We start from the raw sequence: 53,337 nt of genomic DNA on the forward strand, positions 1-53,337 counted from the left end.
TGCCCCTTTTTTTGTATTGTATTGAAGCTGTTTTCAAGTGGCCGAAGCCTACACCGTAATCACCACTATGCCTTAATTACTAGAATCTAACAGTACCATTCCAGCTAAAAAAGATGACTATACTACTGCGGTTTGTTGCCTGTTACCAAGCGTTCGTCAAAAGGTGTAGTTACAGGATTTTTATAACTGCTATTACCTATACTATGCTGTATCCAAGTATGATTTAGCGTGATACCCTGCGCCCTTACCTCTCAATCAACTGGCAAAGTATAAGGCCTAACTTTTTATAGTATGAGGTAAATTACTACTGTTGTGGGCTCTACAGTAAAAGGAGCTTGTTTATCCAAAGCTGACAAAGCAGTTTTAGTGCTGTATGATTTTAGCGATAGGTATATCAACAGCATTCATAAAAATGCGCTTACATAGGGAATAGCCTTCTGCCGCACTCTTGCTTGCCTGACATATTAAAGCCCCTGAGAATTAAGAATGTGCTTTACCAGCTAGGTAGCTTTAAGTATGGCAAGTGCATTAGTTAACCTTTTTAAAACGGATTTTTTATACTTGCTTGTCGTATCTAAACAGCTCGTTACAAGTCTGTACTATACCTATAGGTATATACAGAGGCCGGCAAGCAGAGTCAGTATACTTGTTAGTATAACCTGTAAGCCTGTTAAAGCTAAACTAATAGTGTGTAGAGAAACTTATGCTTCGCTACAGAGCCGTAACGAGTATAGGCTGAGCCGGTGGGTTAGGTGAAGTGCCCTGTTTGGCGAACAAATGAATGTATGCCAGTACCTGAACCCTTTTAAAAGCAAAAGGCCCCTGCAAATATTGCAGGGGCCTTTTTAAGTTTGAGCTATACTTGGTTAATTGTTTACTACAACTTTGCGCGTAAGAACTTTGCCGTTTGTATGAACCTGCAGAATGTAAACACCTGTAGACAGGTTGCTTAAATTAACTTGCTGGTCATGTGTTCCGGAAGCTCTGCTTTGAGTATTCTCAAATACCACCTTACCGATGCTATTTACAAGTACAACTTTCACCTTATCAGGTGTCGCAACAGCAAAACTTACTGTAAACTTGCCTGTGTTAGGGTTTGGATATACTTTTAAGCCATTGGCAGCATCAAGGTCTTTTGCACTAGCTGTAAGTGTAACGCTAACTTCATCTGATACTACAGACTCGCAGCCGTTCTCATTTGTAACTTTAACTGTATAAGAACCAGACTGCGTTACAGTTAGCACCTGTGCCGTTGCGCCATCAATAGCCTCACCGTTTAAGTACCACTGGTTGCCAGTTGCTACACTTGATGTAAGCTCTGCGCCGTTCTGAGTGATTGCAGGCTTGGCAGGTCTGTCTAGCACAGTTACTGTTTTACTGATAGTTGCTACACCATTGCAGGCATCGTAAACTTTTAAAGTAATAGTATAAGTGCCCGGAGTGTTGTAAGTAAGATAAGCATGCTTGCCATCTGCTACTCTAGCCTCATCAACGCCTTCGTAAGTCCATTCGTAACGCGCAACGCCAGTAGCTGGAGACGCACTCAGGAATACTTCAGAACCTGCGCAAACTTCAGCTTTATTAGGCTCAATAAAGTTAAAGGCAGCAGTAAGTGGTGTAGTTGTACGTGTGATAGACGGCTGAATGTATAATGAAACGTTCAGACCCCAGCCACTTGCAATAGTAGCCCAAGTACCATTATCCCACATTTCCCAGCTAGTATGAGGAGTTGCATCACCAGCTGTGTTGCTGTTAATAGCTACCTCGTTGCCTGCTTCCTGGTTCAGTAATACCCCAACATAAAAGCGATCGGTCAATGCTACAGGAGCGGCAAAGGTTATATCCGTTACTCTTTCTGCTGTTACATCTGCAACGATATCGCTAATCTTTATGTCTTTAGATGCGATAATATTCTTAGGAGCGCCATTTGTACCGGCATTATCCCATACTACCACCTTAACAGTTGCATTGGCATCAGCAGCTGTGGCAGCGCCAAATTTAATCTTAGTACCTGTAATGTATGCGCCTGCTCTTGCATAATCATAAGCGTTGGCTTTTGCTAGGTCGCCATATGTGTTATTTCCAGTCACGTACCCGCCACCTGTTACTGGGTTTAGAGTTGGAGTGCCTACGAAAGGAGTAAACAGGTTATCGCAAAAGTTGTTGGCTACTGTAATATACTCTTCCTTTACAAGTGGGTCAGACTGTGTGCCTTTCTCTGTGTTTTTAGCTATCAGGCTTACTTTATACTTTCCTGGAGTGGTATACTTTACAATTGGTGCTGCATCAGTTGATGTTGCTGGCTCTGCGCCCTCAAACACCCACTCGTAAGCGTCAGCATCTACAGAGGTGTTGTTGAATGTAATAGACTGTCCGGTAATTAGCTGCGTATAGCTTGCATTGAAGCTTGGCTGCGGCATGCCCTGAATTCTAAGTGCAACATTTACGGTGCGTTTTGGAGCAAGCGGATCGTTCGAGTTAACTATAACGCGTGCAGTATACTCTCCAACATTTAAGCTGGTCACATCAAAGTTAAAGTCAACATCGGTAGCGTTTGCTGCGCTTATCGTACCTGAAACTGGTGTTGTAGTTAACCAGGTTGGCGCGCCAAGTGCTCTTACTTTGAATGCGCTAGTATTGTAGGCAGTCCATGTAGTACCGTTAGAGCTATAGTAGTTGGTATTTGCAGGAGGCGTTACCGTATTAATTCCTTGCGGATAAGTAACTCCAGTATGAACAAACACAACCCAGAAAATATCGCCCTGTACAAAGCGCTGCTGCTGCTGCAACGGCACCGTTATCATAGAGCCGTTGTTAGCTGATGCAGGGGCATTAACCGTTTGCTCTAGTAGCAAAGTGCCTGCAGAAGGTGAAGCACCGCCTTTGTAAATTTTAACAACAACATCCTTAGTTGTAGCAGCCATACTTCTGTAGTAGTTCTGCACCTGTGCCAAGGTAAACTTAGGTACGGTAACGTTAAACTTAACAGCTACATGGAAAGGAACTGTAGTATTGTTTAGGCCTAGGTAGCTGTCAGCGTTACGTTCAGCATCGTAACCAAGGCTTTGGCTAGGGTCTACCATTACCTGAAGTGCATAATCCAGGGCAGCTTCGCCGGCATTTCGGATATTAACTTTTCTGGTTGCGGTAGTAGCTACATCTTTATCAATTGTTAAGCTCACGTTAGTTGGCTCAACAGAGGCAACCGGAGGGTTAACGAGCGTTGCTGTTAGGGTAACCTCAGTTGTTGGGGCATTAGGGTCGTTAGAGGCTAGTATAAGTTTACCGCTTAGAGCAGCCTTCTTAGAAGGAGTAAACTTAACGTTGATTTCCTGTTGAGTACCTGGCTGTATTGTAATAGGCGTAGCAGGCGTAACTGCAAAATCTGCAGCGGTAAATTCGCCGCCAGCTACAGTTGCTGAGTTAATAACTAAAGCAGCTACCCCAGTATTTTTTACAACAACTTTCTGAGTTCTGCTAGCGCCAACGAATAGTGTACCAAAGTCAGCGGTTGCAGACTGTAGTGAAATAGCAGGTTGGCCACCTGTTACAGTTAAAGTAAAAGGTTTTTTAACAGTTGGTGTTACAGGGTCGTTGCTGCTAAATAGCAGCTCTGCCTGGTAAGTGCCATTTACGATGTTGGAAGCATCTACATCAAGTGTAGTATTTCCGGAAGCACCGGTTGCAAGTGTTCCTGTTGATGGGCTAAGGGCGATCCATTCAGCATTGATGGCACGCATTTTTAAAGCCGCAACGTTTAGGAAAGCAGCCATTGGCTGCATATCACCATAACTAGCGCCACCATCGCTGCTCAGGAAGAACACACCTGGTCTGGCACCAGTATTATCTATACCCTGTGGCGTACCAAGACCTGCCGGTATAATAAATTCAACCCAGAAGGTTTCGTTAGCTTGTAATTGCTGCGGCTGGTCTAGCTTTATAGTTTGAAGGCTTCCTCCGGCTGGCACTAAAACTGTTGCTGTTTGTGTAGTTAGCAGCGTAGCATTTTTAGGGTTTGTACCACCTTTGTATATACGTACTCCCACTTCTGCGTTTGCAGCAATCGCATTGTTGATATAATTCTGAACGTGTGTCAGGTTAAATCCTCGTGCACCTGCCTCAAATTTAGTAACTGCATTAAAGCTGCTGCTACCAAATCCAAAGCTGTTGTCCGGGCCAGCCTGCTGCTTGTCGTATGACAAAAGGTTAGGGCCAGCAAGCGGTATGGCATAGGCCTTATACTCAAGCGTTGCAGAACCAGTATTTTCTATTGTAAGCTGTGATGTAGCAGTATTGCCATTGCTTCTGTCTATCGAAAGCGAGATGGAAGCAGGGGCTACCTGTATAACTGGCGCCGTTTGCGTTTGCGTTGTAACTATGTTAGAAAGCGGAGACTTTTCGCCATACAATGCCTTGGCTACCAAAGCAAAGTAATAGTTTGTGTTTGGTGTAAGGCCTTTTACAGTTATACTCTGAGCAGTACCTGCAGCAGCAGGTGTTACATACATGTAAGCTTTAGTAGCTGCCTCAAAGTTATCGGCTGTGATAGGAGAAGTGGCATAACGCAGATCATAAACCGTAGCTGCTTCTGCGCCTGCTACACTTGGAGCAGTCCAGGCCAGATCTACCTCTATTTGAGATGTTCTGGTTATGTTAAGGTTTGTGATGGCTGCAGGAGCATCTACGTTAGTAACGCCCTGTATAGCCTGTATTGCTTTGTAAGCGTTGATACGGCCTGCACCAAGTTTACCGGCAAGTGCTGCCGATTGGCCTGCGACACCTTCCAGCGGATCAGCAGTTGCCTTAAGGATTTGAGTGATAGCCTGAGGTGTTAAGTTAGGATTCTCTGACAGCATCAATGCTACCATGCCTGCCACCATAGGAGTAGACATGGATGTGCCGTTGTAAGAAGTATAAGCTCCGTTTGTGCCATCATTTGCGGTAACAGTACTTAAAATGCCAGAACCCGGTGCCGAGATATCAACCCATGTTCCATAGTTAGAGAAACTGCTTTTCAGGTCGCTGGCATCTGTACTGGCTACGGCAATTACGTTGTCGTAAGCAGCTGGGTAGTGTTTGGTTTCGATGTTATCGTTACCGGCCGCAGCCACGAAAACCACGCCATTGGCAGTACCTTCGTTAATGATGTTCTGCACCGTCTGGCTAAAGCCCGTACCACCATAAGACATACTTACAACCCTGGCGCCCTGGCTAATGGCGTAGATTATGCCATCTGTGCCACGCTCAATAGAGCGGGTGTTTGGAGTATTGTCTGTTGTACATTTAACACCGATGATAGAAACCAGGTTGTTACTTACAGAAGCTATACCAACATTATTGTTAGTAACAGCTCCGGCAATACCGGCACAATGCGTACCGTGCGAGAATCTGTCTGGGTTAGCCTGGTTTACGCCTGATGATGGAGGGCGTGTATTGCTGTCCTTATCGGCTACGTCGTAGCTTTTTGCAAGGTCTATGTTTGCTGCAAGGTCAGGGTGCGTCGAAAGTACGGCATCATCCACAATAGCAAGTACGGTTTTGCTAGTGCCTGTATGAATGCCGAATGCCTCCACAGCCTGGATTTTAGCCATAGCATATTGGCCGTTATTTACAAAGCTAGGGTCGTTAGGAGAAACAGAGGTAACGTAATAAGGTACGCGTTCTGCATACTCTACTTCCGGCATCATGTTTAGCTCCAGCAACAACTGGCTTACCTTGCTCTCGTTTTCAAGCACTACCTCATAGGTGTTCTTGAAAGACGGTAGCTTAGCCGATGTAGGCAAGGCTGTTAAGCGGGTTGTTTCGTAACGTTGTATGGTAAGGTTGATGAAGTCGGTAGCGGCCTTCTGGGGTTTGCTGGCTTTATTCTCAAATGTTTGAAAGCCGGCTTGGCCGTTCTTCAGCTTTACGTAAATGCGGTCTGACCAATACTCAGGGAAAGAAGTTGAGCCCAGAGCAGTAGCAGCACTTGCAGCAACTTTAGCTTTAACAGCTTTGCTGTCAGCCTCTGAAAAAAGAGGAGCGGAATAGGCTGTTTTTGCCTTAGACACAGGCTTGCTACCATTAGCATCCTGCAGCTGAGGTGTTTGAGCCATACTTTGCCCGCACAAGGATAGCATGAGGCAGAGTAGTAAAGGTTTCTTCATAAAAAAAATTAAGGTTAGAAAATTGTTGTGATGTTGTGCACTAAAAAATGTACTCAGAAAGCCACACATACCTCTTGCATACCTTAGGCGGAAGCTCGGCTAAAGAGAAAGCGGTTTGATAGCAGTAATAAAGTTTAAGGCAAAGAGTAATCCTTAGGCAAGCTAAGAATCCATTCAGAGCGTAGATTTAGAGCAAAAACCACATAATTAAGTAATGTGGCAGGCGTACTAAAGTATAAAATTGATATTCGATTGACAATTTAATGAAAAACTACAAATAAACTATATAGATAGCTACATACTTTATTTATCTGGATTTAAAGTATAACATGCTACACTTCTGCTGTATGTTATATTTTATCAGATGTTATTTCAGTTTGATTTGGCAGTTTATTTTGCTCGGTTTACAATAAATACGCCTGCCAGCACAACCAGCATTCCCAGGTAGTGCCACAATTGTATGGTTTCGCCATCCAGCACCCCCCACATTAAGGCTACAATAGGAATAAGATAGGTAGAAGAACTGGCAAAAAGCGTAGTAGAAATGTGTATAAGCTTGTTAAAAAGCACCAGGCCCACCGCTGTGCTGAAAACAGCAAGTAAGGCGATGTATAGAAATGCTTCCCAGGCACCGGGTGTATGCTGCAGTTTGCCTGCCACATCTGTGGTTAAGAGATAGCCAAAGGCAATAGGTGCCACCGTTAACAAAGCCATGCTCGACATAACCAGCGGTTTCATGCCTTGCAGGCGGTGCTTGATGATGTTAACGCTGCCACCATAGCAGATAGTAGCCACTACAATGTATAAGCCATAGTACTTGTTGCTCATGTCTGCGTTGCCATTGCCCGAAAAGATAAGTATACCTGTGCCAGCAATGCCTATGATTATTCCCAGCATGCGCATCCAGGTAATGGACTGCCTGAAGAACATGGCTCCAACCAATAAAGTAAACAGAGCAGTTAATGAATTTAAGACACCCGCTAAACCGCTAGCCAGCCGGGTTTCGGCGTAGGCAAACAAAAATGCGGGTATAAGATTTCCGAGCAGTCCGCTGCCAACCAAAAACTTCCAGCGGTGCGGTTCTACTTCTTTTATATGTTTTATCGCAAAAGGGGCCAACGTAAGAAAAGCAATGGCAATGCGCAATGCACCTAACTCATCAGAAGAAAATACTACTAGTCCTTTTTTGATAAGTATAAAAGAAGTACCCCAGATTAAAGCAAGTATAATAATCAGGAACCAGGCGAGTGCCGGTGTAGAAGTGGTTTTCTGAGTTGCGGGAGTAGTAGCTGTTTTGATAGCTTGAGAATTAAAAAGTTAGCGAGTTATAACTTAGTTGCAAAAGTATGGGTTTGAAAGTGAATTTTGAATGGCGATAGATTAAAATTATACTTCCCAATAAGTATAAAAGCCTCCTGCAGATACAACTGCAGGAGGCTTTCTCAAAGATCTCTTTATCGTTAAAACGCCTTAAACTTCCTCATAGCTCATAGTATGAGCTATTGCGTCCAGGGTATCGTAGATTTCCTGTATGTCTTCAGACTGCACCAGTTTCATGCGGAGCGGCTTAAAATGTGGCAAACCCCGGAAATAATTTGTGTAGTGGCGGCGCATCTCAAAAATACCCAGCTTATCGCCTTTCCACTCCAGGGAGTGGGTAAAGTGCTGGCGACATACTTCTACGCGTTCTTCTAAGGTTGGCCCGGGCAATGTTTCTCCGGTAGCCATGTAATGCTTTATCTCATTAAAGATCCAGGGGTAGCCAATGCTGGCGCGCCCAATCATAATACCATCAACACCATAGCGGTTGCGGTACTCCAAGGCTTTCTGCGGCGAGTCTATATCACCGTTGCCGAAGATAGGGATTTTCATGCGCGGGTTGTTTTTTACCTCTGCAATTAAGCTCCAATCAGCTTCGCCTTTATACATTTGCACGCGCGTGCGGCCATGTATACTTAGCGCCTGTATACCAATGTCCTGCAATCTCTCAGCTGTTTCCACGATATACTTAGTGCTCTCGTCCCAGCCTAAACGTGTTTTTACAGTAACCGGCAGGTGCGTGGCTTTTACAATCTCCTCGGTCATCTTCACCATCTTGGGCACATCGCGCAGCAGCGCAGCGCCGGCACCTTTACAGGCCACGTTCTTTACCGGGCAACCGTAGTTTATATCGATCAGGTCCGGGCCTGCCTGCGACGATACAATGGCTGCTTCACGCATCGAATCAATGTCGGAGCCAAAAATTTGTATGCCTATAGGGCGCTCATAATCAAATATATCAAGCTTTTGCACACTCTTGGCGGCATCGCGTATCAAACCCTCCGAGGATATAAACTCCGTATACATTAAATCTGCGCCATTAGCCTTACACACCTTTCGGAACGGCGGATCGCTCACGTCTTCCATCGGTGCCAGCAACAGCGGGAACTCACCCAACTCTATGTTCGCTATCTTTACCAAAGCAAAATTTAAATTTTCGCGTAAATTTACGTCAATTAAACCTAAACTTCTGTATGAAAGGTTTCATCTCCAAAGATCTACACCCGTTTTGGGTACTTTTATTACTGCTAGCTTTCATGATAGCCGGTATGTTTATCGCTTATTTTGTATTTAGCCTGCTGGTAACCTGGGTTTTTGGAATAAGTATACTTGAGTTTGCCACAGTTGCAGAAAATCCCGCATCTAACCCAAACGGCGCCAATATAATGCTACTGATGCAGGGTGTGCTGCAGTTTTTCTCGTTTGTGGTGGCTCCGCTTTACATGCTAAAGGCCTTTGGGTATAACCTGGATACCTACCTGAACTGGAAAGTTAAACCATCTGCCTTGCTGTTACTGCTTAGCGGCCTTTTAATTGTGGTGTTGATGCCTGCTAACTCTATGGTGATAGATTGGAATGCAAAACTGGAACTGCCAGGGTTTATGCAGGAGTTTGCAGAGTGGGCCAGGGCCAAAGAAAACGAGATGGCTGAGCTGACGAAGCTTATCGCCGACTTTAGCACATTGCCGAAGCTGTTGGTTGGTATTATTGTAGTGGCTGTTATACCTGCCATTGGCGAAGAACTGGTTTTTAGAGGCGTGCTGCAGCGCCAGTTGCACCGCTGGACAAACAACACGCATGTGGCTATATGGGTGGCAGCCATCGTTTTTTCAAGTATACACATGCAGTTTTTCGGTTTCATCCCGCGCATGGTGCTTGGCGCTCTCTTTGGTTATTTATACTTTTGGTCCGGCCGTATTAGCGTACCTATAATAGCACACTTTGTAAACAATGGCTTTACGGTGTTTTTGCTATACTTACAGCAAACCGGTAAAATAAATTTTGATGTGGAAAGCACAGACGCCATGCCATGGATATGGGTGCTCCTGTCGCTGGTGCTCACAGCAGGTATTTTATACTATTTATATCAGCAATTTTCGCCGCTGCCTGTGCGAGAGGCAAGTGTAGCCGAGGCTAAGGCTGGTATCCGGCAAGATGAGGACGAATATTAACGGCTACAGCCGCATTATAAAAACTTAAAACCTACACAGGCTGTAAGCCAATCAAATCCCTTTCATGAGTAAAAAATTATCTACACTTAGCAACCTGAGCCAAAGAATTATAGTGGGAGTGCTGGGTGCAGCCATTTTTGTAGGAAGTATACTATTTGGTGAGTGGACCTATTTCATTTTGTTTCTGGGACTGACGCTACTGGGTATACTTGAGTTTTACAGGCTGGTGCAAGTGCAGGGCATTATGCCGCATCGCGGTATAGGTGTAACATTGGGAGCAGTATTTTACACTTCGGTTTTTCTGGTAGAGAGAGAATTGGTGGCTGCAGAGATTATGTACATATCAGCTCCGCTGCTTTTTCTGGTGTTTATCCTGGAGATGTACAGAAAACATCCGCAGCCTTTTACCAACATTGCCTTTACCATAATGGGTGCTGTTTACATTGCCGGCCCTTTTGGCTTGCTGCACACACTCGCTTTTATAGAGGGTGCATACAGTTGGCAGCCCATACTTGGCCTTATGCTCCTGATCTGGGCATCTGACACAGGCGCCTACATTGCCGGAAAAAACTTTGGCAAGAATAAGCTTTTTGAGCGCATCTCGCCGGGCAAGACCTGGGAGGGCTGGATAGGAGGCACTTTGCTGGCAGTAGCAGTCGGATACGTTCTGTCCCTTTTCTTTACCGATCTGCAAACATACCAATGGGTAATAGTAGCCTTTTTAGTAGCCGTTTTTGGCGTTTGGGGCGACTTAACAGAATCTTTACTAAAGCGCAGCCTTGGCGTAAAAGACTCAGGCACTTTGCTTCCTGGCCATGGCGGTATCCTGGACCGTTTCGACAGCCTTTTGATGGCAATCCCGTTTATAGTGGCATTCCTCAAAATCTTCTAAAATATTTTTCGTTTAACCGCTTGGGGTTGTAAGTATAATTCTCAACTTTACTGCCATAAAATCATTAATCAACGCTAAAATTTATAGTAGATGATGTTATATAAAGAGCCTGCACCGATAAAGGACCGCGAAAATCCTTTTGAATCGATGATGTCGCGATTTAACATTGCGGCCGAAGTATTAGGGCTTGACGAGGAAACGTACAATGTTTTGAAGTCGCCTGCACGCCAGGTGATCGTAAACGTACCAGTTACGATGGACGATGGCAAAGTGCGTGTGTTTGAGGGATACCGTGTGGTGCACTCTACTATTCTGGGCCCATCTAAAGGAGGTATTCGTTATGCTCCGGATGTTTTCCTGGATGAGGTAAAGGCCCTTGCTGCCTGGATGACCTGGAAATGTGCCGTGGTGGACATTCCTTACGGTGGTGCAAAAGGTGGTATCATCTGCGACCCTTATTCTATGTCTGCCGGTGAGATAGAGCGTTTAACAAGAGCTTATACACAGTCTTTAGTTGATATCTTTGGCCCTGACCGTGATATTCCTGCACCGGATATGGGTACAGGCCCGCGCGAAATGGCCTGGTTAATGGACGAGTACTCTAAAACAAAAGGCTCTACAGAGCACGCAGTAGTAACAGGCAAGCCGCTTGTTTTAGGTGGCTCATTAGGTCGCGTAGAGGCAACAGGCCGTGGTGTTATGGTATCAGCAATGGCTGCCATGGATAAGTTGGGCATGGACCCTGCAAAATCTACTGCAGCCGTACAAGGCTTTGGTAACGTAGGCTCGTGGGCTGCAAAGCTGATGGCCGAGCGCGGTGTAAAGATATTGGGCGTAAGCGATGTAAGCGGTGCTTACTGGAACGACAACGGTATCGATATTGAGGAGGCTATTGAGTACAAGAACAATAACAACGGCCGCTTAGAAGGATACAAAGGCGCTGAGCAAATGGACCCGGATGATCTGTTGACTTCTAAAGTGGATGTACTGGTGCCGGCTGCTGTTGAGGACGTGATAACGATCCACAACGTAGAAAAAATACAGGCTCGCCTGATTGTAGAAGGTGCAAACGGACCTACCTCATACAAAGCCGATAAAATCATCAACGAAAAAGGCATTATGGTTGTACCTGATATCCTGGCAAACTCGGGTGGTGTAACGGTATCATACTTTGAGTGGGTTCAGAACCGTATGGGCTTTAAATGGACGCTTGATCGCGTAAACGAGCGTGCTGAGCGCATCATGAACGAATCATTTGAGCGTGTTTACGCTGCCTCGCAAAAGTATAACGTACCAATGCGTATAGCCGCATATATAGTGGCAATTGATAAAGTTGCCATGACTTATAAGTATCGCGGAGGCTTCTAAGCGAAGTTTTTTATAAAAAAATTCAAAAGTTTATATAATTTTGAAGCAGGATAATAGCCCATCCACTAAACCGGATGGGCTATTATAAGTTATATAAAGTACTTGCGGCAAATTCAGAACACGAATGAAGATTCATAAAGAAGGACGAAGAATTCTATTTTTTACTTTGTTGATATTAGTGGTGCTAAACCTATTGCTCTACAATTTCAATTCAGAGAACGGTACCTTTAACAGAATTTTATCGGGTGTTTCCGTAGTGCTTTTTCTGCTTATCCTGCAGTTTTTCCGCAGCCCTTATCGCACGCTGTTGCTGCACGATGATTTGATTATTGCCCCTGCTGATGGTAAGGTTGTTGTAATTGAGGAGGTAGAGGAGCCAGAGTATTTTAAGGATAAGCGCAAGCAGATATCTATTTTCATGTCTCCGATTAACGTGCACATTACGCGTAATCCGGTTTCTGGTATCGTGAAGTATTTTAAATACCATCCGGGCAATTACTTTGTAGCCTGGCATCCAAAATCAAGCACACAGAACGAGCGTACAACTGTGGTGGTAGAGTCTACTGCCGGCCCTGAGGTGCTTTTCCGCCAGATTGCCGGAGCCATGGCACGCCGCATTGTGTGGTATGTAAGCGAAGGTGATGAGGTAAGCCAGGGCGAGGAGTTCGGATTTATTAAGTTTGGTTCGCGCGTAGATATCTTTGTGCCACTAGACACGGAAATAAAAGCTGAGCTTGGCCAGAAAACGAAAGGTGGACAGACTGTTATCGCACAGCTTAAAACGCCGCCTCCAACTATTTTCGGATAGTTTAAGGACACGACACACAAATAGGATCACTATAAAACAAGAGGCCCGCTGCAATTTATATTTGCAGCGGGCCTCTTGTTTTATAAAGCTAGCAGCGTACGGAGCTCCTGTACGTGTCTGGAGTTAGCAATGCCGTTGTTACATAACGCCCCAAAACTCTCAGACTTTTAAAATGCAGTAAGTTCTGCTAGTAATGCACAGCTATACTAGTACCAGCTTGCAACGAGCTGCATTAGCTGCTCCAGGTATTTCTGGTCTACTTCATCAAAGTCGTTTAGTTTATCGCTGTCTACATCAAGCACCAGTTTTACTTCACCGTCTTTAATTACCGGCACTACAATTTCTGACTTAGAGTCGCTGCTGCAGGCAATGTGGCCCGGGAACGCCTCTACATCTGGCACAAGTATGGTTTGCTGCTGGGTGTAGCTGGCGCCGCAAACGCCTTTGTGGTAAGGTATGCGGGTGCAGGCAATTGGCCCCTGAAACGGCCCTAGTACCAACTGTCCCTCTTTATTAAAGTACACGCCTACCCAGAAAAAACCGAAGCCTTGCTTTAAAGCCGCTACAAGGTTTGATATGTTGGCAATCAAGTCGGTTTCTCCGGTTACGAGGGCCTCTATTTGCGGGAGTAATGTTTTATACTTTTCCTCTTTGCTGAGGCTCTGGTCTACTAAAAGTGATTCGGCCATGGGCTAATGTTGAATGAGTGAGTGAATTTATGTAACTGTTAACTATTCGCTTGTTAAATAACCTGTGGTTAACGCTGGTTATTTAGGTAATGCAACAACTGGTCTGGGCCTAAAGTTTGAATGTTGTGCAGGTTAGCCTCAATGTGTGGGGCTTTCATGCCTTCGCCCAAAGTTTTATACTTGCTTTTAAACACCATTGCCTCGTCCCAAAGGCCTAGCTGCAGCAAGCTGTCCAGCAGGAAAGTACCGCCTTCTACCATTACCGAAAGAACGTTTCGTTTGTGTAAATCCTGCATTACCTGTGGCACCAAAAGGTCCTGCGCCTGTAGCTGCACAAAGTATAAATTCTCCTGCTCTTCCTGCTTTACATGATTATAAACTAACGTTGGCTGGCTTTTATCAAAGAGGTGCAGGTGCTGTGGCAGTTGTAATTGCTTATCTATCACAATGCGCAGCGGATTTTGGCCGCTCCAGAGGCGGGTATTCAGGCGAGGGTTGTCGTAAAGTGCGGTGCGGCTGCCCACCATTATTGCCTGCTCCTCGGAGCGCCATTTGTGCACCAGCCTTTGCGCCAGTTTACCGCTTATCTGATGTTGGGCATAGTTTACGCCAGCAATGAACCCATCGGCAGTTTCGGCCCACTTTAAAAGTATAAAGGGTCGCTTTTGGCTATGAAATGTAAAGAAGCGCTTGTTAAGCTCCAGCCCCTGCTCCTCCAGCACACCTACTTTAACCTGGGCACCTGCATCAAACAACTTTTTAATGCCACGGCCAGCTACCAGCGGGTTTGGGTCTGTGTTGCAGATAACTACATGCCTCAATCCATGGCTGATGAGCAGATCGGCGCAGGGCGGCGTTTTGCCAAAGTGTGAGCACGGCTCCAACGTTACGTATACTGTGCTTTTCGGTAATAGGCTTTTATCCTCTACAGCAGCCACAGCGTTAACCTCGGCGTGCGGTCCGCCATACTTTTGGTGCCATCCCTCCCCAATAATCTGACCATCGTGCACAATTACGCAGCCTACCATAGGGTTGGGGCTTGTAAAGCCACTTCCCAGCCTGGCCAGTTCCAGCGCACGTTGCATGTATAGTTCGTCAGGCATAATTCAGAGAGCTAGGGTGTAGAAAGAAAACGTAAAAACTAACCTGTTCAGATTATCCGCACGTAATTCTTAACTCAAAGTTCATCATTGGTAGTTCTCAAAAAACTACTTTTGCAAAGATACCTAAAACTAAAAGAAACCAAGTATAACCGTGGCTACCATACAGCAGATTCAGCAGCACATCAGGAAAAGTATAGCGCATGCTTACCCCGAGCCAGAGGCAGGGGCTATTGCGCAGCGTTTGTTGCAGCATATACTCCGTAAATCGAGGTTGGAGCTGAGCCTGAAGCAGCAGGAGCCGGTAACGCCCGAACAAGAAGAAAGTATAAAAAGCGCCATCAAGCGCCTGCAAGCGCATGAGCCGCTGCAATATGTGCTGGAAGAAGCCTATTTTTATGACTTGGATTTGTTTGTGGATAAGCGTGTGCTGATCCCGAGGCCTGAGACAGAGGAACTTGTTGATCTGGTTGTTAAGGAATATCAGGGGAAAGGTGGCTTGCAACTATTAGATGTATGCACCGGAAGCGGCTGTATACCAATTGCTTTGGCGGCTAACTTAAGCACAGAAAAAGTATATGGACTGGAGGTTTCTGCGGGGGCTTTGGAGGTGGCCGAGATTAACGCCGCAAAGTATAAAGTGCCTGTACATTGGCTGCACCAGGATGTATTTGAGCCGATAGAAAGTATAGCGCCGGCATCATTGGATATTGTTACGAGCAACCCACCTTATGTATTGGAATTGGAGAAAGAGCAAATGCGCGAAAATGTACTAGAGTATGAGCCGCACCTGGCGCTTTTTGTGCTAAACACCGATCCGCTTAAGTATTATAAACGCATTGCCATACTTGCTCACAAGCTGCTAAAAGAAGGCGGAAGATTGTACTTTGAGATAAACGAACGCTACGGGCAGGAGGTAAAGCAACTAGTGTTGAAGAGTGGCTTCAGCAGCGCTGAGGTAGTGCAGGACCTGTTTGGGAAAGACCGGATAGTAAAGGCTATAAAATAGCTGATTGGCATAGTATAAGAAAAAGCATCTATCTGCTAATTATAGTATAAAATTGTATCTTTGACCGGGCAGAGCCATAAAATATTTATCTGCTTAAGGTATTCAGTTTTAGCAGCTAACAATATCGCACCCATGGATTATTTTGCGCACGAGTCGGCTGTAGTAGATGCAGGTAGCGTGATTGGTAAGGGAACTAAGATCTGGCATTTTAGCCACCTGATGAATGGTTGCCGCATTGGAGACAACTGCAACATTGGGCAAAATGTGGTTATATCGCCTGGGGTGGTATTGGGTAATAATGTGAAAGTGCAGAACAATGTGTCGGTTTACACGGGTGTCATTTGCGAAGATGACGTGTTTCTGGGTCCATCCATGGTATTTACGAATGTAATAAACCCGCGCAGTTTTGTAAACCGGAAAAACGAGTTTAAGCAAACGCAGGTTCGAAAAGGAGCAAGTATAGGAGCCAATGCAACTGTAGTATGCGGTGTAGAGATAGACAAGTACGCTATGGTGGGGGCAGGATCTGTGGTTACGAAGAATGTGCCTGCTTTTGCTTTAGTGTATGGGGTGCCGGCAGTACAGCATGGATGGGTAAGCCGCTACGGGCATAAGCTAAAGTTTAACCAAACAGGTGAGGCTATATGCCCAGAAACAGGTGAGGTATACCAATTGCAAGGCGGGGAGTGTATTTTGATACCTGAACCGGTAAATTAGTAATAGAACAAACTTTAATATTTTGGCAAAAGAAAAAATTTTAGTGACAGGCGGGGCAGGCTATATTGGCTCGCATACAGTTGTGGAGTTGGTAGAGGCCGGTTACGAACCTGTGATCATAGATAACTTCTCTAACTCAGAAGAAAGTGCCCTTGATGGTATAAAAGCTATACTTGGGCGAGACGTTATGTGCCATAAAATCGACTGTAACAATGCCGATGCGCTACGGCATGTATTTGAGCAGGAGCAAGGCATTAAAGGCGTTATCCATTTTGCAGCTTACAAAGCAGTAGGCGAGTCGGTAGCAGAGCCGCTGAAGTACTACCAAAACAACGTTGGCTCTTTGGTTACGCTGCTACAGGTAATGGGCGAGCAACAAGTATACAATCTGGTTTTCTCATCATCGTGCACGGTGTATGGCATTCCGGATGTGCTGCCGGTTACAGAGCGAACACCTGTGCAGAAAGCCAACTCTCCGTATGGCAATACCAAAAAAATGTGCGAAGAAATCTTAACGGACCTGGCGGCAAGCGGCAGTAACATTAAAAGTATAGCCTTGCGTTATTTTAACCCGATTGGAGCGCACCCTTCAGCTAGAATAGGCGAATTGCCACTTGGCGTGCCTAATAACCTTGTTCCGTTTATCACACAAACCGCAGCTGGTATCAGAGAGCAGCTTACCATATTTGGTGATGACTACGACACACAGGACGGCACTTGCATCCGGGACTACATACATGTAGTAGACCTGGCCAAAGCACACGTAACTGCTGTGGAAAGATTGCTGCAGAACAAAGCCGAAAGTATAGAATTCTATAATGTGGGTACCGGAACGGGCAATACCGTTTTAGAGGCAGTAAAAGCATTTGAGAAAGCAACCGGCGAAAAGCTGAACTACAAAATAGGCCCCCGCCGTGTGGGCGATGTTCCAAAGATTTACGCCGATGTGACCAAAGCGACAGAGGTGCTAGGTTTTAAAACAACCAGCACACTTGAGCAGGCCATGAAAAGCGCCTGGGATTGGCAGTTATCTCTTCAAAAAGAATCAGCAAAAGCATAAGTATGAAAATATTAATTACAGGTGGTGCCGGATTTATTGGCTCGCATGTGGTACGCCTTTTTGTAACCAAGTACCCGAATTACCAGATTTACAACCTCGACAAGCTTACCTATGCCGGTAACCTGGCAAACCTCACCGATATCGAGGATAAGGAGAACTATAGTTTCCTGAAAGGCGACATTGTGGATGCCGCTTACATAGAAGAAATCTTCAGCACATATAAATTTGATGCAGTAATACACTTGGCCGCCGAGTCGCACGTGGACCGCTCTATTGCAGACCCGCTGGCCTTTGTGCAGACGAACGTGATCGGTACCGTAAACTTGCTTAACTCCGCCAAAAAGCATTGGGCTGATGACATGCAGCGCCACTTGTTCTACCACATCTCTACCGACGAAGTGTACGGCTCTTTGGGTGAGGACGGGTTGTTTACGGAAGAGACTGCTTATGACCCGCGATCACCATACTCTGCCTCCAAAGCCAGTTCAGATCATTTCGTGCGTGCCTGGTACCATACGTATGGCCTGCCGGTAAAAATCTCGAACTGCTCTAACAACTACGGCCCTAACCACTTCCCTGAGAAGCTGATACCTCTTGCCATCAACAACATTAAAAGCGAGAAGCCGGTGCCTGTTTACGGCAAGGGCGAGAACGTGCGCGACTGGCTTTACGTGCTGGACCACGCGCGTGCCATCGACGTGATCTTCCATGAGGGGAAGTTGGGAGACACTTACAACATCGGGGGCGTAAACGAGTGGAAGAACCTGGACCTGATTGAGCTGCTTTGCGACCAGATGGACCAGAAACTGGGCCGTGAGCAAGGCCACTCCCGCAAACTGATAACGTTTGTGAAGGACCGTGCCGGCCACGACTTGCGCTACGCCATCGATTCATCCAAGCTGATGAACGAGCTGGGCTGGAAACCGTCGGTTACGTTTGAGGAGGGCCTGAGCAAGACCGTAGACTGGTACCTGGAGAATACCGAGTGGCTGGAGAACGTGACATCCGGCAATTACCAAAGCTATTACGAGCAGCAGTACACGCACCGCTAATAGTTGTAAATAAATAATGATGCGTAAAAGTTGTTGATGAGGTGCTTAGCGCGGCCTCTGGAAAACGACTGACAAAGAGAAAAGCAAACCTGATGAAAGGAATTATACTTGCAGGGGGCTCCGGTACCCGCTTGCACCCACTAACGTTAGCCGTAAGCAAGCAGCTGATGCCGATTTACGATAAGCCGATGATCTATTACCCGCTGGCCACGCTAATGCTGTCTGGAATCCGGGAAATCCTGATCATCTCAACGCCGCACGACCTGCCCATGTTCGAGCGCTTACTAGGCGACGGTAGCCAGATAGGTTGCCGCTTCAGCTACAAGGTGCAGGAGGTGCCAAATGGCCTGGCACAGGCTTTTGTGATAGGCGAGGAGTTTATCGGCGATGATAAGGTGGCGCTGGTACTGGGAGATAACATCTTCTACGGCTCAGGCATGAGCAAATTGCTGCAAGCCAACAATGATCCGGACGGCGGTGTGGTTTATGCTTACCATGTGCACGACCCAGAGCGTTACGGTGTGGTGGAGTTCGACAAAAACAACAATGTGATTTCGATAGAGGAGAAGCCGAAGCAGCCTAAATCCAATTACGCCGTGCCCGGCCTTTACTACTACGACAACGATGTGGTGGAGATAGCCAAAAACCTGGAGCCGAGTGCGCGCGGCGAGTATGAGATAACCGATGTGAACAAGGAGTACCTGCGCAGGGGAAAACTGAAGGTGGGCATACTTGACAGAGGAACCGCCTGGCTTGATACAGGCACGATACAGTCGCTGATGCAGGCGGCCACGTTTGTGCAGGTGATAGAGGAGCGCCAGGGACTGAAGATTGGCTGCATAGAGGAGGTAGCTTACCGCATGGGCTTTATAGATGCGGCGCAGTTGCAGCGCATTGCCGAGCCTTTGAGGAAGAGCGGCTATGGCGACTATCTGCTTAGTATTCTGCGATAGGAATATAAAGTATAAATCCGGTTAAGGCATCCTTAACCGGATTTATACTTTATAACCTCGCCTAATAAATAATAAAGCCCAGCACCAACCCTGTAAGTATAAGTATGGGAGGCGGAATTTTGGTGAAGGTTAGCAGCGCAAACGTAACCACCACCACACCAAAGTTAAAGATTGTATTTTCAATGGGATGGTAAAGAAGTATGGCTGCTGCCACCACCATGCCAGAACTTACAGCGCTAATGCCTTCCAGGGAAGCGCGCACTACTCTATACTTTTTAAGCTCGTCCCAGAAGCGGATCACAAAGAATATGAGGAAGGTGCCCGGCAAAAATATACCTACCGTAGCTACAAAAGAGCCAAGTATTTGCCCACCTATACCAAACCGGCGCATGGCTAGATTGCCAATAAAAGAGGTGAACGAGAAAGTAGGACCCGGTAAGGCCTGAACAATAGCGTAACCCGACAGAAACTCCTCTCCGGTAAGGTAGTGCTTAAAATCTACAAACTCAGAGTATAAAAGCGGGATAAGCACCTGCCCACCGCCAAAAACAAGGCTGCCGTTACGGTAAAAGTTCTCGAATAAACGCACAGGCAACGACGAGGTAAAGGCACCTAGCGAAGCAGCAGTAACCAAAACAGCCACATACAGTATAAAGTTGGCCCATTCAATCTTAAGCTTTTTGTCTTTTTCCTGCGGATGTTCTCTAAACCGAAGAGCCGTAACTGCACCGCCTGCTATAAGTAAAACCGGCAATACCCACGGCGAGCTAAAGAAATAAGCAAGTATGGCCGACACCATCATCAGTACAATACCGGTTTTGGTATTAATCACTTTTGAACTGATCATGTAGGCTGCGTAGGCCACAAAACCTACTGCCATAGGCTGAATGAAGTTAAGAAACTGAAGTGAAATGCCCTGGTCTTGTAAGTAAGTAATGGCGATGGCTGCAATGCACATGATTGTAGCGGCAGGAGCAATCCAGATGAGCAGCGTGAGGTAAGCCAGGTTTGGGCCGCCTATTTTATAGCCTATGGCTGTTATCGTTTGCGTTGAGGTGGGCCCTGGCAGAATAGAGCAGAGCGCGTTTAGCTCAATCAGTTCCTGCTCTGTAAGGTAATGGCGTTTATCTACCAGCAGCTTAAACATTAAGGCAATATGCGCTTGTGGCCCTCCAAAAGCTGTAAGGGCCAGGACCAAAACGTCCCTCAAAAATATATAATAGCGCAAGCTCATTCTATAAAAATAAAAAAAGAGAGACAGCTTTCGCCATCTCTCTTTAATTTATTGCATTTATACTTACGCTTTTTTTAATCCAAGCTCTACAAGGCGCTCATTCAGGTACTCGCCTGCTGTTGCATCCGGGTAAGCCTTTGGGTTTTTATCATCTATGCAGCTTTCCAGGCAGGTTAAATCCATTTCGGAGCGAGGGTGCATAAAAAACGGAATAGAGAAGCGGGAAGTATGCATCAGCTCGCGCGGCGGGTTAACTACACGGTGAATGGTAGACTTCAGTTTGTTGTTTGTTAAACGGGCCATCATATCGCCAACGTTTACAACTACCTGCTCTGGCAATGCCGTTATCGGAATCCATTGGCCGTCGCGGCGAAGCACCTGCAAACCGTCTGCGCTAGCGCCCATCAGCAACGTGATCAAGTTAATATCGCCATGCTCCGCGGCACGCACAGCATCAGCTGGTACGCTATCCGGGTTCTCGATCGGGAAGTAATGGATAGGGCGCAGAATGCTGTTGCCATACTTTACCTTGTCGTCAAAATAATTCTCGTCGAGGCCAAGATGGATGGCAATGGCACGCAGTACCTCTTTTCCGGCTGCCTCTAGTCTTTTGTAAGCCTCTAAGGTTACTTCTTCAAACTCGGCAACTTCTTTCGGAAAGATATTGTCAGGGTACTCCTGCTTTATCGGGTCGTTGTCCGGAATAACATTTTTATCCTGGCCTACATGGTAAAACTCTTTCAGGTCGCCGGTGTTAAAGCCTTTTGCCTTTTCTTTGCCTTTGCCTACATAGCCACGCTGGCCGGCGAGTGCAGGGTTTTCATACTTTTGCTTCACCTCATCTGGCAAGGCAAAGAATTTCTGAGTTGCAGCATACAGTTTAGCGGTCAAATCATCGCTAAGGCCATGGTTGCGCAAAGCAATAAAGCCAATGTTTTGGTACGCATCACCCAACTGTTTCACAAACTGAGCCCTTCTTTCCGCATCTCCAGATGTGAAATCCGCTAAATCAAGAGAAGGAACCTCATCAAACAAAATCTCGCTCATATAGTTATTTCTGTATACTTTTTTGTGTTCTTCACGTAGTTCGCAATATACGAAAAAAATAAAATCGTTAAATTAGCTGAATTGCTAAACAAAACTATAATTACATGAAAAAAACGTATTTGCTACTGGCCTCGGCGCTTCTGCTAGGTTTTTCTGCCTGTGATACTGCCCGACAAACACAGGAAAACGAGTCTCAGAACCCTGCTACGACAGCCAGAGGCGATGGACCAACACCAACAGGTGCCGTTATGAGTAAGGGCGGCCTGCGTGTGTTTGCTTTTGACGATTCTCAGAAATACCCGGAGTCGCAAATACGCCTGAATGTACCACCTGCCGGTGGTGTGGTAGAGGCTGGCCCGGTTCAGTTTGACTACGACTTGTCTAATTACCAGCTTACCCGCATGACGCCCCACTCTAACTCGGAGCACATGGCTAACTCGCAGGAGGGGCAGCACATTCATAATATTGTAGATAACGAGCCATACACGGCACATTATACTACTGAGTTTACGAAAGAATTGGCAGAGGGTGACCACGTTATACTTTCTTTCCTTTCAAGATCTTATCACGAAAGCTTAAAGCACAAAGGCGCTTACGATCTGCGCATCGTAACAGCGGGCAACCCTACAGAGCGTATCGACTTTGACGTAAATGCCCCGCATATGTTCTACAGCCGCCCTAAAGGCGAGTATGTTGGCGCGGACACAGAACAGGTAATGCTGGACTTTTACCTCGTTAATACAGAGCTGTCAACGACAGGAAATAAAGTGCGCGCTACTATAAACGGCACAGAGTTTATACTTGATAAATGGATGCCGCACATTATGGAAGGCTTGCCAATGGGCGAGAACACGATTAAACTGGAGCTGATAGATAATAACGGTAGCCTGATACCTGGCCCATACAACAGCGTAACCCGTACCTTTACACTCAAAGCAGAGTAGTAGAAAAGATATAAAGTATAAAAGCCGCCTTTTCTGAGTTAAATCAGGGCAGGCGGTTTTTTTGTGTTCAAGGCAAGTGCTCAGGCTATATATGAAAGGAATTTAGCCCAGGCTCTAAGATAAAACTGGGGCAAGTATTATTCAGCAACAATTTAAGTGTAATGCCCTTTAAAAAAATGAGAATAGTATGCAGCAGCGTAACTTTTAAGTCTGTATGATGCACAAAAAAACGGCCACACGCTGCTTAAGCGTATGGCCGTTTTAATTAAAGTATAAATTTACTTATTCTTTAGGCTTATTCGGGTTTTGAGAGGCGCCTGGGCTGGCAATAGAATTGCGCATGTCTGTATCAGACTGGATATTCTGCATTTTGTAGTAGTCCATAATGCCCAGGTTGCCGCTGCGGAAAGCCGCTGCTATGGCCTGCGGAATTTCTACTTCTGCCTGAATTACATTGGCGCGTGCCTCCTGTGCCTTTGCTTTCATTTCCTGCTCCACGGCAACGGCCATGGCACGGCGTTCTTCGGCTTTGGCTTCAGCTACTTTTAAGTCGGCACCAGCCTGGTCTATCTGCAGTTTTGCACCAATGTTTTCCCCAACATCAATATCGGCAATGTCGATAGACAGAATCTCGTAAGCAGTTCCAGCGTCGAGGCCTTTCTGTAGTACTAGTTTAGAAATAATGTCCGGGTTCTCTAATACACTTTTGTGAGAAGTAGACGAGCCAATAGATGTAACGATGCCTTCGCCTACACGGGCAAGTATGGTTTCTTCGCCGGCACCACCAACCAATTGGTTTATGTTGGCACGAACAGTAACACGCGCCTTCGCAATAAGCTGAATGCCGTCCTGGGCTACAGCAGCTACGTTTGGTGTGTTGATCACTTTAGGGTTTACTGATGTGGTAACAGCCTCGAACACGTTACGGCCGGCAAGGTCTATGGCCGTTGCCTGCTTAAACGAAAGCGGGATATTTGCTTTGTCGGCAGAGATAAGCGCTTTAATTACAGTAGGTACGTTACCGCCTGCCAGGTAGTGCGTCTCAAGTTCTGTCGTGGTTAAATCAATGCCGGCTTTGGTGGCGTTGATCATGGAGTTTACGATAAGGCTTGGCGGCACTTTACGAATACGCATGAATACCAGTTCCAGCAGGCCTACTCTTACTCCCGAAAACAGGGCGGTTATCCAGAGGCTGATCGGGACAAAGTATAAAAAGATGATTAGCAGGATAATACCGCCTGCTATTAAGAACAATAATGAGAAATTTTCCATCTGGGTTAGGTTAGCTTATATTCTTCTACTGTGATTTTATTATTGGTAAGTTTAATGATGCGAACAGGAGTATCGGGCGGAAGGAACTCGCCGTTGGTTTGTACCTCGTGGTGGCGTTCGGCAAACAGAGCAGTACCCTGGGGGCGTAGCGCTGATACTGTTTTCCCCATTTCCCCTACAGCTAAAGTATGCTGAAACTCATCGTTTACGCGGCTGCTGTGCCTGTCTTTCAAGGCAAAGCGCGTCCAGCTATCAGACCTGAAGCTATAGACAAAAGCCACAGCCGCAATAAGAACGGTGGTGGCAAGTATGGCATGCCCGGTACTGTTGCCTAGTGCAGCATATCCAATCCAGATGCCAATGCAGGTAAGCACAAAGCCCAGTATGCCCACAATGGTTGTGCCCGGCACAAATATCAACTCTACTACAATTAGCAGTAGGCCAATGCCGATAAGCAGAATAACTGTAATCCAGTCTAATAACATAAGTAGGGTGCTTGTGTAAGTAAATATAGCAATTAGGAGATAGAATTACGAATTAACTTCGTTTTAGCACCGCTTAATTTCTGCAGCAGGCAGGGCTGCCACAAAAGAAGTACGGTGCATTTATACTTTATTTACGGGTTAACCTGTGTCAAGTATAAAGCAAAAGCGCTGCTTCCCGTAACGAAAAGCAGCGCCTTTATAAGCTGATGATTACTCAGCGATAAGAAATGTTATATTTAATAAGCTTTAGCAAAGTATACGCGTTGCTTGCTTGGCTTTCCGGTTAGCATATCAACACCATCTTCTTCAGGCGTGTCCAAGGCAATGCATCGGATAGTGGCCTTTGTTTCTTCTTTTATGCGCTCCTCGGTTTCCGGAGTGCCGTCCCAATGGGCTAACACAAAACCACCTTTGTTCTCCAGTACATCCTTAAACTCCTCATACGTATCCACTTTAGTTGTATGCGTCTCACGGTAAGCAAGGGCTCTATCAAAGATATTCTTCTGGATCTCGTCAAGCAGCGCAGGTATATAATCGGCAAGGCCGGCAAACTGCTGTGTGCTTTTCTCTTTTGTATCGCGGCGCGCTATTTCTGCAGTACCGTTCTCAAGGTCGCGGGCTCCGATGGCAATACGCACAGGTACGCCTTTCAGCTCCCACTCGGCAAACTTATAGCCAGGGCGTTCAGTATCGCGGTTGTCATACTTTACGCTGATGCCCTTTGCCTCCAGCTCGCGCTTAAGCTGGTTTACTTTTTCGCTGATCTGGGCCAGTTGTTCTTCGCCTTTGTAAATAGGCACGATCACAACCTGTATAGGAGCTAAGTTAGGAGGAAGTACTAAGCCTTCGTCATCAGAGTGGGCCATTACCAGCGCACCCATCAAGCGTGTGCTTACGCCCCACGAAGTTCCCCATACGTGCTCCAGGCCACCTTCTTTCGTCGCAAACTTCACATCAAATGCCTTTGCAAAGTTCTGTCCTAAAAAGTGGGAAGTACCAGCCTGTAATGCTTTGCCATCCTGCATTAAGCCTTCGATGCAATAAGTATCCAAAGCGCCTGCAAAGCGTTCGCTAGGGGTTTTTACGCCACGTATTACTGGCAGGGCAATGTATTGCTCAGCAAAGTCAGCGTATACGTTCATCATTTTCACGGTTTCCTCTACCGCTTCCTCTGCAGTAGCATGTGCCGTATGGCCCTCTTGCCACAGGAACTCTGCCGTGCGCAGGAACAGGCGCGTGCGCATCTCCCAACGCACTACGTTTGCCCATTGGTTTATAAGCAGAGGCAGGTCGCGATAGCTTTGTATCCAGTTTTTGTAGGTGCTCCAGATGATAGCTTCTGAGGTTGGGCGCACAATAAGTTCTTCTTCCAGTTTGGCGGCAGGGTCAACGCGAAGTTTTCCTGGCTTATCTGGGTCTGTTTGCAAACGATAATGGGTTACAACCGCGCATTCTTTGGCAAAGCCCTCGGCGTTTTGCTCCTCAGCTTCAAACAAGCTTTTGGGTACAAAAAGCGGGAAGTACGCATTAGAGTGGCCGGTGGCCTTAAACATATCATCCAGCACACGCTGCATTTTCTCCCAAATAGCATATCCGTAAGGTTTGATAACCATGCAACCGCGTACCGCAGAGTTCTCTGCAAGGCCGGCTTTTTTTACCAGCTCGTTATACCATAAGGAGTAATCTTCGCTTCTTTTTGGTAACCCTTTGCTCATACTTAAAAAAAATTATACTATATCGCTTATAACTAATGTTTTTGGAATAATATTTGCTTGGTATATGCTCAGAGCAGCATATCATTCTTGCTCAAAATTACGTTTAATATATTATACTATTGATAAGGATTTGCGCACTTGTGTATTTATCTTTGATATAGAGGAAGTTTTACTACAGAGATGGCCATGAAAAAGTTTACGATACATACACTAGCCCCCGCTCTTGCGTTGCTGGCGCTAGGTTGCAGCAGCCCCACCGCTATGCAGTCTACAGAGTACGACGACATGTACTACAGCTCAGCAGACAAAACGCAGTACATAGAGCCGGAAGCTACAGCTTACAACGAGCTAAGTGAAGCAGACAGCGAGGCGCAAACACAGCAATATGCTGAAAGCAGCAATGCCGTTACAGAAGATTATTATGCTGATGAGTATTATGATGGCCGCGATTATAACCCGCGCGACAACTGGTACAGGCCAAATTATTCGTATGTTGATCCTTATTGGGGAAGCGCGTACACGCCTCGCCATTATGCCTACAGCCGCTACAGTTCGGCTTTTTATGATCCATTCTACGATCCTTTTTATGCTGATCCGTTCTTTTACGATCCTTTCTACCGCAGGCCTTACTGGGGCAGCGGCATTTCTATAGCCATTAGTTACAACTACGGCTGGGGAGGCTGGGGCGGACACCGCCCATACTACAGCCGCTGGTATGCTAATAACCCATACTATCATGGCTACTACGGCGGCTACAACAGCGGTTATTACGGTAACAACTGGTATTACGACAGGCCAGTAGTGATTGGTAACAGAGTTAAAACGCAGTACGGCCCGCGCGATGCCCGCGGAGCAGTAGTAACAGAAGGCACCAGGGGCAATGGCGGCAGGCCTAACAGAGGCGAAGCTTACCAGGGCGATGTAACCGGAACTGAGAATGCAAGGCCAGCGCGTCCGTCACGTTCAAGCGAGGCTGTAGTAGCTCCGGAGTCTGCTAACGAAGCCAAGCCATCGGTGCCAACACGCCCAAGCCGTACCGAATATTATGACCCAAGCAAGGGAAGAAGCCGCACCACGCGAGAGCCTGCAAATGTAGGAGGGCAGCAACAGCAGAACGAACGCCGAGCCGTTGAGCCAAGGCAGCAGCGCACTACACGTACCCGCGAGTATACGCCAACACCTAGGCAAACAGAAAGGCAGCAGATACGCCAGAACAATGTGCCACAGCAGCAGCAGCAACAGTCACGCCCGGCACCAAGCAGGCCAACTTTTGAGCAGCGCCGCGAGAGTCCTACGCCATCACGCTCTAGTGAGGTAAGGCAACAAAGCAACAATAACTCGTCGTCATCGGGAAGCAACAGCGGCCGCCCAAGAAGAGGACAATAAATCAGACACACCCCATGAACATACATAAGCTATTTTTAGCCAGCCTGGCACTTACGCTAGGCTGGGCTGGCAATGCCTTTGCTCAAAACGAGGTAGATGCCCTGCGCTATACACGATTAGGTATTACAGGTTCTGCACGTATACAGAGCATTGGTGGCGCACAATCGGCACTTGGAGCAGACATATCTACTATATCATCTAACCCGGCTGGTTTGGGCATGTTCCGCAGGTCGGAGTTTAGCATTAGCCCGGGTCTGCAGTTTAGTAACACACAAACAAAAGTTGGAGGCTTTACGCAGGCTACTGATCAAAATGCAGTAAGTATACCACATGCTGGTATTGTGCTAAGCAGCAGAAAAAATGATGAAGGAGCCGACTGGCGAGGTGCAAGTTTAGGCATCAGTTTTACAAGGCTAAACAACTTTAACCAACGCTTGTCCTATAGCAACACAGCCGCAGAAGACCAGTTAACTATAGTTGAGTATTTTGCGGAGCAGGCAAACCAGAATGGCAGAACATTACAAAGCCTGGACGATGAGTTTGCCAACGGGTTTACAACAATAGAGGGTTTGGCCTACGGTGCTTACCTGCTTGATGTTGTGGAAGACGAAAACGGAAATGAAATTGTAGTGCCGCTTTATAGAGAAGGGCAGGTGCTGGAGCGTGAGGATATCAGGCGTAGGGGTTCGCAAAACCAGTTTGACATTGGTGTAGGTACCAGCTATAAGGATAGGCTATACTTAGGGGCCTCCTTGGGTATAGTATCAACAAACTTTACGCAGGAAAGCGTTTACCGCGAATCAGAGACAAGCACCAATACTGCGTTTACAGACCTGGAGCTGCGTGATGAATTTACTACCCGTGGCGCAGGTATAAATCTTAAAGTAGGCGCTATCTTCAGGCCGATAGATGCGTTGCGTTTTGGTTTAACTTTACAAACGCCCACAGCTTATACATTTACCGACACTTACCAACGGGCACTTTATACATCTTACGACGATAAGCCTACAGACAGCGCGATAGAACTTCCGGGAGAGTTTACCTATAGCCTTGTTACTCCTTTTAGAGCAAGCGTGGGTGCTGCCGGTTTTATTGGCAAGTATGGCTTTATAACCGCCGATGTAGAGTTTGTGAATTACAGCAACATCAAGTTCTCTGAAAGCGAAGATGACTTTGCCTCCACCAGCGATTACTTTAATGATGTAAACAGCCGTATTTCAAACACCTACAAATCAGCGGTAAACTATAAGATAGGAGCTGAAGGCCGTGTAGATGTGTTTAGAGTGCGTGCAGGCTATGCCCATACCGGCGACCCTTATAAAAATGCCTCTTTTGACGGTGGTATAAATTCTTTTACAGCCGGTGCCGGCATCCGACTTAAAAATTATTCTGCCGACCTGGCTTATGTAAGAAGTGTGGGCAACAGCCGCTATTCCCCATTTGTGCTGCAAAACGGCGACCAGCCCGTAATTGATATTGAGGAGAAGCAGTCTACAGTTATGCTTACCTTCGGATACAACTTTTAATCTGTAACAGGTTTAGTTTAAAAGGCAGTCTGGTAAGGCTGCCTTTTTTTATACTTAAACAGAATTTTATACTTTTTGAGTACCGCCGTCCGTGGTTTTATGCGCTTTTTATGGCAAAACAATAATATTCTGATAAATTAGTAGGCTGAAATAAACACTAAACTAATCGCATGTATATCAAACTAAAAACAAACCTTTTGGCTGCTGCTCTCTTGTGCTTTGCCTTTATGGCGCAGGCACAGCAGAAAAAAGACATCACCCTGGAAGATGTGTACCGCAAAGGCACCTTCCGGGCGCAGTCTGTGTATGGCGTAAACTGGATGAATGACGGCCAGTTTTACAGCTCGCAGGTGCAGGATGAGCAGAACAAGGTAAACGACATTGTGAAGTATGATGTAACAACAGGTAAGCCTGTAAGCACTATCATTGAGGGTGAGAACCTTGTTGCGGAAGGAAGTACAACGCCGTTAAAGTATAGCGGCTATACTTTCAGCTCAGACGAAAAGAAAGTGCTTTTCTCTGCAGAGCGCGAGCAGATCTATCGTCGTTCTTCAAAAGCAGATTACTACATCTACGACATCGCCTCTAAAAAGCTTACCAAGCTAAGCAACGGTGGCAAGCAGATGTACGCTACATTCTCTCCGGATGCCAAGCGCGTTGCCTTTGCCCGCGACAACAACATGTTTGTAGTGGACCTGGGCAACATGAAGGAGACGCAGATCACCAGCGACGGTAAATTCAACTCTATCATCAACGGCTATGCAGACTGGGTGTACGAAGAGGAATTCTCTTTTGCGCAGGGCTTCCATTGGTCGCCGGACGGCAAGAAGATAGCTTTTTATACGTTTGATGAAACCAGCGTGCCGGAGTTTAACATGCAGATGTGGGGCGACCTTTATCCGCAGGATTACAAGTTTAAATACCCAAAGGCTGGCGAAGCTAACTCAAAAGTAAAAGTATCGGTATATGATGTAGCCAGCGGCTCAACCGTTAAAATGGATACTGGCAATGAGGCCGATATCTACATACCGCGCATCAAATGGACAAACAACCCAAACCTGTTGTCTATCCAGAAAATGAACCGCCTGCAGAACACGCTGGAGATACTGCATGCCAATGCTACAACCGGTAAGGCAGATGTTGTTCTGAAAGAGACTGATAAAGCTTACATTGATGTTACAGATGATTTGACTTACCTGAAAGACGGAAAGCATTTTATCCATAGCTCTGAAGTAAAAGGGTTTAACCACCTGTACCTGTACAACATGAGTGGCAAACTGGTGCGCCAGATCACGAACGGTAACTGGGAGGTAAGCAGCTACGTGGGCTACGACGAGAAGAACGATCGTTTATACTATATGTCTACGGAAGTGTCGCCGCTGGAGCGCCACCTGTACAGCATCAGCAGCAAGGGCAAGAAAAAGCAGCGCCTTACTACAGAGGCTGGTACATACAGCGTAAACATGAGTGATGACTACAAATATTACCTGGCTTACCACTCTGCCGCAAACGTGCCAACTACTGTAAGCTTGCATACTGCCAAAGATGGCAAGCTGATTAAAGTGCTGGAAGATAACCAGAAGCTGAAGAACACGCTGGCGCAATACAAGGTAGCTAAGCAGGAGTTCTTTGATATGAAAACTGCTGATGGCACGCAGTTGAACGGTTGGATGATCAAACCAACAGATTTTGACCCGAACAAAAAATACCCTGTGTTGATGTTTGTGTATGGTGGCCCAGGCTCGCAGACGGTAACTAACAGCTGGGGCGGCACCAACTACCTGTGGTACCAGGTGCTGGCTAACAAAGGCCTGATCGTGGTAAGCGTTGATAACCGTGGTACTGGTGCCCGTGGCGCTGAGTTCAAGAAATCTACTTACGCCAATTTGGGCAAGTATGAAATTGAAGATCAGGTTGAAGCCGCAAAGTGGCTTGGCAACCAGGCTTATGTAGATAAAAACCGCATCGGTATCTGGGGTCACAGCTTTGGCGGCTACATGACGTTACTGGGCTTAACAAAAGGCGAGGGCGTGTTTAGAGCAGGTATTTCGGTAGCGCCGGTTACAAGCTGGAGATACTACGACAGCATCTATACAGAGCGCTTCCTGAAAACACCACAAGAGAATGCAGCCGGTTACGACGATAACTCACCGCTTATGTTTGCTGATAAATTGCAGGGCGACCTTCTGCTGATCCACGGAACTGGTGACGATAACGTGCACTTCCAGAATGCGGTGGCGATGCAGGATGCTTTGATCAGCGCCAACAAGCAGTTCGAGAGCTTCTACTACCCGAACCGTAACCACGGTGTAGGTGGCGGCATTACTAGCTTGCACCGCTTTACCATGATGACGGACTTCTTACAGCGCAAACTGATAAACCCAACGGAGGTGAACCAGTAAGCAAAGTATAAGTATAAACCTAAGAAGGCCTGCCGGTAACGGTGGGCCTTTCTTTTTTGTACCTCTCTAAGCAACCTTATGCTTTAGCGCCTCATCTATAGCTACATACATCGCTGCTAAAGTATAAACTATGAAAAAAGTATTCTCTCTGCTGTTGCTGCTTTTTGTGGCCGCAAACGTAGCCTCTGCGCAAGAGGCACCGCAATCCAGGCTTTTCACGCCAGCGCAAATGCACCAGGACCTCGACAGCATGTATGCCTGGATTAATGCCACGCATCCCAATTTATACTTGCAGGTAAAAAAGGAAAAAGCTGACAAGGTATGGGAGCAGGCGAGGGCACAGCTAAAAAGGCCCATGACGCGGGTAGAGTTCGCTAAAATTGTTTTCCCGGTAACCTCACAGTACAAAGACGGGCACACCGGCTTAGGCTTTGATTTCTCAGATGAAGAGTTTCAGAAGTACTACGAGGAGGGAGGCCGGTTTTTCCCGTTGGGCGTGAAAGTGCAGGAGGGGCAGCTGTATGTTACAGAGGTAGCTAAGGGCCAAAGTATAAAACCAGGAGCAAGTATAACGAAAATAAATGGACGTAAAGCAGAAGAACTGGTGCAGGAAATGCTGCCTTACTGGCCTGCAGATAACAAACCTAACCAGGAAGCAACGCTAAGCAGGCTGTTTGGCTTTACGCTATGGTACTTATATGGCTGGGGCAATGACGTGGAGGTGGAGTATAGCAACTACGGTGAGCGCAAAAAGCAGGTGGCACAGCTGCAGGGAGTGGGCGAAGATACATTTTTCCATTACATCGGCTTCGGCTCCAGAGACTACAAACTGACTATACATGAGCAGGAGAGTCTGGCGGTGCTGGAGCTTTTCAATTTCAAACCAAAGATGAAAGAGTTAACTGCTTTCCTGGATTCCGCTTTTGCAGTACTGCAAGAGAGAAACATACAGCACCTGGCCATTGACCTGCGCAGGAGCGGAGGCGGTTACTCGGGTGTAGGTGCTAAGGTGTTACAGTATGTTACAGATAAGCCCTTTGATCTGACGGTGGCACGGGAGCAGTACCGTTCGTTGGTGCTGCCAAGCAAATCCTACAACAAAGGCTTCTATCAAAACAACATGGCCGCCTACGATGGCAAGTATGTAAACAACAGGTATAAATCAGTAGCACACCCACAGCAGCCTGAGCCACTAAAGAACCCGGAGCTGTTCTACGAAGGCAAAATATACTTACTTACCGCGCCGCGCACTTTTTCTTCGTCGCATATGATGGCAGCTGCGGTGAAGGGATATAAGCTAGCTACGGTTATAGGGGAGGCTACGGGTAACAACAATCATTTTATGGGTGAGGTAATAAACTTCCAACTGCCAAATACTGGTTGGTGGGGCATGTGCAGCACAGCGCAGTACTGGGCGGCGGGCATAACGGAGGCAACAAAGTATAAGGGTGTGCAGCCGGATGTAGAGGTAAAGCAAAGTATAAAAGACCTTGCCGCGGACAAAGACACGGTGCTGGAGTATCTGAAGGAAAGTATAAGAACAGGCAAGGTAGCTGCTGCAGAATAAAGTTGTAAGCTTCTGAAATGTAAAGGGTTAAAAATAAAAGCATAAATTTAACAGCTATTTTTGTGCATTACCTATCGCTATGCTAACACCTAAAACTATGAAAATTACCACGTTCTTTCTGCTGGCATTATGGCTGTGCGCTTTACAGGGTACAAACACCACCCGCGAACAAGCACTAGAAAGCCTGGCAAACGCCGAACGCGACTTCTCAGCCACCTCCCAGGCCGAAGGCCTGCACCAGGCTTTTGTGGCGTATATGGCCGATGATGGACTTGTATTTGCCCCGGCACCCACCAACGGGAAAAAACTACATGCCACAGCGCCGCCTAGTACTGCCTTGCTTACCTGGTACCCGGCTTATGCAGATATTTCCAGTTCTCTGGATTGGGGTTTTACAACGGGGCCATATCAGTTAAAAGCCACTCCAACGGATGATAAAATTGTAGGAGCAGGATTCTATTTGTCGGTTTGGCGAAAGCAGCCAGACGGCCAATGGAAAGTAGCGATTGATATGGGCAATTCATTCTCGCCAAACCTGCTGAAAACAGAAACCTATAAGCCGGCAGCACCTGGAGCAAGCAGCATTTCCAAAGGCACTCAAGAAAATCTGTTGGCAAAGGATGTGCAAAAAGTACAGCCTTATGATGCCGAAACTATCATTTACCGCCACGAGGAGTACCCACACAAGTATAAAAACGGTACAATTGAGCCAGCGGCAAGTATAACTTATACTAACCTGGGGCACGAGCTTTCTCCGGCCGAAGACATGGCTTATACTTATGGCAGCTATACCCATAACGTAGGCGAAAAAGCAGAGAAAGGGCATTACCTGAAAGTATGGAAAATGCTGGACGGACAATGGAAGTTAGCGGCACACAACCTGGTACCTGACAGAAAGTAGCGCAACTACTTACCTACCAACCTTGCCAGGCAAGTATACAGGTACTGTTTTTCCTGTTCATCAACGGGTAGCTTATTAATGTGGGCGTGCAACTGTGCAATTGTAACGCTGGCGCTTGCTGGTGCTGTATTAGTATATGTGTGCAACTCATTAGAAAGGGCCTGTATCTGTGTGGCTACCTGGTCGGCGTTGGTAGTAAACTGGTTTAAAAGCCAAAGCAGTCTGTTCAATAATTCGCTTGGTTCCTGAACGGGGTACCGTATGCAATGGTCTATTTCACTCCAGCCTTCCTCAAACAAGGTTTTTACCTGAATCTCCGCAAAATACTGCTGTTTATTGGGCTTTACCCTGACGATAAAATGCTCTGCTTTATACCCTTTCAGGTTGATCAGTACTTTATACTTAAGTGCTTCAAACTGCTTGGCCTCTACTGTGTCTTTGCTTTTCAGGTAAGCGTATGGCTCCCGCTTTAGCTCCCACAATTGCTGTATGTGCTCGCCAATGCCCTGCCAGGATTCTTTGTAGAGATGCAGTAGGCGCACGCCAATCAGGTCGTTTATAAACTCGAGGTAGTTGGCGGCGGTAAAGTTACGGTGGGGGTACTCCTTCTTTTTGCGCAGAATCTTTTTGAGCAGGTGCAGCGGCTCTTTTACACGGTAGCGCACCGCATGCACATCCTTTTGCCGTTTCAGGGTGTTTGCCAGCAGCAGACCGATATCCTCCAGCTCATTAAGGCGGTAAATGTAATCGTTGTAGATGGTTACCAGTTCCTGCGCCTCTATACCCTGCTTGTGCAGCTCTTCCGCACTTGTATCAAGTATAGAAAGTATAAAAGGTAAGGTAGCTCTCTTAAAACCGCTGTTTATGCCCATTACAAAGAGGCGTTACTCTGCCCCTAATGAAGGTATAATCGTATTTGCAGCTAAATGTTGCAGTTTATCGCCTTGGCCGGGCATACTTTCTGCTTATTATTCTTTCAAACCCAACTGCGCATTAATGAGCGGCGTTTTTGGAGCCAGAAAAAAACCGGTAAGGCTGGCAAACATTATTGGTATAAACTGGTGAAAGCCTGTTAAAGTAGATAGTAGGATAATCGTGCTGATAGGCGTACGCGTAACACAGGCATTGATCGCAGCCATGCAACTGACAAGTATAAGCGGCAGGTTCTGCCCCGGAAAGATAGTATGAACAATCATGCCCACCGTAGCACCGACAAAAAAGAGCGGAATGATAAAGCCGCCGCGCCAGCCGGAGGTAACTGTGAAGGCAATAGCCAGTATTTTAGCAACTAAAAGTATAACCAGAAACTCCAGCGTAAATTTCTCTTCCAGCAGTATATTCAGCTCATCGTGGCTGAAGTAGCGTGAAAGCGGCACGTAGTAGGCAATGGTGCCAATCAGCAAACCTCCAACAGCCATCTTAACATAAATGGGCACATTAAACTTTCGGAACATAAACCGGCATTGGCGCACAGTAAAAATAAACAGCCACCCTGCTGCCGTGCCTGCCAGGGCGTAGAGTATAGCGTAGAAGAAATCGTTAAGCTCGGGTGTGGAGTAAACCGGAAAATTCCAGGTAGGGCCGATGCCAATGTGCGTGATAAGGATAAAGATGACATAGCTGGAGCAACTGGCCACAAAAGCAGGTATTAGTGCCTGGTAATACTCTACCACATGCTTGTGGTGCAGGATTTCGAGGGCAAACAAGGTGCCGCCCAGCGGTGCTCCAAACAATGCCGTGAACGCGGCAGCCATACCGGCTATTGTTAGCGAGCGCAGGTCTTCGCCTCGTATTTTAAGCTTTTTGGCAATCCAGGTGCCCGTAGAGCCCACTACCTGCACCAGCGGTGCTTCTGGCCCGGCACTTCCGCCGCTGGCAATGCAAAGCCACGACGACAGGATCATAGACGGATTGTTCTTTGGTTCCAGGTGGCCGCCTTTAAAGCGGATATTGTTCACGATAAGGTCCATTTCGCCCGGATCGCCGAGTTTATGGATGATGAAGCCTGCCAGTAAGCCAGCGCCAGCCATAAGTGGTATCACCCAAAGCCCCTGCACCGGAGCCAGAAAATGAAGAAATCCCTCCAGCACCGTCCAGTAAAAGCCGGCGATTATACCTCCCACAATACCAATAGCCACCCACAGCAAAAATATCTTGCTGAACACAAAGGGGTTGAACTGTAGCGGATAGTTTAGCTGGTTACGCAGCGTAACGGCCAGTCGTCTTCTCTTAAAGTCCATCCTGCAAAAGTACGCAGAAATGCAGAGGCAGGTAAAGGAGAATTCAAATCAAAGTATTAAGCTGCTATTTACAGGGCAGTAAGATCTGCTGTATATACCTGTTGTTTACTGCTGTGCTCTAAATAACAGGTATATACAGCCAAAGTATACTTACAACTTCACGCAAATATTTTGGGGCTCGGTAAAGAAGCGCAGTGCCTCAAAACCGCCTTCGCGGCCCACACCTGAGTTTTTCATGCCACCGAAAGGCGTGCGGAGATCGCGCAGGAGCCAGGTGTTTATCCAGATGATGCCCGAATGAACCTGGTGTGCCACGCGGTGTGCCCGTTGCAAATTACTTGTCCAGATAGTGGCAGAGAGGCCATAGTCGGTGCAGTTGGCGTATTGGATCACTTCCTCTTCGGTATCAAAAGGCATAAGCGTAACTACAGGGCCGAAGATCTCCTCGGTGTTGGTGCGGCAGTTGTAAGGCAGGCCTTCGATTATAGTTGGTGCTATAAACCAGCCTTTGCTGCAACGGCCTTCTACCTGTACCTGGTGACCACCGGTGAGTATAGTCCCGCCTTCCTGCTTGGCCAACTCAATATAAGAAAGCACTTTTTGCATGTGTTGCTCCGATACCACGGCGCCCAGTTTAGAACCTTCTTCCATCGGATCCCCCACTTTCATAGCCTTTACTTTCTCCACAAAAGCATTTCTAAACTTCTCATACATAGGCCGCTCGATAAAAATTCGGGAGCCGCACAGGCAAATCTGGCCTTGGTTGGCAAAGGACGAGTGTATGGAAGTATGAAGTGCGTTATTAAAATCGCAATCAGCAAAAATGATGTTTGGGTTTTTACCACCTAACTCTAACGACAGTTTTTTGAACATTGGAGCCGCCGTAGCCGCTATAGTTCGTCCGGTGGCGGTTCCACCCGTAAACGAGATAACCGGCACTTTCGGATGCGCCGTCATGGCAGCGCCAACTTTATGCCCGTAGCCATGCACAATGTTCAAAACACCGGCCGGTAAACCCGCTTCAATACAGATCTCTGATAACAGGTAGGCCGTCATGGGCGTAACTTCGGATGGCTTGGCTACCACACAGTTTCCAGCTGCCAGGGCAGGCGCAATTTTCCAAGTGAACAAGTATAACGGTAGGTTCCAGGGAGAGATACAGCCCACCACGCCATGCGGATGACGGACCGTATAATTGATGGCATCGGTACCTTCCATGTAATGCGCTTCGGAGGCAAAGTGCTGAATAGCCGTGCCGTAAAAGCGCATGTTGCTACTAGCCCGCGGAATATCCACAGACTTCGCCAGCTTTAGTGGCTTACCATTATCTACAGATTCTGCTTCAGCCAGTTGCTCCAGGTTCTTATCAATCAGATCGGCAATGCGCATCATAATCTGCCCGCGCTTTTCGGCTGGCGTTTTAGACCACGCCGGGAAAGCTGCCAACGCCGCCTGCACCGCCTGCTCTACATCCTGCTCATCCGAATCGGGGATAAGTGAGTATACTTCGCCAAGCGCCGGGTTATAGTTGTCGATGTACTGCCCGGCCACAGGCATTACCAACTGGCCGTTTATATAGTTATGTATGTGCTGCACTATAATTTGCAATTATGAATTAGAAATTATGGAGAGACTGTGCTGATCAAAAAATTAAAAAACAACAATCTTACAAGCACCCTGTTCTGCCACCATCTACCGGTACATTTATACCATTAATATAAGCAGCGGCAGGTGTAGCCAGAAATGTGGCGGCGGCGGCAACTTCTTCGGGCTCGGCAAAACGACGAGCAGGTATCTCCTTCATCATCTCTTCTTCCACGGAATCTACTTCAGTAGCGGTTTTCTTTGCTTTGTTCTCGATGATGGATTCCAGGCGGCCGGTACGGGTAGCCCCGGGCAATACATTGTTTACCGTGATGCCATACTGCCCCAGCTCGTTAGCCATGGTTTTAGCCCAGCTTGCCACAGCCCCACGGATGGTGTTGGATACTCCCAACCCATGTAGCGGCTGCTTTACCGAGGTACTGATGATGTTGATAATGCGGCCATAACCAGCATTTTTCATAAGCGGAATAACTGCCTGCGCCAACGTGTGGTTGTTGATCAGGTGCATGTTAAAAGCGTTCAGAAACTCCTCTGGTTTGGCATCCACAATTGGTCCGCCTGCTGGTCCGCCGGTATTGTTTACAAGTATGTGCACAGCCTCTTGTTGCTTAGCATATACTTCCAGCTTTAGGGCTACATCTGCTGTATTGGCAAAATCAGCTATCAGGTAATCATGTTTTTGGCCTTTGCTGTTGTCTAGTTCCTGTGCAGTTGCCTTTAGTTTATCCTCATTGCGAGCAACCAGCGTTACATGCGCACCCAATTGTGCTAGCTCTACAGCAATGGCTTTGCCTATACCTTGCGTGCTGCCGCACACGATGGCTCTTTTATCAGTCAGGTCTAAGTTCATAAGCTAAATGTACGCAAAAGGCTTTAAAACTGAGTAGCAGAAATATAAATGGTTTATACGGAGATTACCGTTTTTGCCGGCTTTTGCGTACCTTCAAATTATAAACCTCAGAACTAAAACTATGGCCATACAACGCGCTTTCAACTTCAAAAAATGGATTGATGAACACCGCCACTTGCTTAAGCCGCCTGTTGGTAACCAGCAGGTCTTTAAAGGCAACGACGATTTTATTGTGATGGTGGTGGGCGGACCCAATGCTCGTAAAGATTACCATTACGACGAAGGCGAAGAGTTTTTCTACCAGCTGGAAGGCGATATCACCCTAAAGATTATTGAGGACGGTAAGCCTGTTGACGTTGAGATAAAAGAGGGGGAGATTTTTCTGCTACCGCCCAAAGTGCCCCACTCGCCGCGCCGCCCCGCTAATACTGTAGGGCTTGTAATAGAGCGTTACCGTAAGGCAGGTGAGAAAGATGGCTTTATGTGGTTCTGCGAGAACTGCGATAATAAATTGTACGAAGAGTATGCCGACGTTACCGATATTGTAGAGCAGCTGCCTAAGATCATGAATAAGTTTTGGGAGAGCGAAGACCTGCGCACCTGTAAAGTGTGCGGTACTGTAATGGAGCCACCAACTAAACCAGTAGAGGCCGCTGAATAAACAAAAGCCTTCTCTTGCATAACCTCCCGTGCCGCCTAACAAATGCGGTGCGGGAGGTTTATACTTTAAGGTTATACAATTAATATTTCAGATGCACCCGGAGATCACCACAGAAAGACTAAAGCTGCGCCTTATTCAGCCTTCCGACGCCAGGTTTATACTTCAGGGCCTATCAGATGGGCAGGTAACGAGGTATTATGCAGTACACTACGATACCATGGAAGCTGTGCAGGAGCAGATGCGGTTTTATGAGCAACTCCTACAGGAAGGTACGGGGGCCTGGTGGGGCTTTTCTTTGAAAGATGATGATCAATTAATAGGAGCCTGTGGCTACAGCAGTTTAGAAAAAGAGCATCGGAAAGCAGAGATCGGCTTCTGGTTATTACCTGCCTACTGGGGCAAAGGCTATATACCGGAAGCTGCCAGGGCAATTGTAAAGTATGGCTTCGAAAGTATGAACCTAAACCGAATCGAGGCTATTGTAGAGGGCGGTAACGAGCAGTCAGAGCAGGTGCTAAAGAAGATCGGCTTTGCTTACGAAGGCAGGTTGCGGGAGCGGGAAATCAAAAATGGCCAGTACATAGACCTGATCTACTACAGCATCCTGAAAGAAAAATAACAGCAAAAACAGTATTGTTGCGTTAAGCTTTTGCGCCAGATCGTGCGTAGAAAGTATAAAATGCTTATATTGTTGGATTGCTTAATTCAGCCGTACGCCGCAAAGCAGCATTTTTGTTTGTTTACTACCATGCAAGAAAATAAGCCTACATCGCCCATACTTACAGACCATGATCTGCTGAAGATTGACATTCACACCCACATTTTGCCAGCCACCTGGCCTAACCTGCGGGAGCGTTATGGCTACGGAGGCTTTATCAGGCTGGAGCACCACAAGCCCTGCTGTGCCCGCATGATGATGGACGATAAGTTTTTCCGGGAGATACAAGACAATTGCTGGGACCCAAAAGTACGCATGCATGAGTGCAGCCAGCACAAGGTGGGGGTGCAGGTGCTAAGCACAGTACCGGTTATGTTCAACTATTGGGCTAAAGCCGAGCATACGTACGATCTCTCCAAATTCCTGAACGATCATATTGCCGGCATTGTGGCAGACTATCCGGATCGCTTCATTGGCCTTGCTACTTTGCCTATGCAGGATGCGGGCCTGGCTATAAAAGAGCTGGAGCGTTGCGTTAAAGAGCTAGGTATGCCAGGCGTGCAAATCGGATCGAACATAAATGGCCTGAACCTGGATGCAGCGGAGCTTTTCCCCATCTTTGAGGCTGCCCAGGACTTAGGAGCCGCCATATTTGTGCATCCCTGGGATATGCTGGGCAAAGACCGCACAGGAAATTACTGGATGCCTTGGTTAGTGGGTATGCCAGCCGAAACTACAGTAGCCATCTGTTCTATGATTTTTGGCGGCGTGCTGGAACGGCTGCCAAAACTGCGTGTAGCCTTTGCACATGGCGGTGGTTCATTTCCGGCTACCATAGGGCGTATTGCCCATGGTTTTGAAGTGCGTCCTGATCTTTGCGCAATCGATAACAATGTAAATCCACGCGAATACCTTGGCAAATTTTACTTCGACTCGTTGGTGCACGACCCGCTGGCGCTAGAGTACCTGGTAAAACTGGTAGGTGCCAATTGCATTGCCTTGGGTACTGATTATCCTTTCCCGCTTGGAGAGCTGGAGCCTGGTAAACTTATAGAATCTATGCCCTACGACATGGCTACAATAGAGCGGATGCTTAACGGCACAGCATTGGAATGGCTTAACCTGAAAAAGGAGCAGTTTGTCGGGGGTAGCATTAAAGCCAGGGCTGCAGTATAATTATCTGTTGCTTGCTAATTTCCCAAACACCAGGCAATCCATGAATTTGTCATCTACCCGGTAATAATCTCTGAGAAGAGCTTCCTGCTTAAACCCTGTCTTTGATAAAAGGTGAGCTGAAGCCGCATTTGATGGTTTCACGAAAGCCTCTATTCTATTGAAGCCCACACTATCAAACCCATACTTCAAAACTGCACCTAGCACATCTGTCATAATGCCTTTGTTCCAGAAAGTCGGGTGCAGTAAATAACCTAGTTCTGCTACCTGGCTGGTGCTGTCAATCTTCCAGAAGCCAACATGGCCTATAAGTTGTTGCGTTGCTTTTTCTGCGATAGCCCAGTTTATGCCGGTCTGTTCTTTAAAGCTTTGCTGCAGGTGCCGGATTATCTCTGCAGTTTGCTTAAGTGTCTCCGCGTTTTTCCTGAAAAGATGCTCATTTACCTGCTCATTGTTGCGGAGTTGGTTAAGTGCAGCAGCATCGGCTGCCGTGTACTGCCTTAATACAAGTTGGTCTAAATGTAATTCAGGGAAGTTATCCGGGAGGTACAAGTTGCGTATGGCGTACATCTAAGTATGGGTTAAAGTATAGTTAAATAACTTAGTAGTATAGCAAATAAATTAATGGCAAGGGCAGCCATGTTGCGACACTTAAAAACAAATCAGCCCAAATTCTTATCTTCGCAAGATTAAGAATACATAGCTGACAACATCGGCTTTAACATAAACGAATCCGCGCGAAATGAAATATCAAAATACCCTTGCTTTTGCACAGGAGCAGGACCAGCAAGACCCATTGCACTACCTTAAAGAGCGCTTTTACGCTCCGCAGATAAACAAACAGGATGCTATTTATTTTTGCGGCAACTCGCTGGGGCTGCAACCGAAGTCTGCTCAGATGTACATTGATAACGAGATGTATAAATGGGCAAACCTGGCTGTAGAAGGCCACTTTAAAGGCGAAGAACCCTGGTTCGACTACCATAAGCTGTTAACTGCCGGAGCAGCCCGTGTGGTAGGTGCCCAGGAAAATGAGGTGGTTATCATGAACCAGCTGACTGTTAATCTGCACCTCATGCTAGTGTCTTTCTACAGGCCGGAGGGCAAGCGTTACAAAATTATTACAGAGGCCGGGGCTTTCCCGTCAGACCAGTACGCCCTTGAGACACAAACCAAGTTTCATGGTTATAACCCGGATGAGGCAGTAATAGAGTTGTTTCCGAGGGAGGGGGAGCACACGCTGCGCACCGAAGACATCATCCAAAGTATAAAAGAGCATGGCGATGAGCTGGCATTGGTGATGATGGGCGGCATTAATTACTACACTGGGCAAGTATTTGATATGGAAGCTATCACCAGAGCTGGCCATGCAGCCGGTGCTGTAGTAGGTTTTGATCTGGCGCACGTGGCCGGCAACATACCCGTTAAGCTACACGACTGGAATGTTGACTTCGCGGTATGGTGTACTTATAAATACCTGAACTCTGGCCCAGGCGGTACGTCTGGTGTGTTTGTGCACGAGCGCCACGGTAATAACCCGGACCTGCCACGCTTTGCGGGCTGGTGGGGCCACGATGCCCAGGCACGTTTCCAGATGCGTAAGGGCTTTGTGCCGATGCAGGGTGCCGAAGGCTGGCAGCTGAGCAATGGGCAAATATTGCCATTTGCTGTACACCGTGCCTCTTTAGAGTTATTTGATGAGGCTGGCATGGAGAACCTGCGTGCTAAAAGCGAAAAGCTTACCGGTTACCTGGAGTACCTGATAGACGATGTGCATGCCGGTAAAGATGTAATGGAAATGATAACGCCCCGCGACCCCCAAGCACGAGGCTGCCAGATTTCTCTGCTGGTAAAGAAAGATGCCCGCGTGTTATTCGATAAACTGATGGAGGCGGGCATTATTGTAGACTTCCGCGAACCCAATGTGATTCGTGTGGCGCCTACACCGCTTTACAACAGCTTTGAGGAAGTATACCGTTTTTCTGAAATTTTGCATGAGTGCCTGCAGGCGCATTAAGAGATACTGTAAAGTATAAGCGGATTACTCGCTCTTTAGTAGGTTATCCACTTTTTTAAGTTTAAAAGCTAAAGTCTTTTATCCCCTTAAAGCAATTTTAAGTATAAAGGGCTAATCAGAACCACAAAGGCACAATGAGTCTTACCATAGAGGATATATTATTAGGTGCATCTGTTCTTCTGCTAGTGAGCATTATCATTAGCAAGAGCCTGGGGCGGTTTGGCGTACCTGCGCTTATTCTGTTTTTGGCGGTAGGCATGCTGGCTGGTTCCGAGGGAATTGGCAACATCCACTTCAACGACCCTGACGCGGCAAGATCTTTAGGTACGGTGGCGCTTACACTTATACTTTTTTCAGGTGGCGTGGATACACGTTGGGAAAGCACCAGGCCTGTGCTTTGGCGTGGTGTTACCCTTTCTACTTTAGGCGTATTTATTACAGCCATGCTGCTAGGGGCCTTTGTAAGCGTTATTTCTGATTTTACTTTACTCGAAGGATTGCTGCTTGGCTCTATTGTGTCGTCTACGGATGCGGCAGCGGTGTTCTCAATACTTCGTTCTAAAAACATAGGCCTGAAGCACAACCTACGGCCAACCCTGGAGCTTGAGTCGGGCAGTAACGACCCAATGGCTTACTTCCTGACCATCAGCTTTACGTTTTTGCTGACAAACGAAAATGCCACTATCTGGCAATTGGTACCTATGTTTTTTCTGCAGATGTCTATTGGCGCTGTGGTAGGAGTGCTAATGGGGCGTGTGATGGCCTGGGTAATAAACCGTATTATGTTAGAGCAGGAAGGGCTATATCCGGCCTTAACGCTGGGAATGGTCATCTTTACCTACGCCTTTACAAGCCTTATCAGCGGCAACGGCTTTTTAGCGGTGTATGTGGCAGCAGTTATACTTGGCAACCGGAATTTTATCCACAAAAGCAGCCTGGTTAAATTTTACGATGGTGTAGCGTGGCTCATGCAGATCCTGATGTTCCTGACGCTGGGGCTGCTGGTGTTCCCATCCGAAATGCTACCTGTATTGGGTACAGGGCTTCTTGTATCGCTGTTCCTGATATTTGTAGCCCGCCCGGTAAGTGTATTCGTAAGTATGGCTTTTTTTAAGGCCTCAGTTAAAGAAAAGCTGTACGTTTCGTGGGTGGGGCTAAGGGGGGCTGTGCCTATTGTGTTTGCTACCTTCCCTCTGCTGGCTGGTGTAGAGAAGTCGAACATGATCTTTAACATTGTGTTTTTTATCGTGCTTACCTCGGTTATGCTGCAGGGCACCACACTTACACTTGTGGCGCAATGGCTGGGTCTTAGTGAGCGCGATAAAACCCTGAAACGCATAAAATTAGGCGAGGAAATGGGCTACGATGTTAAAAATGCGCTGGTAGAGGTGGAGCTGCGAAGAGACAGCACGGCCATAGGTAAGTCTATAGTAGAATTGCAGTTTCCCAGAACGGCGCTGATTGTGCTGATAGACAGGGCAGGCAAATACGTAACCCCCAACGGGGCAACCGTACTGCTAGCCGGTGATAAGCTGTTGGTGATGATAGACAATGACGACGAGTTGGAGAAAGTAAACCAGGCCCTGGGGTTAACGGAAAGCAAAAATGTATAGAAAGCGTGAGGGCGGCAAAACTAGTTTTGCCGCCCTCACGCTTTCTATACTTGTACCTTAATTTAAACTTTCAGCTTATCCGAAGCTACGTTCTCTGATTGCTCTTCTCTGAACGTTTTCATGCGGTTAAAGTAATCTTTGGCAGCCGCTTTTACTTTTGGCGAGAGCAGCAATGCCGATACCATGGTCGGAATAGCCATCATGGCATACATGCCATCAATCAGAGCTAAAACAGCTGTAATAGAGGCTACTGCGCCAAAGATGATCGTGCACACATAAAAGTAGTTATAGTAGTGTTTATACTTTGCCCCAAAAAGAAAGCTAAAGCATTTGGTACCATAGTATGAGTAGGAGAACAGCGAAGTAAAGGCAAATATCAGCACACAAAGCACAAGCACATAACTTCCAATGCCAGGCATTGCCGAATTAAATGCGTAGGCTGTCATACTTACACCGTTGCCATCAGCGCTTTGCCAGGCACCTGTAAGTATAATTGCCAGGCCAGTAAGCGTACAAACCACCAGCGTATCAATAAACGGCCCTAGCATTGCCACCAAACCCTCGCGAATTGGCTCGTCGGTTTTAGCGGCACCATGCATCATAGAGGCTGTACCAATGCCGGCCTCGTTAGAGAAAGCAGCTCTGCGCGCGCCTGCAATTATAATAGCACCCACAGCACCGCCCAACACAGCATTCGCCGAAAAAGCATCCTCGAAAATCAATCCGAAGGCACCCGGTATGTTTGTGTAGTTAACAGCCATGATGTAAAATACGGCCAGCATATATAGCACCACCATACTTGGCACCATTTTGCCGGCCACATGGCCAATGCGCTTTATACCTCCGAAAATAACCAACGAGGTAATTGTTACAAGGATAAGCCCAATGCCCAGGTTCCAGGCAAACGGGTTTGTAGTGGCAATGCCGTTTGGTATTAAAACAACTTCGCGGATAACCTGTGTTAGCTGGTTGCTTTGGAAAATAGGGAGGGTGCCAAATAAGCCGGCTATAGCGAAAAACATGGCCAGCGGCTTCCATTTCTGCCCCAGGCCCTCCACAACTACATACATTGGCCCGCCTTCTATATGGCCGTTGGTGTCGCGGCCACGGTACATAATGGCCAGCGAGCAGGTAAAGAATTTGGTAGCCATGCCCACAAAGGCACTTACCCACATCCAAAATAAAACGCCAGGGCCGCCAAGCGCTATGGCTACAGCCACACCACTAATGTTACCCATGCCAACAGTCGCAGCCAGGGCACTCGAGAGCGCCTCAAAGTGGTTAATGTCGCCGGGGTCGTTTGGGTCGTCATACTTTCCGCGTAGCACATTAATGGCATGCCCCATATACCGGAAAGGCAAAAAGCCTGAGTAGAACATAAAGTAAAAACCACCGCCCATCAATAGTATAAGCAGCGGTAGTCCCCAGGCCGCATCGCTGAACGCGACTAATATCTTTTCTAATGCTTCCAAATCTGATAAGTATACTTTTATGTAAGGTACAAATATAGGCACGAATCACAAAAAGCACATCTGTTGTTACAGCAGGTTTTACTTTAGACTAAGGCATACTGGTGCAGTTTTAAGGCGGGAGTACGGGGGCAAGCGTGTAATTATGGTTAGCCAGGCTAATTTAAAACCTTATACTTTGAACTATTGTACTATACAGGAGCCTGCTGCAGGCGCGTCTATCTCTATCTTCGGACACTATATACTATGAATTTATCTGAACTTATAAATAATCAATTTTACGAATTTGCACTCATTATTTTCCTGGCAACGCTGGTTGGGGCAATAGGCAGGGTGCTGCGTCAGCCCCTTATCGTGTCATTTATTGCGGTCGGCATCATCGTAGGGCCTTCTGTTTTAAACCTGCTGAACTCTGAAAGGGAGATAGGCTTGCTGGCTGAGATGGGCATAGCCATACTTTTGTTTGTAGTAGGCCTGAAATTGGATATTAACCTGATTAAATCAACTGGAAAGATTGCGCTGCTTACAGGCTTAGGGCAGGTAGCTTTTACTTCCGTATTTGGATATGTGATAGGCTTGTTATTAGGGTTTTCGCACATGGTGTCGCTCTATATTGCTGTGGCGCTCACTTTCTCCAGTACCATCATCATTGTTAAGCTGCTCTCTGACAAAAAGGAAATTAACATGTTGCATGGCCAAATTGCGCTTGGCTTCTTGATTGTGCAGGATATTGTGGTTGTAATTGTGATGATTGTGCTGTCGGCGCTGGGGGCAGAGAGCGAACGCTCAGTAGGCATGGACCTGGTGTTGGTGTTCGGGAAGGGAGTAGCCATGTTTGCTATTGTGGCGTTACTGATGAAATACGTGATACCTCGGGTAACACATTTTTTGGCTGACACACAGGAGCTGCTAGTGCTTTTCTCTATTGGATGGGCTATACTGTTGGCTGCTCTTGGTGATTACTTAGGCTTTAGTAAAGAGGTGGGTGCGTTTTTAGGAGGTATTTCGCTGGCATCTACCCAGTACCGCGAGGTGGTAAGCGGCAGGCTTACAAGCATACGCGACTTCCTGCTGCTGTTCTTTTTCCTGGACCTGGGCTCACAGCTCAACTTAGGGATCATGGGAGAGCAAATCATCCCTTCCGCTATTTTTTCTGTATTCGTTTTAGTTGGTAATCCTATTATAGTACTGATTATAATGGGCTTTATGGGCTACCACAAGCAAACATCATTTAAAGCGGGCCTAACAGTAGCGCAGATTAGTGAATTCTCGCTTATACTTGCCAACATGGGCATGGAAGCCGGCCATATAGATGAAGAAGCGATGGGCTTGATCACTTTGGTAGGCTTGATTACAATTACGCTGTCTACCTACATGATTATGTACTCGGATCAGCTTTTTAAGATATTAGCTCCGATGCTAAGCGTTTTTGAGAAGAAGAAGCCATCTAAACCGAAGGAACTGGAGGACAAAGGAGAAAAAATAGATGTGCTTATTTTTGGACTAGGGCACTATGGGGAGCGGATTGCAACAGCCTTAAATGACCATGACCTTACGTATTTAGGCGCAGATATAGACCCGGCGGTTGTTAACCATTGGAAGAACGCGGATTTAAAAGCAGTTTATTGCGATGCCGAGGACCCTGACCTGATGGAGGTACTGCCTTTGCATAAATCCGGCAATGTGATAAGCACACTTTCTGATGTGAATACAAACATTAGATTGCTTAAAGTTTTACGACACAACCACTACAAGGGCCGCATTGCGCTTACAGCTCATACACCTGAGGCCGCTGAAATGCTGCGCGAGGCAGGTGCAAAATACGTACTGCAGCCTTACCGGGACTCAGCAGAGGGGGTGGCCGATATGTTTGCAGGGAAAGCGCAAAAGGATAAAGAAAAAGGCAAAAAAAATGTGAGCGAAAGCAAGAGTTCAGATGGAGGGTCATAAAATGCCAATGGTTAGATTGCCCTTTCCCGATGCCGAAGTATACTTCGAACCTCACTTCTTTACCGAAGAAGAAAGTGATTTATACTTTAAAGAATTGATGGGTGAGGTAAACTGGCAGCAGGAAAGTATAAAAATGTTTGGGAAAGAGTTGCCTATGCCGCGCCTGACGGCATGGTACGGCGACAAAGGCTATACTTACTCGGGGCTGCACAACAAGCCGCAACCGTGGCTGCCTGTATTGCTGCAGTTAAAGGAGAAAGTAGAGCAGGCAAGCGGCCATACTTACAATAGTGTGCTGCTAAACCTGTACCGTAGCGGGCAGGACAGTATGGGCTGGCACTCTGATGACGAGGCAGCGCTGGGACAGGAGCCAAGTATAGCCAGCCTCAACTTTGGGGGCGAACGTAAATTCAGTTTCAAACACAAATACAGGAAAGACACTAAGCCGCAAAGTATAAACCTGAGCCACGGTAGCCTGCTGCTGATGCAGGGGCCCACACAGCACTACTGGCTGCACCATGTTCCTAAAACAGCCCGCGCCGTAGAACCACGTATAAACCTTACCTTCCGGAAAGTGGTCAGGTAAAGGCTTGCCATTACCACCCGGAAATCTTTACTTTACAAGATACATTAGCGCATCACCTTTAAACTATGACTGAACAAAAGAACATCGCTATAATGGGAGCCGGATTGGTAGGTTCGTTGCTGTCTCTGTACCTGGCTAAGCACGGCCACAAAGTTGATGTGTACGAACGCCGCCCCGACATGCGAAAAACAATCATAGATGGTGGCCGCTCTATCAACCTGGCCCTGAGTGAGCGCGGTTGGCGTGCCTTGCGCGGAATTGGCATTGAAGAGGAAGTGCGCAAAGTGGCGATACCGATGCATGGGCGCATGATGCACGATGAACAAGGCAACCTTACTTTCCAGCCTTATGGCAAAGAGGGGCAATCGATCTACTCTGTATCACGGGGAGGTTTAAATGCCGCTTTGATGAACCTGTCGGAGCCAAACGAGCTGATAACCTACCACTTCAGCCAGCAGGCCCTGGACGTAAACCTGCGCGCAAACGAGGTGCAACTGCGCAATACTGAAACCGAAGAGATAGAAACGATTACGCCCGACCTTATTTTTGGCGCTGACGGAGCTTTTTCGGTAGTGCGAAGTGCTATGGTAAAAACAGAGCGCTTTAATTACGAGCAGTCTTACCTGGAGTATGGCTATAAAGAGTTAACTATACCTGCTGGGCCGGATAATAGCTGGCTACTGGAGAAAAACGCTTTGCACATCTGGCCACGTGGCAATTACATGATGATTGCGCTGCCTAACATTGACGGTAGCTTTACCTGTACCCTATTTTTCCCTTACGAAGGCGAGCGTTCTTTTGCAGCCATCAAAACAGATACAGAGCTGCTAAATTTCTTTCTGGAGGTTTTCCCGGATGCCGTGCCGCTGATGCCAAACCTGGCAGAAGACTATTTTTCGAACCCGATTGGATCGTTGGTAACAATAAAATGCTTCCCGTGGAGCCACGATGGCAAATCGCTTTTGATCGGGGATGCCAGCCATGCTGTGGTGCCGTTTTATGGGCAAGGCATGAATGCCGGTTTTGAGGATATAACGGTGCTGGACCAAATGCTGGAAAATTTTGACGGTGACTGGACAAGCCTTTTCAAAGCCTTTGAGCGCAGCCGCAAACCCAATGCCGACGCCATTGCCGACCTGGCCGTGATGAATTTTATAGAGATGCGTGATAAAGTGGCCGACCCGCGCTTCCTGCTCCGAAAAAAAATAGAATCTAAAATATCAGAGCAATACCCGGATAAGTGGGTGCCCCTGTACTCTATGGTTACCTTCTACGATTTTCCGTACTCCTATGCCCTGGAAACCGGCCAAAACCAGGACAGCATCATGAAAAAGGTGATGAAGCACATCCAAAGTATAGAAGATTACAATAAGCCTGAAGTACAGCAGTTGCTGGAGGAGCAGCTTGTTCAAAAAGAAAAGTTAAAGCGCTACGTTGGCGAGGCATCAGAAGTAAAAGAGTAGGGTTATCAATTAAAATACAGGATAAAGCGATACGGCCATTTGCTTTGGGAAGTATGCTTTTGGTTATACAGTGTTTTACATGGTATCAGGTGCTCCTGTAGGGCCTGCCTATTAGCTGCTAAGGTATAGCTACAGGCAATATACTGCTGTTTTCGGAACAATCTAGCCTATAAGTGAGTATACCTTTTTTGGAAACGGACAAAAACAGTCCTATTTATTATTCACTTCATACTTATTAATCCTGAATTTTATGAACATCCTAAATAAAAAAATAAAAGGGATTGCTGTGGCCATACTTATGGTAGGCGCCTGTACGGTTACCGATACAGCTATGGCACAGCAAAAGGGAAAGCAAAAGCAGAAAACGCAAGCAGAAACTCAAACACAGCAGCAACAGCAGCCAACGCAGGGCGCTAATTTCACGGATAGCGATTTAAAGCAATTTGCAGATGCAAGCAGCCGTTTGATGACCATCCAGAAGAACGGCGAGCAGAAAATGATGAAAATACTGGAGGAGGAGAAGCTTAGCGTTGATAAGTTTAACGAGATGGCGCAGGCACACCAGCAGCAAAAGCTTGCCGAAGTAAATGCTACACCAGAGGAAACGGCAGCTTTTAACAAAGCAGCGCAGCGTATGATGGAGATGCAGCCCGACATGCAGAAAGAGGTGGAAACCGCTATACAAAAAGACGGCATGACGCTGGAAAAGTATGAGCAGATTATGGTTGCTTATCGCCAAGACCCAGCGCTGCAGGAAAGAATAAATAAAATGATGATGCAATAGTTATAAGTAACTGCAGCAATAAAAAAGCCCGCTACTTATAGCGGGCTTTTTGCTGTTTTATACTTACTGTTCCTGTGTTGCGGCAGGTGCCTGCCCATGGGCAAACTCTACAATGCGAAACGTTTTGTTGCGGCGGTCATAGTAGCCGTAGTGTAGTTTATCGCCGTAGCGGTATACTGTTTTAAGCTCTGGCTCTGGCTTCAGTTCCTGCTCATAGGTATCTACTCTATCCTGCAGCACTACTGGTTCTTTGCCTTCTTCGGCTGTTACTTTAGTTAAGCCGTCAGCTGTAACCACAGACCTGAAGTACGTGCTTATACCCGGGCCTGAAGAGGCGTTCCCGCCCTGGTTGAATGGGTCGTAAAAGTAGCGGCTGTAGTAGGGCGAGTTAAGGTAGTAGCTCGGGATATTGTAAGCCGGTACCCATCTGCCAGGTATCATCATCAGGCCACGCGATGTTTGCAGGTAACGATCCGGCGTGCGTACCATGCGGTTTCTGTCCTGCCCGAAAGCGCTGTTGCCTGCGTCCGGTGCCTTGTAAGATCCTATTGTAAGCTGTAAAGAGCCATCTGCATAGGTGCCCACGGTAATAGCCGGTACGCCGCTGGCCAGGTTCTTCATCACTTTAGACGTTTTCTCAATCACGGTATTATCCGCGGAAAATAAAGTTTTGGCCCCGCGCTGGTAAACAGGCGTGGATTTTATGGCAATTTCTTCATCCCCGGAATAGCTATACTCTTTAATGGGCTGCAACGTGTTAAAATCGTAAGCCGCCAACCTGAATTGGTCCTTCTCCATGTTTACACGGAAAAGTATGTTGTTGTGCAGGTAAGAGTTAAAGCTCGGTGAGTTGCGCTGCTCAATGGCGGGTAAGGTGCGGTAGGCTGTGGTGCCTGTGTTCCAATCCAGCGTCAGTATCTCGGTGGTAGTTTCATCGCTGCCTTTTCCTTTCAGGAGATAGCCATCAAAAATCATGTGGATTTTATCGCCATTAGAGTAAATCTTGCTGCGGTGATAGCCAGTAAATACATTATGCTGAATATCCGGGTGCACATAAATCATGTCTGATTCGCGTGCATAGCGGTCGCGGGTGCGTGGCATCTCTTCCGATTTAAACACTTTACGCTCCAGGCGCGCCACATCTGCATCAGAGTCGCGGTACAGGTGCATGTTGTTGTCTTTGTCGGTGTAAAGCATGTAGAAGTGCTCTTTATCGCCAAAGCCACCCACAAAATTCACATTGCGGTCCAGGTCTATCTGCTCGTCCTGCAAGCTTCTGAAAGCGCCGGTTTCACGGTTTATAGCAAAAGGGCGCAGGTACTCACGGCGGCCATTCACGTAGCGGCTGTAAAATATAAATTCGCTATCTGTAACACGTGTGCCCAGTAGTTGTGGCTCCTGTGCAAAGCGGTACGGAATCTGGTGCTTGGCTATCTGCTTTCCGTCCGGCGATAGCAGCGCAAAATTCAGTTCACGGTTCTGGTAGTAGTAAATGCAGACGTTGCCATAATCATCAGCGAGGGTAACCAAATCCTCGGCGCGGTTCATAGGCAACGCTATATTGGCAAACTCTTGCTGGGCATTGGCGCCAAACACCGATATTCCAGCCAAAAGTATACTTAAGATTAGTTTACGCATAGTATAAATAGTTGAGAATTATACTTCTACAAAGAGCAAAAATTTAGCCAAAGTATCTTTAAACTAAGGCTAAGCAGCAGAAATTAAAAAGCATAAATAGGTGATCATTTTTAAATCCCTATTTGCTGATGCAGAACCCGACAGAAGCTTGTATAGACTGGTTCCGGAGTTTAGAGTCTTTGTAAATACTTGTTAGCCCTACATGATGCCGGATTCCGAAGGTTATCTTTTCCTCGTTTCCGAAGGAGAAACCATAGGCAAAGCCGAAGTCCTGGCCTTTGGTGTTGTTGAGCTTGATATCAACAGCTTCGTATTCATATTTTGCAGACAATAGAAAAGCCGCATATGGGCCAGCCTGAAAGCTGAAGTTTGGTGTAGGATATACTTTTAGCATGACGGGAATAGACAGGTAATGCATAAATATATGGCCACCATTGCTCACTCCGGTACCTTGCAGCGCGTACTGTAGCTCTGGCTGAATGCCTATATGCTCACTTTCCATGTAAAGGGCATAGATTCCGCCATTTGCGCCTAACTGCATTTTGCTTTCTTCGTCTCCCGAAAAAGTGGACAAGTTCACGCCAGCTTTAACTCCAAAGTAGTTTTTCTTTGAGTCCGGCAATTGTTCGTGCTGTTGCGCTATGCTTTTGCTACAAAAGCTAAGTATGACAAAAAGTATAAAGTAAAGAGTACGCATTTGATTACTTATTCGAATTCAGTTAAAAGGATATTATTGCCTTGGGATAAACAAAAAGCCCGACCATTATGGCCGGGCTTTTTACAAAGTATTGTCCTGTCCTGAAATAGGTTGACACCAACATCAACCTTATATGGAAAAACTGACAGCGAAAAAAGGCAAGCGTACC

Annotated in this window: 43 protein-coding genes; 25 read left to right on the forward strand and 18 right to left on the reverse strand. The window is 46.9% G+C overall.

The features are described 5' to 3' along the window. Positions 1-866: 866 nt before the first annotated feature. A complete protein-coding gene (locus Q1A23_RS01935) occupies positions 867-6,095 on the reverse strand; it encodes a S8 family serine peptidase (protein ID WP_299818701.1) in 5,229 nt (1,742 codons plus the stop codon). 441 nt (positions 6,096-6,536) lie between these two features. Continuing rightward, positions 6,537-7,343, reverse strand: coding sequence for a DMT family transporter (locus Q1A23_RS01940; RefSeq protein ID WP_299818835.1), 807 nt, complete (start codon positions 7,341-7,343; stop codon positions 6,537-6,539). On the opposite strand from Q1A23_RS01940, the gene Q1A23_RS01945 reads away from it, so the two are divergent. After that, positions 7,279-7,419 carry a hypothetical protein gene (locus Q1A23_RS01945; RefSeq protein WP_299818704.1) on the forward strand — a complete coding sequence of 47 codons (141 nt, stop codon included), beginning with the start codon at positions 7,279-7,281 and terminating at the stop codon, positions 7,417-7,419. The two genes, Q1A23_RS01940 and Q1A23_RS01945, sit on opposite strands and share 65 nt — an antisense overlap. 197 nt (positions 7,420-7,616) lie before the next feature. On the opposite strand, the gene dusB is transcribed toward Q1A23_RS01945, so the two are convergent. Further along, on the reverse strand, positions 7,617-8,606 hold the full coding sequence (dusB, locus tag Q1A23_RS01950) for a tRNA dihydrouridine synthase DusB (RefSeq protein ID WP_299818707.1): 990 nt from the start codon (positions 8,604-8,606) through the stop codon (positions 7,617-7,619). 53 nt (positions 8,607-8,659) lie between these two features. Between dusB and Q1A23_RS01955 the strand changes: the two genes are divergently transcribed. The 4 genes from Q1A23_RS01955 (at position 8,660) to Q1A23_RS01970 (ending at position 12,705) form a co-directional block, all read left to right on the forward strand. Then, positions 8,660-9,637, forward strand: a complete 978-nt coding sequence (locus tag Q1A23_RS01955; RefSeq protein WP_299818710.1) for a CPBP family intramembrane glutamic endopeptidase — start codon at positions 8,660-8,662, stop codon at positions 9,635-9,637. Between the two features lie 64 nt (positions 9,638-9,701). Continuing rightward, positions 9,702-10,529 (forward strand): phosphatidate cytidylyltransferase, encoded by an 828-nt coding sequence (locus tag Q1A23_RS01960; RefSeq protein WP_299818713.1) that lies wholly within the window; start codon positions 9,702-9,704, stop codon positions 10,527-10,529. Positions 10,530-10,622: 93 nt separating this feature from the next. Continuing rightward, entirely contained in the window at positions 10,623-11,897 is a 1,275-nt protein-coding gene (locus Q1A23_RS01965) for a Glu/Leu/Phe/Val dehydrogenase (RefSeq protein ID WP_299818838.1), read from the forward strand. A gap of 124 nt (positions 11,898-12,021) precedes the next feature. Beyond that, on the forward strand, positions 12,022-12,705 hold the full coding sequence (locus tag Q1A23_RS01970; protein ID WP_299818716.1) for a phosphatidylserine decarboxylase family protein: 684 nt from the start codon (positions 12,022-12,024) through the stop codon (positions 12,703-12,705). Positions 12,706-12,911: 206 nt separating this feature from the next. Here the strand turns inward: Q1A23_RS01970 and Q1A23_RS01975 are convergent, their stop codons facing one another. Together Q1A23_RS01975 and ribD are read right to left on the reverse strand one after the other, a co-directional pair. Beyond that, positions 12,912-13,394 (reverse strand): GAF domain-containing protein, encoded by a 483-nt coding sequence (locus Q1A23_RS01975; RefSeq protein ID WP_299818719.1) that lies wholly within the window; start codon positions 13,392-13,394, stop codon positions 12,912-12,914. Between the two features lie 68 nt (positions 13,395-13,462). After that, entirely contained in the window at positions 13,463-14,497 is a 1,035-nt protein-coding gene (gene ribD, locus Q1A23_RS01980) for a bifunctional diaminohydroxyphosphoribosylaminopyrimidine deaminase/5-amino-6-(5-phosphoribosylamino)uracil reductase RibD (protein WP_299818722.1), read from the reverse strand. A 151-nt stretch (positions 14,498-14,648) separates the two neighbouring features. Here ribD and prmC point away from each other — a divergent pair, with 151 nt between their 5' ends. From prmC to rfbA, 5 genes are all read left to right on the forward strand, one after another. After that, positions 14,649-15,503, forward strand: a complete 855-nt coding sequence (prmC, locus tag Q1A23_RS01985; RefSeq protein WP_299818725.1) for a peptide chain release factor N(5)-glutamine methyltransferase — start codon at positions 14,649-14,651, stop codon at positions 15,501-15,503. Positions 15,504-15,635: 132 nt separating this feature from the next. Then, positions 15,636-16,220 (forward strand): acyltransferase, encoded by a 585-nt coding sequence (locus Q1A23_RS01990; protein WP_299818728.1) that lies wholly within the window; start codon positions 15,636-15,638, stop codon positions 16,218-16,220. Positions 16,221-16,242: 22 nt separating this feature from the next. Continuing rightward, positions 16,243-17,280 carry a UDP-glucose 4-epimerase GalE gene (gene galE / locus Q1A23_RS01995; protein ID WP_299818731.1) on the forward strand — a complete coding sequence of 346 codons (1,038 nt, stop codon included), beginning with the start codon at positions 16,243-16,245 and terminating at the stop codon, positions 17,278-17,280. 2 nt (positions 17,281-17,282) lie between these two features. Then, positions 17,283-18,332, forward strand: coding sequence for a dTDP-glucose 4,6-dehydratase (gene rfbB / locus Q1A23_RS02000; protein ID WP_299818734.1), 1,050 nt, complete (start codon positions 17,283-17,285; stop codon positions 18,330-18,332). 92 nt (positions 18,333-18,424) lie between these two features. Continuing rightward, positions 18,425-19,285, forward strand: a complete 861-nt coding sequence (gene rfbA, locus Q1A23_RS02005) for a glucose-1-phosphate thymidylyltransferase RfbA (RefSeq protein WP_299818736.1) — start codon at positions 18,425-18,427, stop codon at positions 19,283-19,285. 61 nt (positions 19,286-19,346) lie between these two features. Here the strand turns inward: rfbA and chrA are convergent, their stop codons facing one another. Both chrA and Q1A23_RS02015 read right to left on the reverse strand, forming a co-directional pair. Continuing rightward, positions 19,347-20,519 (reverse strand): chromate efflux transporter, encoded by a 1,173-nt coding sequence (gene chrA / locus Q1A23_RS02010; RefSeq protein WP_299818738.1) that lies wholly within the window; start codon positions 20,517-20,519, stop codon positions 19,347-19,349. Between the two features lie 63 nt (positions 20,520-20,582). Then, positions 20,583-21,566, reverse strand: a complete 984-nt coding sequence (locus tag Q1A23_RS02015) for a 2-oxoglutarate and iron-dependent oxygenase domain-containing protein (RefSeq protein WP_299818741.1) — start codon at positions 21,564-21,566, stop codon at positions 20,583-20,585. Between the two features lie 104 nt (positions 21,567-21,670). Between Q1A23_RS02015 and Q1A23_RS02020 the strand changes: the two genes are divergently transcribed. Further along, positions 21,671-22,510 carry a hypothetical protein gene (locus Q1A23_RS02020; RefSeq protein WP_299818743.1) on the forward strand — a complete coding sequence of 280 codons (840 nt, stop codon included), beginning with the start codon at positions 21,671-21,673 and terminating at the stop codon, positions 22,508-22,510. Positions 22,511-22,792: 282 nt separating this feature from the next. Here the strand turns inward: Q1A23_RS02020 and floA are convergent, their stop codons facing one another. From floA to proS, 3 genes are all read right to left on the reverse strand, one after another. Then, positions 22,793-23,782, reverse strand: a complete 990-nt coding sequence (floA, locus tag Q1A23_RS02025) for a flotillin-like protein FloA (protein ID WP_299818746.1) — start codon at positions 23,780-23,782, stop codon at positions 22,793-22,795. A 5-nt stretch (positions 23,783-23,787) separates the two neighbouring features. Further along, positions 23,788-24,267 carry an NfeD family protein gene (locus Q1A23_RS02030; protein ID WP_299818749.1) on the reverse strand — a complete coding sequence of 160 codons (480 nt, stop codon included), beginning with the start codon at positions 24,265-24,267 and terminating at the stop codon, positions 23,788-23,790. Between the two features lie 236 nt (positions 24,268-24,503). Continuing rightward, a complete protein-coding gene (gene proS / locus Q1A23_RS02035) occupies positions 24,504-25,982 on the reverse strand; it encodes a proline--tRNA ligase (protein ID WP_299818752.1) in 1,479 nt (492 codons plus the stop codon). A gap of 186 nt (positions 25,983-26,168) precedes the next feature. Here proS and Q1A23_RS02040 point away from each other — a divergent pair, with 186 nt between their 5' ends. The 5 genes from Q1A23_RS02040 (at position 26,169) to Q1A23_RS02060 (ending at position 33,764) form a co-directional block, all read left to right on the forward strand. Beyond that, a complete protein-coding gene (locus Q1A23_RS02040; RefSeq protein WP_299818755.1) occupies positions 26,169-27,368 on the forward strand; it encodes a hypothetical protein in 1,200 nt (399 codons plus the stop codon). Between the two features lie 14 nt (positions 27,369-27,382). After that, entirely contained in the window at positions 27,383-28,894 is a 1,512-nt protein-coding gene (locus tag Q1A23_RS02045; RefSeq protein WP_299818758.1) for a hypothetical protein, read from the forward strand. A 170-nt stretch (positions 28,895-29,064) separates the two neighbouring features. Next, complete coding sequence (locus tag Q1A23_RS02050; protein WP_299818761.1) at positions 29,065-31,296, forward strand: S9 family peptidase; 2,232 nt, start codon at positions 29,065-29,067, stop codon at positions 31,294-31,296. Positions 31,297-31,426: 130 nt separating this feature from the next. Beyond that, a complete protein-coding gene (locus Q1A23_RS02055) occupies positions 31,427-32,863 on the forward strand; it encodes a S41 family peptidase (protein ID WP_299818764.1) in 1,437 nt (478 codons plus the stop codon). A 97-nt stretch (positions 32,864-32,960) separates the two neighbouring features. After that, the gene (locus Q1A23_RS02060) at positions 32,961-33,764 is read left to right on the forward strand and encodes a hypothetical protein (RefSeq protein WP_299818767.1); all 804 of its coding nucleotides are present in this window, start codon (positions 32,961-32,963) and stop codon (positions 33,762-33,764) included. 5 nt (positions 33,765-33,769) lie between these two features. On the opposite strand, the gene Q1A23_RS02065 is transcribed toward Q1A23_RS02060, so the two are convergent. The 4 genes from Q1A23_RS02065 to Q1A23_RS02080 all read right to left on the reverse strand — a co-directional run bounded on the left by Q1A23_RS02065 (position 33,770) and on the right by Q1A23_RS02080 (position 38,459). Continuing rightward, positions 33,770-34,636 (reverse strand): RelA/SpoT domain-containing protein, encoded by an 867-nt coding sequence (locus Q1A23_RS02065; protein ID WP_299818770.1) that lies wholly within the window; start codon positions 34,634-34,636, stop codon positions 33,770-33,772. Positions 34,637-34,732: 96 nt separating this feature from the next. Next, a complete protein-coding gene (locus Q1A23_RS02070) occupies positions 34,733-36,004 on the reverse strand; it encodes a chloride channel protein (RefSeq protein ID WP_299818773.1) in 1,272 nt (423 codons plus the stop codon). A gap of 150 nt (positions 36,005-36,154) precedes the next feature. Continuing rightward, entirely contained in the window at positions 36,155-37,600 is a 1,446-nt protein-coding gene (locus tag Q1A23_RS02075) for an aldehyde dehydrogenase (RefSeq protein ID WP_299818776.1), read from the reverse strand. A 70-nt stretch (positions 37,601-37,670) separates the two neighbouring features. After that, positions 37,671-38,459, reverse strand: a complete 789-nt coding sequence (locus tag Q1A23_RS02080; RefSeq protein ID WP_299818779.1) for an SDR family oxidoreductase — start codon at positions 38,457-38,459, stop codon at positions 37,671-37,673. A 121-nt stretch (positions 38,460-38,580) separates the two neighbouring features. Here Q1A23_RS02080 and Q1A23_RS02085 point away from each other — a divergent pair, with 121 nt between their 5' ends. From Q1A23_RS02085 to Q1A23_RS02095, 3 genes are all read left to right on the forward strand, one after another. Then, complete coding sequence (locus tag Q1A23_RS02085; protein ID WP_299818782.1) at positions 38,581-39,120, forward strand: 3-hydroxyanthranilate 3,4-dioxygenase; 540 nt, start codon at positions 38,581-38,583, stop codon at positions 39,118-39,120. 28 nt (positions 39,121-39,148) lie between these two features. Beyond that, on the forward strand, positions 39,149-39,739 hold the full coding sequence (locus tag Q1A23_RS02090; RefSeq protein ID WP_299818785.1) for a GNAT family protein: 591 nt from the start codon (positions 39,149-39,151) through the stop codon (positions 39,737-39,739). Positions 39,740-39,868: 129 nt separating this feature from the next. Next, a complete protein-coding gene (locus Q1A23_RS02095; protein ID WP_299818788.1) occupies positions 39,869-40,954 on the forward strand; it encodes an amidohydrolase family protein in 1,086 nt (361 codons plus the stop codon). Here Q1A23_RS02095 and Q1A23_RS02100 read toward each other — a convergent pair whose 3' ends face one another. Then, a complete protein-coding gene (locus Q1A23_RS02100) occupies positions 40,955-41,521 on the reverse strand; it encodes a GNAT family protein (RefSeq protein ID WP_299818791.1) in 567 nt (188 codons plus the stop codon). It abuts the gene before it with no gap. Positions 41,522-41,693: 172 nt separating this feature from the next. Here Q1A23_RS02100 and kynU point away from each other — a divergent pair, with 172 nt between their 5' ends. After that, complete coding sequence (kynU, locus tag Q1A23_RS02105; RefSeq protein WP_299818794.1) at positions 41,694-42,968, forward strand: kynureninase; 1,275 nt, start codon at positions 41,694-41,696, stop codon at positions 42,966-42,968. A gap of 134 nt (positions 42,969-43,102) precedes the next feature. Continuing rightward, the gene (locus Q1A23_RS02110) at positions 43,103-44,581 is read left to right on the forward strand and encodes a potassium/proton antiporter (protein ID WP_299818797.1); all 1,479 of its coding nucleotides are present in this window, start codon (positions 43,103-43,105) and stop codon (positions 44,579-44,581) included. A 62-nt stretch (positions 44,582-44,643) separates the two neighbouring features. Here the strand turns inward: Q1A23_RS02110 and Q1A23_RS02115 are convergent, their stop codons facing one another. Beyond that, positions 44,644-46,053, reverse strand: coding sequence for an alanine/glycine:cation symporter family protein (locus Q1A23_RS02115; RefSeq protein WP_299818800.1), 1,410 nt, complete (start codon positions 46,051-46,053; stop codon positions 44,644-44,646). Positions 46,054-46,296: 243 nt separating this feature from the next. Here Q1A23_RS02115 and Q1A23_RS02120 point away from each other — a divergent pair, with 243 nt between their 5' ends. From Q1A23_RS02120 to Q1A23_RS02135, 4 genes are all read left to right on the forward strand, one after another. Beyond that, complete coding sequence (locus tag Q1A23_RS02120; RefSeq protein WP_299818802.1) at positions 46,297-48,000, forward strand: cation:proton antiporter; 1,704 nt, start codon at positions 46,297-46,299, stop codon at positions 47,998-48,000. Continuing rightward, complete coding sequence (locus Q1A23_RS02125) at positions 47,987-48,586, forward strand: alpha-ketoglutarate-dependent dioxygenase AlkB (protein WP_299818805.1); 600 nt, start codon at positions 47,987-47,989, stop codon at positions 48,584-48,586. Before Q1A23_RS02120 ends, Q1A23_RS02125 begins: the two co-directional genes overlap by 14 nt. Before the next feature lie 65 nt (positions 48,587-48,651). Beyond that, on the forward strand, positions 48,652-50,049 hold the full coding sequence (locus Q1A23_RS02130) for an NAD(P)/FAD-dependent oxidoreductase (RefSeq protein WP_299818808.1): 1,398 nt from the start codon (positions 48,652-48,654) through the stop codon (positions 50,047-50,049). Positions 50,050-50,299: 250 nt separating this feature from the next. Next, positions 50,300-50,833 (forward strand): DUF4168 domain-containing protein, encoded by a 534-nt coding sequence (locus Q1A23_RS02135; RefSeq protein ID WP_299818811.1) that lies wholly within the window; start codon positions 50,300-50,302, stop codon positions 50,831-50,833. A 63-nt stretch (positions 50,834-50,896) separates the two neighbouring features. On the opposite strand, the gene Q1A23_RS02140 is transcribed toward Q1A23_RS02135, so the two are convergent. Both Q1A23_RS02140 and Q1A23_RS02145 read right to left on the reverse strand, forming a co-directional pair. Continuing rightward, complete coding sequence (locus Q1A23_RS02140; protein ID WP_299818814.1) at positions 50,897-52,471, reverse strand: hypothetical protein; 1,575 nt, start codon at positions 52,469-52,471, stop codon at positions 50,897-50,899. Positions 52,472-52,589: 118 nt separating this feature from the next. Then, positions 52,590-53,168, reverse strand: a complete 579-nt coding sequence (locus Q1A23_RS02145; protein ID WP_299818817.1) for a porin family protein — start codon at positions 53,166-53,168, stop codon at positions 52,590-52,592. Positions 53,169-53,337: the final 169 nt, after the last annotated feature.

The sequence above is a fragment of the uncultured Pontibacter sp. genome, assembly GCF_947492645.1.
Lineage (GTDB): Bacteria > Bacteroidota > Bacteroidia > Cytophagales > Hymenobacteraceae > Pontibacter.

Coding starts and splice junctions, on each gene's coding strand:
- Q1A23_RS02050 (WP_299818761.1), top strand. CDS start 29,065: ATGTATATCAAACTAAAAACAAACCTTTTGGCTGCTGCTCTCTTGTGC.
- Q1A23_RS02135 (WP_299818811.1), top strand. CDS start 50,300: ATGAACATCCTAAATAAAAAAATAAAAGGGATTGCTGTGGCCATACTT.
- Q1A23_RS01955 (WP_299818710.1), top strand. CDS start 8,660: ATGAAAGGTTTCATCTCCAAAGATCTACACCCGTTTTGGGTACTTTTA.
- Q1A23_RS02070 (WP_299818773.1), bottom strand. CDS start 36,004: ATGGACTTTAAGAGAAGACGACTGGCCGTTACGCTGCGTAACCAGCTA.
- Q1A23_RS02095 (WP_299818788.1), top strand. CDS start 39,869: ATGCAAGAAAATAAGCCTACATCGCCCATACTTACAGACCATGATCTG.
- floA (WP_299818746.1), bottom strand. CDS start 23,782: ATGGAAAATTTCTCATTATTGTTCTTAATAGCAGGCGGTATTATCCTG.
- kynU (WP_299818794.1), top strand. CDS start 41,694: ATGAAATATCAAAATACCCTTGCTTTTGCACAGGAGCAGGACCAGCAA.
- Q1A23_RS01965 (WP_299818838.1), top strand. CDS start 10,623: ATGTTATATAAAGAGCCTGCACCGATAAAGGACCGCGAAAATCCTTTT.
- Q1A23_RS02040 (WP_299818755.1), top strand. CDS start 26,169: ATGAAAAAGTTTACGATACATACACTAGCCCCCGCTCTTGCGTTGCTG.
- Q1A23_RS01970 (WP_299818716.1), top strand. CDS start 12,022: ATGAAGATTCATAAAGAAGGACGAAGAATTCTATTTTTTACTTTGTTG.
- Q1A23_RS02055 (WP_299818764.1), top strand. CDS start 31,427: ATGAAAAAAGTATTCTCTCTGCTGTTGCTGCTTTTTGTGGCCGCAAAC.
- Q1A23_RS02060 (WP_299818767.1), top strand. CDS start 32,961: ATGAAAATTACCACGTTCTTTCTGCTGGCATTATGGCTGTGCGCTTTA.
- Q1A23_RS01990 (WP_299818728.1), top strand. CDS start 15,636: ATGGATTATTTTGCGCACGAGTCGGCTGTAGTAGATGCAGGTAGCGTG.
- Q1A23_RS02110 (WP_299818797.1), top strand. CDS start 43,103: ATGAGTCTTACCATAGAGGATATATTATTAGGTGCATCTGTTCTTCTG.
- Q1A23_RS02080 (WP_299818779.1), bottom strand. CDS start 38,459: ATGAACTTAGACCTGACTGATAAAAGAGCCATCGTGTGCGGCAGCACG.
- Q1A23_RS01975 (WP_299818719.1), bottom strand. CDS start 13,394: ATGGCCGAATCACTTTTAGTAGACCAGAGCCTCAGCAAAGAGGAAAAG.
- Q1A23_RS02145 (WP_299818817.1), bottom strand. CDS start 53,168: ATGCGTACTCTTTACTTTATACTTTTTGTCATACTTAGCTTTTGTAGC.
- Q1A23_RS02085 (WP_299818782.1), top strand. CDS start 38,581: ATGGCCATACAACGCGCTTTCAACTTCAAAAAATGGATTGATGAACAC.
- Q1A23_RS02045 (WP_299818758.1), top strand. CDS start 27,383: ATGAACATACATAAGCTATTTTTAGCCAGCCTGGCACTTACGCTAGGC.
- Q1A23_RS02030 (WP_299818749.1), bottom strand. CDS start 24,267: ATGTTATTAGACTGGATTACAGTTATTCTGCTTATCGGCATTGGCCTA.
- Q1A23_RS02015 (WP_299818741.1), bottom strand. CDS start 21,566: ATGAGCGAGATTTTGTTTGATGAGGTTCCTTCTCTTGATTTAGCGGAT.
- Q1A23_RS02130 (WP_299818808.1), top strand. CDS start 48,652: ATGACTGAACAAAAGAACATCGCTATAATGGGAGCCGGATTGGTAGGT.
- rfbA (WP_299818736.1), top strand. CDS start 18,425: ATGAAAGGAATTATACTTGCAGGGGGCTCCGGTACCCGCTTGCACCCA.
- Q1A23_RS01945 (WP_299818704.1), top strand. CDS start 7,279: ATGGCAATGCGCAATGCACCTAACTCATCAGAAGAAAATACTACTAGT.
- Q1A23_RS02140 (WP_299818814.1), bottom strand. CDS start 52,471: ATGCGTAAACTAATCTTAAGTATACTTTTGGCTGGAATATCGGTGTTT.
- Q1A23_RS02100 (WP_299818791.1), bottom strand. CDS start 41,521: ATGTACGCCATACGCAACTTGTACCTCCCGGATAACTTCCCTGAATTA.
- Q1A23_RS01935 (WP_299818701.1), bottom strand. CDS start 6,095: ATGGCTCAAACACCTCAGCTGCAGGATGCTAATGGTAGCAAGCCTGTG.
- Q1A23_RS02020 (WP_299818743.1), top strand. CDS start 21,671: ATGAAAAAAACGTATTTGCTACTGGCCTCGGCGCTTCTGCTAGGTTTT.
- Q1A23_RS02065 (WP_299818770.1), bottom strand. CDS start 34,636: ATGGGCATAAACAGCGGTTTTAAGAGAGCTACCTTACCTTTTATACTT.
- Q1A23_RS01960 (WP_299818713.1), top strand. CDS start 9,702: ATGAGTAAAAAATTATCTACACTTAGCAACCTGAGCCAAAGAATTATA.
- proS (WP_299818752.1), bottom strand. CDS start 25,982: ATGAGCAAAGGGTTACCAAAAAGAAGCGAAGATTACTCCTTATGGTAT.
- Q1A23_RS02125 (WP_299818805.1), top strand. CDS start 47,987: ATGGAGGGTCATAAAATGCCAATGGTTAGATTGCCCTTTCCCGATGCC.
- Q1A23_RS02120 (WP_299818802.1), top strand. CDS start 46,297: ATGAATTTATCTGAACTTATAAATAATCAATTTTACGAATTTGCACTC.
- rfbB (WP_299818734.1), top strand. CDS start 17,283: ATGAAAATATTAATTACAGGTGGTGCCGGATTTATTGGCTCGCATGTG.
- chrA (WP_299818738.1), bottom strand. CDS start 20,519: ATGAGCTTGCGCTATTATATATTTTTGAGGGACGTTTTGGTCCTGGCC.
- ribD (WP_299818722.1), bottom strand. CDS start 14,497: ATGCCTGACGAACTATACATGCAACGTGCGCTGGAACTGGCCAGGCTG.